Annotated in this window: 50 protein-coding genes and 1 pseudogene (2 of these 51 only partly in view); 29 read left to right on the forward strand and 22 right to left on the reverse strand. The window is 66.3% G+C overall.

What is annotated here, in order from left to right; genetic code table 11:
* The 3 genes in view from ICG51_RS13755 to ICG51_RS13765 are tightly spaced (at most 15 nt apart) and all read left to right on the forward strand, a layout consistent with a single transcriptional unit that may run on beyond the window.
* Positions 1-371, forward strand: the end of a protein-coding gene (locus ICG51_RS13755; RefSeq protein WP_190280880.1) for a UDP-glucose/GDP-mannose dehydrogenase family protein. 988 nt of this gene lie to the left of the window's left edge; only the last 371 of its 1359 coding nucleotides appear in the window; its start codon lies off the left edge, out of view; its stop codon occupies positions 369-371.
* Entirely contained in the window at positions 368-595 is a 228-nt protein-coding gene (locus tag ICG51_RS13760) for a SlyX family protein (protein ID WP_190280881.1), read from the forward strand. Before ICG51_RS13755 ends, ICG51_RS13760 begins: the two co-directional genes overlap by 4 nt.
* Positions 596-610: 15 nt before the next feature.
* Entirely contained in the window at positions 611-1252 is a 642-nt protein-coding gene (locus ICG51_RS13765) for a DUF2058 family protein (RefSeq protein WP_190280882.1), read from the forward strand.
* Positions 1253-1356: 104 nt separating this feature from the next.
* Here ICG51_RS13765 and metH read toward each other — a convergent pair whose 3' ends face one another.
* The 3 genes from metH to ICG51_RS13780 form a co-directional block, all read right to left on the reverse strand.
* Entirely contained in the window at positions 1357-4047 is a 2691-nt protein-coding gene (metH, locus tag ICG51_RS13770; RefSeq protein WP_190280883.1) for a methionine synthase, read from the reverse strand.
* Positions 4044-5153: a homocysteine S-methyltransferase family protein gene (locus tag ICG51_RS13775; RefSeq protein ID WP_190280884.1), complete on the reverse strand. Its 1110-nt coding sequence runs from the start codon at positions 5151-5153 to the stop codon at positions 4044-4046. The genes metH and ICG51_RS13775 overlap by 4 nt, the downstream gene beginning before the upstream one ends.
* Positions 5154-5238: 85 nt before the next feature.
* Positions 5239-6168: a metalloregulator ArsR/SmtB family transcription factor gene (locus tag ICG51_RS13780; protein WP_190280885.1), complete on the reverse strand. Its 930-nt coding sequence runs from the start codon at positions 6166-6168 to the stop codon at positions 5239-5241.
* Between the two features lie 259 nt (positions 6169-6427).
* On the opposite strand from ICG51_RS13780, the gene ICG51_RS13785 reads away from it, so the two are divergent.
* From ICG51_RS13785 to ICG51_RS13865, 17 genes are all read left to right on the forward strand, one after another.
* Positions 6428-7576 (forward strand): acyl-CoA dehydrogenase family protein, encoded by a 1149-nt coding sequence (locus ICG51_RS13785; RefSeq protein WP_190280886.1) that lies wholly within the window; start codon positions 6428-6430, stop codon positions 7574-7576.
* A 66-nt stretch (positions 7577-7642) separates the two neighbouring features.
* Complete coding sequence (locus ICG51_RS13790; RefSeq protein ID WP_190280887.1) at positions 7643-12556, forward strand: NAD-glutamate dehydrogenase domain-containing protein; 4914 nt, start codon at positions 7643-7645, stop codon at positions 12554-12556.
* 135 nt (positions 12557-12691) lie between these two features.
* On the forward strand, positions 12692-13462 hold the full coding sequence (locus tag ICG51_RS13795; RefSeq protein WP_190280888.1) for an NAD kinase: 771 nt from the start codon (positions 12692-12694) through the stop codon (positions 13460-13462).
* Positions 13463-13589: 127 nt separating this feature from the next.
* On the forward strand, positions 13590-16157 hold the full coding sequence (locus ICG51_RS13800; RefSeq protein WP_190280889.1) for an EAL domain-containing protein: 2568 nt from the start codon (positions 13590-13592) through the stop codon (positions 16155-16157).
* The gene (locus ICG51_RS13805) at positions 16150-17130 is read left to right on the forward strand and encodes a 5'-nucleotidase (protein WP_190280890.1); all 981 of its coding nucleotides are present in this window, start codon (positions 16150-16152) and stop codon (positions 17128-17130) included. The genes ICG51_RS13800 and ICG51_RS13805 overlap by 8 nt, the downstream gene beginning before the upstream one ends.
* Positions 17131-17263: 133 nt before the next feature.
* The gene (locus ICG51_RS13810; RefSeq protein WP_223809469.1) at positions 17264-17602 is read left to right on the forward strand and encodes a MarR family EPS-associated transcriptional regulator; all 339 of its coding nucleotides are present in this window, start codon (positions 17264-17266) and stop codon (positions 17600-17602) included.
* Between the two features lie 247 nt (positions 17603-17849).
* Positions 17850-19217 (forward strand): nucleotide sugar dehydrogenase, encoded by a 1368-nt coding sequence (locus ICG51_RS13815; RefSeq protein ID WP_190280891.1) that lies wholly within the window; start codon positions 17850-17852, stop codon positions 19215-19217.
* 3 nt (positions 19218-19220) lie between these two features.
* Complete coding sequence (galE, locus tag ICG51_RS13820; RefSeq protein WP_190280892.1) at positions 19221-20240, forward strand: UDP-glucose 4-epimerase GalE; 1020 nt, start codon at positions 19221-19223, stop codon at positions 20238-20240.
* Complete coding sequence (locus tag ICG51_RS13825; protein ID WP_190280893.1) at positions 20237-21424, forward strand: hypothetical protein; 1188 nt, start codon at positions 20237-20239, stop codon at positions 21422-21424. Before galE ends, ICG51_RS13825 begins: the two co-directional genes overlap by 4 nt.
* Before the next feature lie 13 nt (positions 21425-21437).
* Entirely contained in the window at positions 21438-22010 is a 573-nt protein-coding gene (locus ICG51_RS13830) for an acyltransferase (RefSeq protein WP_190280894.1), read from the forward strand.
* A gap of 7 nt (positions 22011-22017) precedes the next feature.
* Entirely contained in the window at positions 22018-23169 is a 1152-nt protein-coding gene (locus ICG51_RS13835; protein ID WP_223809470.1) for a glycosyltransferase family 4 protein, read from the forward strand.
* The gene (locus ICG51_RS13840; RefSeq protein ID WP_190280895.1) at positions 23159-24295 is read left to right on the forward strand and encodes a glycosyltransferase family 4 protein; all 1137 of its coding nucleotides are present in this window, start codon (positions 23159-23161) and stop codon (positions 24293-24295) included. Before ICG51_RS13835 ends, ICG51_RS13840 begins: the two co-directional genes overlap by 11 nt.
* The gene (locus ICG51_RS13845; RefSeq protein ID WP_190280896.1) at positions 24292-25452 is read left to right on the forward strand and encodes a glycosyltransferase family 4 protein; all 1161 of its coding nucleotides are present in this window, start codon (positions 24292-24294) and stop codon (positions 25450-25452) included. Before ICG51_RS13840 ends, ICG51_RS13845 begins: the two co-directional genes overlap by 4 nt.
* Positions 25449-26525, forward strand: coding sequence for a glycosyltransferase (locus tag ICG51_RS13850; protein WP_190280897.1), 1077 nt, complete (start codon positions 25449-25451; stop codon positions 26523-26525). Before ICG51_RS13845 ends, ICG51_RS13850 begins: the two co-directional genes overlap by 4 nt.
* On the forward strand, positions 26522-27730 hold the full coding sequence (locus ICG51_RS13855) for an O-antigen ligase family protein (protein WP_190280898.1): 1209 nt from the start codon (positions 26522-26524) through the stop codon (positions 27728-27730). Before ICG51_RS13850 ends, ICG51_RS13855 begins: the two co-directional genes overlap by 4 nt.
* Positions 27727-28491 (forward strand): class I SAM-dependent methyltransferase, encoded by a 765-nt coding sequence (locus tag ICG51_RS13860; protein ID WP_190280899.1) that lies wholly within the window; start codon positions 27727-27729, stop codon positions 28489-28491. Before ICG51_RS13855 ends, ICG51_RS13860 begins: the two co-directional genes overlap by 4 nt.
* Positions 28492-29613, forward strand: a complete 1122-nt coding sequence (locus ICG51_RS13865; RefSeq protein ID WP_190280900.1) for a glycosyltransferase family 4 protein — start codon at positions 28492-28494, stop codon at positions 29611-29613. It begins immediately after the preceding gene.
* Positions 29614-29724: 111 nt separating this feature from the next.
* On the opposite strand, the gene ICG51_RS13870 is transcribed toward ICG51_RS13865, so the two are convergent.
* Positions 29725-30384 carry a fasciclin domain-containing protein gene (locus ICG51_RS13870; RefSeq protein WP_223809471.1) on the reverse strand — a complete coding sequence of 220 codons (660 nt, stop codon included), beginning with the start codon at positions 30382-30384 and terminating at the stop codon, positions 29725-29727.
* A gap of 266 nt (positions 30385-30650) precedes the next feature.
* Between ICG51_RS13870 and nhaA the strand changes: the two genes are divergently transcribed.
* The 3 genes from nhaA to ICG51_RS13885 all read left to right on the forward strand — a co-directional run bounded on the left by nhaA (position 30651) and on the right by ICG51_RS13885 (position 33316).
* Complete coding sequence (gene nhaA / locus ICG51_RS13875; RefSeq protein WP_190280901.1) at positions 30651-31991, forward strand: Na+/H+ antiporter NhaA; 1341 nt, start codon at positions 30651-30653, stop codon at positions 31989-31991.
* Positions 31992-32105: 114 nt separating this feature from the next.
* Complete coding sequence (locus ICG51_RS13880; RefSeq protein WP_190280902.1) at positions 32106-33116, forward strand: NAD-dependent epimerase; 1011 nt, start codon at positions 32106-32108, stop codon at positions 33114-33116.
* 17 nt (positions 33117-33133) lie between these two features.
* The gene (locus ICG51_RS13885; protein ID WP_190280903.1) at positions 33134-33316 is read left to right on the forward strand and encodes a hypothetical protein; all 183 of its coding nucleotides are present in this window, start codon (positions 33134-33136) and stop codon (positions 33314-33316) included.
* Positions 33317-33322: 6 nt separating this feature from the next.
* On the opposite strand, the gene ICG51_RS13890 is transcribed toward ICG51_RS13885, so the two are convergent.
* From ICG51_RS13890 to ICG51_RS13900, 3 genes are all read right to left on the reverse strand, one after another.
* Entirely contained in the window at positions 33323-34606 is a 1284-nt protein-coding gene (locus tag ICG51_RS13890) for a type II toxin-antitoxin system HipA family toxin (RefSeq protein ID WP_190280904.1), read from the reverse strand.
* A 6-nt stretch (positions 34607-34612) separates the two neighbouring features.
* Positions 34613-34912: a helix-turn-helix transcriptional regulator gene (locus ICG51_RS13895; RefSeq protein ID WP_190280905.1), complete on the reverse strand. Its 300-nt coding sequence runs from the start codon at positions 34910-34912 to the stop codon at positions 34613-34615.
* Positions 34913-35187: 275 nt separating this feature from the next.
* Positions 35188-36867 (reverse strand): AMP-binding protein, encoded by a 1680-nt coding sequence (locus tag ICG51_RS13900; protein ID WP_190280906.1) that lies wholly within the window; start codon positions 36865-36867, stop codon positions 35188-35190.
* A 119-nt stretch (positions 36868-36986) separates the two neighbouring features.
* On the opposite strand from ICG51_RS13900, the gene ICG51_RS13905 reads away from it, so the two are divergent.
* Positions 36987-37451 carry a nuclear transport factor 2 family protein gene (locus ICG51_RS13905; RefSeq protein WP_223809472.1) on the forward strand — a complete coding sequence of 155 codons (465 nt, stop codon included), beginning with the start codon at positions 36987-36989 and terminating at the stop codon, positions 37449-37451.
* 30 nt (positions 37452-37481) lie between these two features.
* Here the strand turns inward: ICG51_RS13905 and acnA are convergent, their stop codons facing one another.
* Complete coding sequence (gene acnA / locus ICG51_RS13910) at positions 37482-40238, reverse strand: aconitate hydratase AcnA (protein WP_190280907.1); 2757 nt, start codon at positions 40236-40238, stop codon at positions 37482-37484.
* 124 nt (positions 40239-40362) lie between these two features.
* Between acnA and ICG51_RS13915 the strand changes: the two genes are divergently transcribed.
* From ICG51_RS13915 to ICG51_RS13935, 5 genes are all read left to right on the forward strand, one after another.
* Complete coding sequence (locus tag ICG51_RS13915) at positions 40363-41187, forward strand: GGDEF domain-containing protein (RefSeq protein ID WP_190280908.1); 825 nt, start codon at positions 40363-40365, stop codon at positions 41185-41187.
* Between the two features lie 209 nt (positions 41188-41396).
* Positions 41397-41597: an AbrB/MazE/SpoVT family DNA-binding domain-containing protein gene (locus tag ICG51_RS13920; RefSeq protein WP_190280909.1), complete on the forward strand. Its 201-nt coding sequence runs from the start codon at positions 41397-41399 to the stop codon at positions 41595-41597.
* Complete coding sequence (locus tag ICG51_RS13925; RefSeq protein ID WP_190280910.1) at positions 41594-41992, forward strand: type II toxin-antitoxin system VapC family toxin; 399 nt, start codon at positions 41594-41596, stop codon at positions 41990-41992. The genes ICG51_RS13920 and ICG51_RS13925 overlap by 4 nt, the downstream gene beginning before the upstream one ends.
* 42 nt (positions 41993-42034) lie before the next feature.
* Positions 42035-44626 (forward strand): bifunctional aconitate hydratase 2/2-methylisocitrate dehydratase, encoded by a 2592-nt coding sequence (acnB, locus tag ICG51_RS13930; protein WP_190280911.1) that lies wholly within the window; start codon positions 42035-42037, stop codon positions 44624-44626.
* 316 nt (positions 44627-44942) lie between these two features.
* Complete coding sequence (locus tag ICG51_RS13935) at positions 44943-45263, forward strand: DUF3817 domain-containing protein (protein ID WP_190280912.1); 321 nt, start codon at positions 44943-44945, stop codon at positions 45261-45263.
* Positions 45264-45419: 156 nt separating this feature from the next.
* On the opposite strand, the pseudogene ICG51_RS13940 reads toward ICG51_RS13935, so the two are convergent.
* The 14 genes and pseudogenes from ICG51_RS13940 to flhA all read right to left on the reverse strand — a co-directional run.
* Positions 45420-47402: pseudogene (locus tag ICG51_RS13940) on the reverse strand (chemotaxis protein CheW); the annotation flags it as partial.
* 17 nt (positions 47403-47419) lie between these two features.
* Positions 47420-47785: a response regulator gene (locus ICG51_RS13945; RefSeq protein ID WP_190280914.1), complete on the reverse strand. Its 366-nt coding sequence runs from the start codon at positions 47783-47785 to the stop codon at positions 47420-47422.
* Positions 47782-48066 (reverse strand): STAS domain-containing protein, encoded by a 285-nt coding sequence (locus tag ICG51_RS13950; protein WP_190280915.1) that lies wholly within the window; start codon positions 48064-48066, stop codon positions 47782-47784. Before ICG51_RS13950 ends, ICG51_RS13945 begins: the two co-directional genes overlap by 4 nt.
* Before the next feature lie 110 nt (positions 48067-48176).
* Complete coding sequence (locus ICG51_RS13955) at positions 48177-49124, reverse strand: chemotaxis protein CheW (protein WP_190280916.1); 948 nt, start codon at positions 49122-49124, stop codon at positions 48177-48179.
* Positions 49121-49885: a ParA family protein gene (locus ICG51_RS13960; RefSeq protein ID WP_190280917.1), complete on the reverse strand. Its 765-nt coding sequence runs from the start codon at positions 49883-49885 to the stop codon at positions 49121-49123. The genes ICG51_RS13955 and ICG51_RS13960 overlap by 4 nt, the downstream gene beginning before the upstream one ends.
* Complete coding sequence (motD, locus tag ICG51_RS13965) at positions 49885-50796, reverse strand: flagellar motor protein MotD (RefSeq protein ID WP_190280918.1); 912 nt, start codon at positions 50794-50796, stop codon at positions 49885-49887. Before motD ends, ICG51_RS13960 begins: the two co-directional genes overlap by 1 nt.
* 11 nt (positions 50797-50807) lie before the next feature.
* Positions 50808-51548 carry a flagellar motor protein gene (locus tag ICG51_RS13970; RefSeq protein ID WP_190280919.1) on the reverse strand — a complete coding sequence of 247 codons (741 nt, stop codon included), beginning with the start codon at positions 51546-51548 and terminating at the stop codon, positions 50808-50810.
* 9 nt (positions 51549-51557) lie between these two features.
* Entirely contained in the window at positions 51558-53342 is a 1785-nt protein-coding gene (locus ICG51_RS13975; protein WP_190280920.1) for a chemotaxis protein CheA, read from the reverse strand.
* 2 nt (positions 53343-53344) lie between these two features.
* Positions 53345-53962, reverse strand: a complete 618-nt coding sequence (locus ICG51_RS13980) for a protein phosphatase CheZ (RefSeq protein ID WP_190280921.1) — start codon at positions 53960-53962, stop codon at positions 53345-53347.
* Complete coding sequence (gene cheY, locus ICG51_RS13985) at positions 53959-54351, reverse strand: chemotaxis response regulator CheY (RefSeq protein ID WP_190280922.1); 393 nt, start codon at positions 54349-54351, stop codon at positions 53959-53961. The genes ICG51_RS13980 and cheY overlap by 4 nt, the downstream gene beginning before the upstream one ends.
* 98 nt (positions 54352-54449) lie before the next feature.
* Positions 54450-55199: an RNA polymerase sigma factor FliA gene (locus ICG51_RS13990; protein ID WP_190280923.1), complete on the reverse strand. Its 750-nt coding sequence runs from the start codon at positions 55197-55199 to the stop codon at positions 54450-54452.
* Positions 55196-56053, reverse strand: a complete 858-nt coding sequence (locus ICG51_RS13995) for a MinD/ParA family protein (protein ID WP_190280924.1) — start codon at positions 56051-56053, stop codon at positions 55196-55198. Before ICG51_RS13995 ends, ICG51_RS13990 begins: the two co-directional genes overlap by 4 nt.
* Positions 56040-57587: a flagellar biosynthesis protein FlhF gene (flhF, locus tag ICG51_RS14000; protein ID WP_190280925.1), complete on the reverse strand. Its 1548-nt coding sequence runs from the start codon at positions 57585-57587 to the stop codon at positions 56040-56042. Before flhF ends, ICG51_RS13995 begins: the two co-directional genes overlap by 14 nt.
* 38 nt (positions 57588-57625) lie before the next feature.
* Positions 57626-57671, reverse strand: the 3' portion of a protein-coding gene (gene flhA, locus ICG51_RS14005) for a flagellar biosynthesis protein FlhA (protein ID WP_190282504.1). It continues 2003 nt past the right edge of the window; 46 of the gene's 2049 nt are visible here — the last part of the coding sequence; its start codon lies off the right edge, out of view; it ends in the stop codon at positions 57626-57628.

A 57671-nucleotide genomic window follows, 5' to 3' on the forward strand; every position in this document is an offset into this window, starting at 1 on the left:
TCAAGCCGAACACCGATGACATGCGCGAGGCTTCCAGCCGCCGCCTGCTGCAGCAGCTGTGGGACGCGGGCGCGACGGTCCGCGCATTCGATCCGGAGGCGATGGCCGAGACCCGGCGCATCTTCGGCGAGCGCGACGACCTGGTGCTGTGCGACTCCGCCGCCGCCGCGCTGGAGGGCGCCGACGCGCTTGCCGTGGTCACCGAATGGAAGCAGTTCCGCAGCCCCGATTTCGCGAGGCTGAAAGAGGCGCTGGCCGATGCGGTGCTGTTCGACGGCCGTAACCTGTACGAACCCGCCGAAGTGGAAGCCGCCGGCATCGCCTACTACGGCATCGGCCGCGGACGCTCGCTGCGCAAGGAAGAAGCATGACCGATCTCGAACAACGGCTGGTCGACCTGGAAACCCGGCTGGCCTTCCAGGAGCAGGCGCTGCTGGAACTCAGCGACGCGCTGGCCGCCGCCCGCAGCGAAGAAGCCGGCAACGCGCTGCGTCTGCATCGCGCGCTGGAAGAATTGCGACAATTGCGCAGCGCGATGGCCGCAAGCCCGGTCACCGGCGATGCCGCCAGCGAACCGCCCCCTCCGCACTACTGACAGCCCGATTCCGCCATGAGCAATTCCCTCCGCGACCAGCTGCTTGGCCTAGGCTTCAAGGATGCGCCCAAGCCCGCCGCGCGACCGAAGCCCGATGCCCGCAAACCGCAGGCCGGGCAGGGCGGCAAGCCCGCGCACGCCGGCAAGCCGGCACACCACGGTCGGCAGGCACAGCCGGGCCGCCCGCAGCCGCGCCCGCACACCCCCCAGCAGCAGAAAAAGCAGTCGCGCGAAGACATCGACCTGGCCAAGGCCTACGCGATCCGCGCGCAGAAGGAAAAGGACGAACGCATCGAGGCCGAACGGCTGAAGCAGGAAGAAGCACGCCTGCGCCGTGAGGCCAAGGCGAAGCTGGAAGCCTTCGTCAAGGACAAGGCGCTGAATGCCGCCGATGCCGAGCACGTCCGCCACTTCGAGTACGGCGGAAAGATCAAGCGCGTCCATGTCACCGCAGAGCAGCTGAAGGCGCTCAATGCCGGCGAGCTGGGCGTGGTGCAGATGAACGGCCGCTACCTGCTGGTGGATGCCGCGACCCTGGCCGAGGCCGAGGCGATCTTCGCCCAGGCCGTCGCGTTGAAGGTCGACCCGGATGCGCCCGCACAGGACGATCCCTACGCCGATCCCATGTACCAGGTGCCTGACGACCTGGTTTGGTGACAGGAAAAGGGAAGCGGGGTCCGATCAGAGTCGACTTGTCCCAAGGACATGGCCAGCGTGCTGTCCGACTTTGAAAGTCGACTCTGGCCCCGCTTTTCCCTGACTCAATCCGGATCGTAGTCCAGGTTGAACGACAGCCAGCGCTCCGCCTGGGCGATGTCCACGCCCTTGCGCCGGGCGTAGTCGGCCACCTGTTCCTTCGTCACCCGCCCGACCACGAAGTACTTGCTGTCGGGGTGGCTGAAATACAGCCCGGACACGCTGGCCGCCGGGTACATGGCGAAGTGGTCGGTCAGCTCGATGCCGGTCTTGCCGGTCACATCCAGCAGGTCGAACAGCACCCGCTTTTCGCTGTGCTCAGGGCAGGCCGGGTAGCCGGGAGCGGGGCGGATGCCCCGGTAGCGCTCGGCGATCAGCGCGTCGTTGTCCAGCGTCTCGTCTGCCGCATAGCCCCAGAACTCCTTGCGCACGCGCTGGTGCAGGCGCTCGGCGAAGGCTTCGGCCAGACGGTCGGCCAGCGCCTTGAGCAGGATCGCGCTGTAGTCGTCGTGGTCGGCGCGGAAGCGCTCCAGGTGCGGCTCGATGCCCAGCCCCGCGGTGACCGCGAACGCGCCGATCCAGTCCTGCCTGCCGCTGTCCTTCGGCGCGATGTAATCGGCCAGGCACAGGTTGGGGCGCTCCACCGGCTTGTCGGCCTGCTGGCGCAGGAAGCGGAACCAGCGCTCTTCGCCGTCCACCTGCAGCGCCACGTCGTCGCCCACGCTGTTGGCCGGCCAGAAGCCGCAGACCGCCTTGGCGGTCAGCCATTTCCCGTCGACGATCTTGCGCAGCATCGCGCGCGCGTCACGGTACAGCTCGCTGGCCTGCGCGCCCACCACTTCGTCGGTGAGGATCGCCGGGTACTTGCCGGCCAGCTCCCAGGCGTTGAAGAACGGCGACCAGTCGATGCAGTCCACCAGCTCGGCCAGTGGATAGTCGTCGAACACGTGCAGCCCCGGCTGCTTCGGCGCGGGCGGGGTGTAGCTGCGCCAGTCGAACTTGAACGATTGCGCGCGCGCCTTGTCCAGCGGCACCAGCCGCTTGCCGTCGCCGCGGTTGCGGTGGCGCTGGCGCACGTCGGCGTAGTCGTTGGCGGCGGCCTGCACGAAATCGCCGCGCAGCTCCGGGCTCATCAGCGACTGCGCCACGCCGACCGCGCGCGAGGCGTCCTTCACCCAGATGGTGGGCGACTTGTAGTGCGGGTCGATCTTCAGCGCGGTGTGCGCGCGCGAGGTGGTGGCACCGCCGATCAGCAGCGGCATGGTGAAGCCCTGTCGCTGCATCTCCTTCGCCACGTGGCTCATCTCCTCCAGCGACGGCGTGATCAGGCCGGACACGCCGATCATGTCGGCGTTCTCGGCAATCGCGGTGTCCAGAATCTTCTGCGCCGGCACCATCACCCCGAGGTCGATGACCTCGAAGTTGTTGCAGGCCAGCACCACGCCAACAATATTTTTTCCGATGTCGTGCACGTCGCCCTTGACCGTGGCCATCACGATCTTGCCGTTGCTCTTGCCGACATCGCCGGTGCGCAGCTTCTCGGCCTCGATGTAGGGCAGCAGGTGCGCCACCGCCTTCTTCATCACCCGCGCCGACTTCACCACCTGCGGCAGGAACATCTTGCCGGCGCCGAACAGGTCGCCGACCACGTTCATGCCGTCCATCAGCGGGCCTTCGATCACGTCCAGCGGCCGCGTGGCCTGCTGGCGCGCTTCCTCGGTGTCCTCCACCACGTACTGGTCGATGCCGTTCACCAGCGCGTGCGAGAGTCGCGCGGCCACCGGCTGCTCACGCCATTGCAGGTCTTCGACCTTCTTCTCGCCCTTTTTCTTCTTGAAGTTGTCGGCGATCTCCAGCAGCCGCTCGGTGGCGTCGTCGCGGCGGTTCAGCACCACGTCCTCGACGCGCTCGCGCAGCAGCGGGTCCAGCTGGTCGTACAACGGCAGCGCGCCGGCGTTGACGATGCCCATGTCCATGCCGGCCTTGATGGCGTGGTACAGGAACACCACGTGGATCGCCTGCCGCACCGGCTCGTTGCCGCGGAAGCTGAAGCTGACGTTGGATACGCCGCCGGAGATATGGCTGTACGGGAACAGCCGGCGCAGCTCGCGCGCGGCTTCGATGAAATCGACCGCGTAGTTGTTGTGTTCCTCGATGCCGGTGGCGATCGCGAAGCAGTTGGGATCGAAGATGATGTCCTCGGGCGGGAACCCGATCTCCTCGGTCAGCAGTTTGTAGGCGCGTGCGCTGATCTCCACCTTGCGCCGTGCGGTGTCGGCCTGGCCCACCTCGTCAAAGGCCATCACCACCACCGCCGCGCCGTAGCGGCGTACCAGCCGCGCCTGCCGCAGGAACTCGGCTTCGCCTTCCTTCATCGAGATCGAGTTGACGATGCCCTTGCCCTGCAGGCACTTCAGCCCGGCCTCGATCACCGACCACTTCGAGCTGTCCACCATCACCGGCACCTTGGCGATGTCGGGCTCGGCGGCGATCAGGTTGAGGTATTCCACCATCGCCTTCTCGGAGTCGAGCAGGCCTTCGTCCATGTTGACGTCGATGACCTGCGCGCCGTTCTCCACCTGCTGGCGGGCGACCACCACCGCCTCGTCCAGCCGCCCCTCGAGGATCAGCTTCTTGAACTGCGCGCTGCCGGTGACGTTGGTGCGCTCGCCGACATTGATGAAATTGGATTCCGGCGTGATGACCAGCGGTTCGAGGCCGGACAGGCGGGTGAAGCGGGGAAGGGTGGTACTCATGCCGCCTGCTCCTCCGCGCCGACCACCGGCACCTCGCGCGGCGGCAGCCCGCGCACCGCCGCGGCGATCGCGGCGATGTGGTCCGGCGTGGTGCCGCAGCAGCCGCCGACCAGGTTGATCAGGCCGCTCTGCGCGAACTCGCGCAGGATCACGGCCATGTCTTCCGGGGTTTCGTCATAGCCGCCAAAGGCATTCGGCAGGCCGGCGTTGGGGTGGCAGCTGACGTGGGTATCGGCGACCGTCGACAGCACGTCCACGTGCTGGCGCAGGTCCTTTGCGCCCAAGGCGCAGTTCAGGCCGATCGCCATCGGCCGGCTGTGCCGCAGCGAGTACCAGAACGCTTCGGCGGTCTGCCCGGACAGGGTGCGGCCGGAGGCGTCGGTGATCGTGCCGGAGATCATCACCGGCAGGCGCGCCCCGATCTCTTCGAACACATCGTCGATGGCGAACAGCGCCGCCTTGGCGTTGAGGGTGTCGAACACGGTTTCCACCATCAGCACGTCCGCGCCGCCTTCGATCAGGCCCCGCGCGGCCTCGCGGTAGGCTTCTGCGAGTTCGTCGAAGCTGATCGCGCGGAAACCCGGCCGGTTCACGTCGGGCGACAGCGAGGCGGTGCGGCTGGTCGGGCCCAGCACGCCGATCACGAAGCGCGGCTGGGAAGGGTCGGTCGCCTCGATGGCATCGCACTCGGCGCGGGCCAGGCGCGCGCCTTCGCGATTGAGTTCGCGCACCAAGTGCTGCAGGCGGTAGTCGGCCAGCGAGATCGAGGTGGAGTTGAACGTATTGGTCTCGACCAGGTCCGCGCCGGCCTCGAGGTACTGGCGATGGATGGCGCGGATGATGTCGGGGCGGGTCAGGGACAGCAGGTCGTTGTTGCCGCGCTGGTCATGGCCTTCGCAGCCGCAGCCGGGCCCGTGGGCATGGCCGCCCGGCGCGAACAGGGCGTCATAGCCGCTGGCGAAGCGTTCGCCGCGATAGTCGGGTTCCTGCAGCTCGTGACGCTGGATCATCGTGCCCATCGCGCCGTCGATGATGAGGATGCGGCGCGCCAGCGCAGTCTGCAGCGCTTCGGCGCGGGCAGGGTTCTTCCAGGGGAGTTGGGTCATGGCTTTTCTTGCTCCAGCTCGTCAAGCCCGCGTGGGACAGACATCGGTCTGCCAGAGGCGGCACGGCAATGACGGATATGTCTTGTTACGGCTTCACGCCGGTCAGCGAGATCACTTCGAAATGCGGCGGGCGCCGCTCGCGGGTGACGGTGTCGCAATTGGCGATGCTCAGCCCGGCCTTTTCCGCGAACTTGCGCAGCTCCTTGCTGGTGAAGCCCAGGTTCACGTGGCCGTAGGCCTCCACCACGCTGCGGTGTTCGTGGCGGGCCAGGCTGGACAGCAGCAGGCGCCCGCCGGGCTTCAGCACGCGCGCCGCTTCGGCCACAGCCTGCGCCGGGCGCGCGGCGTAGGTCAGCGCGTGCATCAGCACCACCAGGTCGAAGCTGGCGTCGGCGAACGGCAGTGCGTGCATGTCGCCCTCGCGCACCTCCACGTTCTCGAAGCGGCGCAGGCGCTCGCTGGCGGCAGCCACCACGCGCTGGCTGGAGTCGATGCAGACGTAGCGGTCGGCGTGCGGGGAAAGCAGTTCCGCCAGCACGCCGTCGCCGGAGGCGATGTCCAGCACGTCGCCCGGCCACAGCAGCGGCAGCGCGGTGCGTGCCAGCGCCTCCCAGGTACGGCCCGGCGAGTAGTGGCGCTCCATGTCGCCGGCCACGCTGTCGGCCCAGTTCTGGTCGGCCGCGCGCATCGCAAGTACGGCAGGCACGCGTTCGGCGTCCTGTCGCAGCAGCGGGTCGTCGCTGCCGGTGCGGATCGACTGCCAAAGCATCCGCTGCGCCGGTTCGATCGCGGCATCATCGAAGCGGTAGTAGGCCGACACCCCGGCGCGGCGGTCGCGCACCAGCCCGGCTTCCTTGAGCTTGGCCAGGTGGGTGGACACCCGCGGCTGCGCCAGCTGGGTGATCGCCGACAGTTCGGCCACCGTGAGTTCCTCGCCTTCCAGCAGCGCCAGCAGGCGCACGCGGGTGGCGTCGGCAAACACCTTCAGGTGCGCGGACCAGCCTTCCAGATCCATATATATCTTTCCATCGCGATTCAGAGATAAGTTTCTCGCGATGTTGCACCGCGGTCAAGCCGCGCGCGTGCCGGTCACGTTGCCGGGTGCCGATATTGCGTTCCGTCGTTGCGGCAGCGTGGAAAACACAGTGTACGCGGGCTGCATGGGCATTTCGAACGCACGCGCCGGCAAAGCGCAGGCCCAGCCTGCCGCCGCTACGGTTCTGCGCGCCGCGGGGATACAATGCCGCTTCTTCGAATGACGCTAAGGGGCGGTTGTGGATTTCGGATTCAGCGACGAACAGCTGCTGCTGCAGGACGTGGCGCGACGCATCGCCCGCGAGAAGATCGCCCCCAGCGCAGAGCACCACGACCGCACCGGCGAGTTCCCGCTCGAGAACATCCGTGCCTTGGGCGAAAACGGCCTGATGGGCATCGAGGTCCCCGCGGAGTACGGCGGCGCCGGCATGGACCCGGTGGCGTACGTGCTGGCGATGGTCGAGATCGCCGCGGCCGACGCCGCGCACAGCACCATCATGTCGGTGAACAACTCGCTGTTCTGCAACGGCATCCTGACCTTCGGCACCGAGGCGCAGAAGCAGAAGTACGTGCGCGAGATCGCCGAGGGTCGCGAGATCGGCGCGTTCGCGCTGACCGAGCCACAGTCCGGTTCCGACGCCACCGCGATGCGCTGCCGCGCCGTGAAGCAGGACGATGGCAGCTACGTGGTCAACGGCAAGAAGAGCTGGATCACCTCCGGCCCGGTCGCCAAGTACATCGTGCTGTTCGCCATGACCGCGCCGGAAAAGGGCGCACGCGGGATCACCGCGTTCATGGTCGACACCACCCGCGAAGGTTTCCACCGCGGCAAGACCGAACCCAAGCTGGGCATCCGCGCCTCGGCCACCTGCGAGATCGAGTTCACCGATTACGTGGTCCACGCCGACGAGGTGCTGGGTGAGGAAGGGCAGGGCTTCAAGATCGCCATGGGCGTGCTGGATGCCGGCCGCATCGGCATCGCCAGCCAGGCCATCGGCCTGGCCCGCGCCGCGTATGAGGCGACGCTGGAATACGTCAAGGAGCGCAAGGCCTTCGGCCAGCCGATCGGCACGTTCCAGATGACCCAGGCCAAGATCGCCGACATGAAGTGCAAGCTGGACGCGGCGCTGCTGCTGACCCTGCGCGCGGCATGGCTGAAGGGCCAGGGTCAGCGGTTCACCACCGAGGCGTCGGTGGCCAAGCTGACCGCGTCGGAAGCCGCCATGTGGATCACCCACCAGGCGCTGCAGATCCATGGCGGCATGGGCTATTCCAAGGAAATGCCGATCGAGCGTTTCTTCCGCGACGCCAAGATCACCGAAATCTACGAAGGCACCAGCGAGATCCAGCGGTTGGTCATCGCCCGCGGCGAAACCGGCCTGCGATAAACAACAACGACACCAAGACGGCCGCGCCCCCTGCGCGGCCGTTTCCCTTTGGAGGCTGTGAAGCAGATGAAGAAGTCAGTCGAAACCGGTACCAGCGTCGACCTCAAACCCATCCTCGATGCGCTGGCCAAGCGCGTGGGCAAGGCCGGCCTGGCCGAGGCGCAGGCGTTCGCCGCCGCCTTCTACCGGCGCATGGATGCCGACGAGATCGCCAGCCGCAACGCGGCAGGCTGGGCCGAACTGGCCGCCGACATGCTGGAGTTCGCGCGTACCCGCAAGCGCGGCAAGGCCAGCGTGCGCCTGAGCAATCCCGCCGACTCCACCCACACCCTGGTACAGATCGTCAACGACGACATGCCGTTCCTGGTCGATTCGGTGACCATGGCGCTGGCCGACGCAGGCATCGGCGTGCACGTGCTGGGCCATCCGGTCATCCGCATGAGCCGCGACAAGGCCGGCAAGCTGGTCGGCGTGGGCGAAGGCGCGGCCGAGTCGCTGATGCACCTGGAAATCGACCGCCAGCCGCAGGCCGCGATGGCCGCGGTCAAGGCGCGCATCGTGCAGGTGCTGGACGACGTCCGCGCGATCGTCAACGACTGGGAGCCGATGCGCGACCGCATGCGCGAGGTGGCCGAGGACATGGCCAACCGCAAACTGCCGGTGGGCGAAGCCGGTCGCCAGGAGGCGCAGGAGTTCCTGCGCTGGGCCGCCGACAACCATTTCACCTTCTTCGGCTACCGCGAGTACAAGGTCGGCAAGCAGGGCAAGGAAGACATCCTGTCCGCGGTGCCGGGCAGTGGCCTGGGCCTGCTGCGCGGCGAGGAAAGCGGCGCGCGTCCGCTGAAGTCGCTGGCCGCGCACGCGCTGCCGCAGTCCGGCGCGGTCGATGCGCTGATCCTGACCAAGACCAATGCGCGCGCCACCGTGCACCGCCCCGGCTACATGGACTACATCGGCGTGCTGGGCTTCGATGCCAAGGGCCGTGCGGTCAGCGAACAGCGTTTCGTCGGCCTGTACACCTCCAGCGCTTACACCCGCCGCCCGTGGGACATTCCGCTGGTGCGTGAGCGCCACGACTACGTGATGGACAAGTCCGGGCTGGATCCCAGCAGCCACAGCGGCAAGGCGCTGCGCCACATCCTGGAGACCCTGCCGCGCGACGAGCTGTTTCAGGCCGGCGAGGAGGAGCTGTTCCGCACCTGCATGGGCATCCTGGGCCTGCAGGAGCGCGTGCGCAGCAAGCTGTTCGTGCGCCCTGACCGCTACGGCCGCTACTACTCCGCGCTGGCCTACGTGCCGCGCGACCGCATGAGCACGCAGGTGCGCCACCGCATCGAGGCTATGCTGCGCGAGGCGCTGGGCGGCGAACGCGTGGACACCAACGTGCAGATCGGCGATTCGCCGCTGGCGCAGCTGCACATCATCGTGCGGCCCAGCGCCAGTGCGGCCAACGCGGAGATCGATCTGCCGGCGCTGGAAGCCAAGCTGGCGGAGATCGTGCGCGACTGGCGCGACGACCTGCGCGAGCGTCTGGTGGCCCGCCACGGCGAAGAGGCCGGGCTCAAGCTCGCCGCCCGCTTCGGCAACGCCCTGCCGGCCGGCTACATCGAGGAGGTCAGCCCGGAGGCCGCGGCCGACGACGTCGAGCATCTGGCTGCGCTGACCGGCGACGACGACCTGCGCCTGCAGCTGTGCCGTTCGCAGCGCGGCAGCCTGCGCTTCAAGCTGTACCGTCCGTTGCGCGACATCCCGCTGTCCGACGCGCTGCCGATGATGGAAAACATGGGCCTGCGTGTCATCACCGAGCACCCCTACAAGGTCGAGCTCGAAGGCCGCGTGGCCTGGATCCAGGACTTCGAGGTGGAATCGCAGCAGGGCGAGCTCGACGTCGATGCGCTGGACGCGAGCTTCGAGGAGGCATTCGCGCGGATCTGGCGCGGTGATGCCGAGAACGACGGCTTCAACCGGCTGGTGCTGGCCGCCGGCCTGTCGTGGAAGCAGGTCGCGATGCTGCGTGCCTACTGCAAGTACCTGCTGCAGGTGGGCGTGCCGTTCTCGCAGAGCTACATGGAAGCCACGCTGACCCGCTACCCGCTGCTGGCGCGGCTGCTGGTGGAGCTGTTCGAGGCGCGCTTCGACCCGGCTACCGGCAAGGAAAGTGCGGCACAGATCCAGCAGGGGATGGAGCGCTTCGGCGCCCAGCTGAAGGTCCTGGCTGCTGGCGACGCGCCCGCGCAGAACGCGCTGAAGGCGTTGGTCAAGTCGCGCGAAGGCAACCGCGAGGCGCAGGTCGAAGCCGCGCGTGGCGCGCTGCTGGGGCTGCTGGATCGGGTTGGCAGCCTGGACGAGGACCGCATCCTGCGCAGCTTCATCGGCGTCATCGACGCCACCCTGCGCACCAACTACTACATCGAATACAAGGATGGCCTGCGCAAGGACGGCGGCCCCGCCGACTACCTGGCGTTCAAGTTCGACACCGCCCGCGTGCCCGACCTGCCGAAGCCGCGTCCTTATCGCGAGATCTGGGTGTGCGGCCCGCGCGTGGAAGGCACCCATCTGCGCTTCGGCCCGGTGGCCCGCGGCGGCCTGCGCTGGTCCGACCGCCGCGAGGACTTCCGCACCGAGGTGCTGGGCCTGGTGAAGGCGCAGATGGTGAAGAACACGGTCATCGTGCCGGTGGGCAGCAAGGGCGGCTTCTACGCCAAGCAGCTGCCGAGCCCGGCGGTGGACCGCGACGCGTGGATGGCCGAAGGCATCGCCTGCTACAAGCGCTTCATCAACGGCCTGCTGGACATCACCGACAATCTCAGCGTGGACGGCAAGGTGCTGCCGCCGGCGGGCGTGGTGCGCCATGACGGTGACGACCCGTACCTGGTGGTGGCGGCCGACAAGGGCACCGCAAGCTTCTCCGACATCGCCAACGGCATCGCCCAGGCGCATGGCTTCTGGCTGGACGACGCGTTCGCCTCCGGCGGCAGCGCCGGCTACAGCCACAAGGGCATGGGCATCACCGCGCGCGGCGCCTGGGAGTCGGTCAAGCACCACTTCCGTGCGCTTGGCCGCGACAGCCAGAAGCAGGACTTCACCTGCGTGGGCATCGGCGACATGTCGGGCGACGTGTTCGGCAACGGCATGCTGCTGAGCAAGCACATCCGCCTGCTCTGCGCGTTCGATCACCGCCACATCTTCCTCGACCCGAACCCGGATGCTGCCGCCTCGTTCAAGGAGCGCCAGCGCCTGTTCGACCTGCCGCGCTCCAGCTGGGCGGACTACGACGCCAAGCTGATCAGCAAGGGCGGTGGCATCCATCCGCGTTCGGCCAAGTCGATCGAGATCACCCCGCAGGTGCGTGAGGCGTTGGGTATCGATGCCAGCATCAAGGTGATGACCCCGAACGAGCTGATGCACGCGGCGCTGCGTGCGCCGGTGGACCTGCTCTGGAACGGCGGCATCGGCACCTACGTCAAGGCGTCCAGCGAGTCCAACGCCGACGTCGGCGACCGCGCAAACAACGGCCTGCGCGTCAACGGCGCCGACCTGCGCTGCAAGGTGGTGGGCGAGGGCGGCAACCTCGGCATGACCCAGCTGGGCCGCATCGAGGCGGCGCAGGCGGGCGTGCTGCTGAACACCGACTTCATCGACAACTCCGCCGGCGTGGACACCTCCGACCACGAGGTGAACATCAAGATCCTGCTCACCGGCGAAGTGCAGAAGAAGCGCCTCAAGCTGGCTGAACGCAACAAGCTGCTGGCGGCGATGACCGACGAGGTCGCGCAGCTGGTGCTGAACGACAACTACCGCCAGAACCAGGCGCTGAGCCTGATGGAGCGGATGAGTGCCTCGCGCCTCGGTTCCAAGATGCATTTCATCAGCACGCTGGAAGCGCAGGGCCTGCTCGATCGCCAGATCGAGTTCCTGCCTACCGACGCGCAGATCGCCGAGCGCAAGCTGCGCGGCCAGGGCCTGACCCGTCCGGAGCTGTCGATCCTGCTGTCCTACGCCAAGCTGGTGGCGTACCCGCAGCTGCTGGAATCGGACGTGCCGGAAGACCCGTACCTGTCGAAGGAACTGGTGCGCTACTTCCCCGAGCCGCTGCAGAAGAAGTACGCCAAGGTGATGGAGAACCACCGCCTGAAGCGCGAGATCATCGCCACCGCGGTCACCAACTCCACCATCAACCGGATGGGCGCCACCTTCCTGATGCGCATGCAGGAAGACAGCGGCCGCAGCATCGGCGAGATCGCCCGCGCCTACACCATCACCCGCGAGACCCTGGACGCGCGTGAACTGTGGGCGCAGATCGACGCGCTGGACGGCAAGGTGGCCGAGGGCGTGCAGGTTGACGCCCTGCAGGTGATCTGGGAGCTGCAGCGTGGCTTCACCCGCTGGCTGCTGTCGCGCCCCGGCGCAGTGCCGGCGATTGCCACCGCGGTGGAGCGTTACCACGACGGCTTCCGCGACATCCGCGCCGGCGAGGGCATCCTGCCGCCGTCGCAGCGTCCGCAGTACGAAGCCAGCCGCAAGCAGTGGCGCGATAAGGGCCTGCCGGCCGCACTGGCCGACCAGCTGGCCGCGCTGCCGTACCTGGAGTCGGGCGCCGACATCATCGAGCTGGCGCGCGAGCGCAAGCTGCGCCCGATCGAGGTGGCCAAGGTCTACTTCCGCCTGGCCGACGCACTGCACGCGCCGTGGCTGCGCGAGCAGATCGAGGCACTGAAGGTGGACGGCCGCTGGCACGCGGTCGCCCGCGGGGTGCTGCGCGACGAGCTGTTCGCCCAGCTGCGCGCGCTCACCGCGCAGGTGCTGGCGATGCCGGGCAAGGAGCCGGACGCCAAGGTGCAGGCATGGCTGACCCGTGACGATTCGTCGCTCCGTTTCACCCTGGCCATGTTGACCGAGCTCGCCGCGCAGAAGGGGCTGGACTATCCCACCGCATCGGTGGCGGTGCAGCGCGTGGCGCAGCTGGCGCAGCGCGGCTGATCTTCGCCACCCGTTGTCCGCGATGGGCGTCCCGCAAGGGGCGCCCATCTTTTTTCCGGTGCAGGGGGCGAGGCCCGGAAAAGGGGTGCGGCGATGGGGGGTCCGCCCTGCACGGGCTCTTGCTATCCTCGGCGCATGACCATGCCGCGCCTTGCCCTGCTTGCCAGTCCCGCCGATGAGGCGCGGGCTGCGCTGGCCGTACTCGAAGCAAGGCACGGCGCGCATCCCCCGGAACAGGCGGATGTGATTGTCGCGTTGGGCGGTGATGGCTTCATGCTGCAGACCCTGCATCGCCACGGTGCGCTGGGCAAGCCGGTGTACGGCATGAAGCTGGGCACCGTCGGCTTCCTGATGAACCAGTACCGCGCCGAGGACGACCTGCTGGCGCGGATCAACACCGCCGAGCCGGCGGTGCTGCATCCGCTGGAGATGCTGGCGCAGACCGAGTCCGGCGCCACGGTCGGCTCCCTGGCGTACAACGAGGTCTCGTTGCTGCGACAGACGCGCCAGGCCGCACATATCGGCATCGAGCTCAACGGCGAGCTGCGCCTGGACGAGCTGATCTGCGACGGGGTGATGCTGGCCACCCCTGCCGGCAGCACTGCCTACAATTTTTCCGCGCACGGGCCGATATTGCCGCTGGGGGCGAACGTGATGGCGTTGACGCCGATCGCGCCGTTCCGGCCGCGGCGCTGGCGCGGTGCGGTGCTGAAGTCGGGCACCGAAGTGCGGTTCCGGGTGCGTGACCCGCACAAGCGGCCGGTCAGCGCCACCGCGGATTCCCACGAGGTGCGTGATGTCACCGAAGTGCTGGTGCGCGAGTCCCGCGACCGCAGCGTTACCCTACTGTTCGACCCCGAGCACAACCTGGAGGAAAGGATCCTGATCGAGCAGTTCGCTGCCTGATGTCCGTCTATTGCCTGGGGTGAAGATGCAGTTCGAGAGTCGAGACATTGGAGTGTCCGCAGCCGCTTCCCCGCCAGGGCGGCGGGTGCCGGCATGGGTCTGGGCGGTCGTCGCGTTCGTGCTCGGGATGGCGTTGACCTTGTGGCTGGCGGATGCCGAAAAACGCCGCAGCCGCAACGAGGCTCGGCGGGTGTTCGTGCAGGAAACCCGCGGCGTGGCGGAGGCCGTCCGCCTGCAGCTGGACCAGTGCGGCCACTTGATCCGCGCGTTCCAGTCGATCTTCATCGCCTCGCAGACGGTCACCGAGATCGAGTACGTCCGCGCTTATGAAAACATGCAGTCCAACGGCGCGGCGCGCGTCAGCCTGCAGGCGCTGGCCTACGCGGAGCGTCGGCGCCAGGCCGATGGCGACCACTACGTGACCACGATGTTCGCCCCGCAGTCGGGGAACCTCGCGATCCGCGGGCTCGACGTGAACAGCCAGCCCAGCAACCTGCAGGCGCTGGAACGGTCGCGCGATACCGACGAACTGTCGATGTCGGCACCGTTCGCCCTGCGCCAGAGCGGACGCCAGAGCCTGGGGGACGGCTTCATCCTGCGCCTGCCGGTGTTCGCGCCCGGCACCCGGCCGGGGACGGTGCAGGCACGACGCGCGGCAATTGTCGGCTCGCTGGGCGCGTCGTTCCGGATCTCGGACCTGATCGCCTCGGCGCTGCCGGACGCACCCGAGCAGCTGGCCGACGTGGTGGTCGAGGACGTCAGCAACGGTGCGCCGCGGCCGCTCTATTCGCAGGCCTTCGCCGGCCACGCGGTGGGCGCTTCGCGTTCGGAATACTCGGTGCCGCTGCAGTTCGGCGGGCGCACCTGGAAGGTCGTGGCCCGCGGCGTGGAAAACCCCGAGGGCGGCAGCTGGCTGCTGGTGCTGTGGATCGGTGCGGCGGTCAGTGCGCTGCTGGCGGCGCTGACCTGGTCGCTGGTGAGCACGCGTGAACGTGCGATCACGCTGGGCACCTCGATGGCGCGGCGCTTCCAGGCCAGCGAGGAACGCTTCCGCAAGCTCAATGAACTGTTGCCCTGCCTGGTGCTGCTGGCGCGCGAGGACGACGGCACCATCGTCTACCGCAATGCCACCGCCCGCGACCGGCTGGCGTCCAGCATGCAGGCCGACCGCTTGGCCGACCTGCTGGGCCAGGAGGTGATGGTGCGGCTTGCGGCCGCGGACACCGACGTGCTGCTGACCGTCGATGCGCAGTTGCCCGGCACCGACGGCGGCAGCTTCTGGGCCAGCCTGTGGCTGAGCACCATCGAGCTGGACGGGGCGCCGATGTGGCTGCTGGTGGCCAGCGACATCTCGGAACAGCGGCAGCTGACCGAGCGGCTCAGCTACCAGGCCAGCCACGATTCGCTGACCCGGCTCTACAACCGCCGCGAGTTCGAAGCGCGCGCGCAGTCGCTGCTGAAACTGCCGGGGCACGGCGACGGCGCCTTGCTGTTCATCGACCTGGACCAGTTCAAGATCATCAACGACACCTCCGGTCACAGCGCTGGCGACGAGCTGCTGGTGCAGCTGGCCGCGGTGATGCGCGAGAAGCTGCGCCCCGGCGACGTGCTGGGCCGGCTGGGCGGCGACGAATTCGGCGTGCTGCTGCGCGGCGCGGCCACGGTCGACGCCGCGTTGATGGCCGCGGAGCGCCTGCGCAGCAGCATCGAAGGCTTCATCTTCAGCTGGGAGCAGCGCACCTACACCATCAGCGCCAGCATCGGCGTGGTGATGCTGGCGCATGCCACCACGTTGCGGGAGCTGTTCGCGCATGCCGATGCGGCCTGCTACATGGCCAAGGATGGGGGCCGCAACCGCGTGCACGTGTACGCGGAGGACGACACCGCGATCAGCAGCCGGCTGGGCGAGATGGAATGGGCCAACCGCATCCGCGATGCGCTGCGCGATGGTCGCCTGCTGATGGATTACCAGGAACTGCACCCGCTGCAGCCCGGCCACGCCGGAGGCGCGCACGTCGAACTGCTGCTGCGCCTGCGCGGCGAGGATGGCGGGGTGGTGCCGCCCGGCGCGTTCCTGCCGGCGGCGGAGCGCTACGGCCTGATGCCGCTGATCGACCGCTGGGTGGTGGAAACCGCGCTGGGCAACCTGGACCGCATCCATCCGCACGGCAGCCGCCTGGCCACCTGCGCGATCAACCTCTCCGGCGCCAGCCTGGAGGACGAGGGCCTGATCGCGCGCATCGAACACCTGATCGCGCTGTACGGCATCGAGGCGCGGCGGCTGGTGTTCGAAATCACCGAGACCGTGGCGGTGCGCAACTTCATCGCCTCCAGCGCGCTGATCGCGCGGCTGCGGGCGCTGGGCTGCCGGGTGGCACTGGACGACTTCGGTGCCGGCATGTCGTCCTTCGGCTACCTGAAGAACCTCGAACTGGACATGCTGAAGATCGACGGCAGCTTCGTGCAGAACCTGGCCAGCGACCGCATGTCGCAGTCCATCGTCAAGGCGGTGACCGAGATCGGCCACCAGCAAGGGATGGTGGTGGTGGCCGAGTGGGTGTCCTCGCAGGAGATGCTGGATATCCTTGCGCCGATGAACGTCGACTACGCGCAGGGTTTCGCCCTGCACAAGCCCGAACGCGCCGTGTTCCAACGCGATGCCGACCAGCGCTATTCCGACCAGCGCGATGGCTGACCCGCACGCATCGTCTCCCGACCGCCTGCCGCCGCCGCTGGTGGTGGCGATCACCGCACGGGCGCTGTTCCACATGGAAGACAGCCACGCGCTGTTCGAGCGCGAGGGCATCCAGGCGTTCGCCGAGTTCCAGCGCCAGCGCGAGGACGACGTGCTGCCGCCGGGCATCGCCTTCCCGCTGGTGCGCAAGCTGCTGGCGCTGAACGAAGGCGCCCCGGCCGATGCGCCGCGGGTGGAAGTGATCCTGCTCTCGCGCAATTCCTCCGACACCGGCCTGCGCGTATTCAATTCCATCCAGCATTACGGCCTGGACATCCGCCGCGCCACCTTCACCGCCGGGGCGCCGGTCTGGCCCTACATCAAGCCGTTCGGCGCGCAGCTGTTCCTGTCGGCCAACCCCGAGTCGGTGCACCAGGCGCTGGAGGCCGGCGTGGCCGCGGCCACCATCCTGCCGGAGAAGGCCAGCGAGCCGCGCCAGCGCCAGCTGCGCATCGCCTTCGACGGCGACGCGGTGATCTTCGGCGACGAGAGCGAGCGGGTTTCGCGCGAACAGGGCGTGGAAGCCTTCGGCCGCCACGAACGCGAACGCGCGCGCGAACCGCTGTCGGGCGGCCCGTTCCGCGGCTTCCTGGCGGCGCTGCACGACCTGCAGGCGGCGTTCCCGCCCGGCGAGGCCGCGCCCATCCGCACCGCACTGGTCACCGCGCGCTCGGCGCCCGCGCATGAGCGGGTGATCCGTACCCTGCGCGAATGGGACGTGCGCCTGGACGAGGCGCTGTTCCTCGGCGGCCGCGACAAGGGTCCGTTCCTTGAAGCCTTCGGCGCCGACATCTTCTTCGATGATTCCCCGCACAACATCGATTCCGCCCGCCGCCATGTCGCCGCCGGGCACGTGCCGCACGGCGTGGCCAATGCACCCATGCCGACGCAGGCTGCCGGCGTCGATTCCGCGGCGGACCGCAAGCCCGACTGACCGCACCATCCGGCGCCGGCACCACCCATTCAGGATCAACTCCGGGTCAAGGGCCCGCTAGCCGGGCAGGGCGCAAGCTTGCCTCCACCCCAGATGCGCAGTACCGTCGGTCATCTGTTCATTGGATGAACGCATGCCGTCGATGCCCCAGAACACCGACGAACTGGACGTGGCCCTGCTGCGGCGCCTGGCGGATTCCCCGCAGGCCAGCCAGCGCGAACTGGCCCGGGACACCGGCGTTTCGCTGGGCAAGATCAACTACGCCCTGCGCGCCCTGATCGACAAGGGCTGGGTCAAGGCCGGCAATTTCAGCCGCAACCCGCACAAGCTGCGCTATGCCTACCTGCTCACCCCCAGCGGCATCGAGGCGAAGGCCCAGCTCACCCGCGCCTTCCTGGCCCGCAAGATGCGCGAATACGACCAGCTGGCCGCCGAAATCGAGACCCTGAAGGGCGAAGTTGGACATGACTGAGGGCGCATCCACCTGCCGGTGCGCATGCATGCCGATGCGGTCCGGGCCGTTCGTGCATGAGTTCGCGATGGCATCGCCAAACGCCCCCGCGCCGGTCCGCTGGCCCAGTTCCGGCCGGCCCGAAGCGCGCGGTGAAGACCGCGCGAACGCCCCTCTCGCCATCCTGTGCGCGGTTTCCGCGAACCGTTCGCCGTGGGCGCGTCCTGCCCGTGCCCCGGCTCCCTGCATCCACTGACCTGCAGCCCACATGCCCCAGACCCTGAAAGACACCAAGATCGCTATCATCGGCCTCGGCTACGTGGGCCTGCCGCTGGCGGTGGAGTTCGGCAAGCAGTACGCCACCACCGGCTTCGACATCAACAGCGCCCGCATTGCCGAACTGAAGCAGGGCAGGGACAGCACCCTGGAAGTGGAGCCGGAACTGCTGGCCCAAGCCACCGGCCTGCGTTTCAGCGACCAGCTGGACGATATCGCCGGCTGCAACGTCTACATCGTGACGGTGCCCACCCCCATCGACACCGCCAAGCGCCCGGACCTGACCCCGCTGGTCAAGGCCAGCGAGGCCATCGGCAAGGTGCTCAAGCCCGGTGACACCGTGATCTACGAATCCACCGTCTACCCCGGTTGCACCGAAGAAGTCTGCGTCCCCATCCTGGAACGCGTCTCCGGCCTCACGTTCGAAGCCGCTGCCGGTGCCGCCAATGCCAACACCCCCGCCGCCAATGCCCCTGTAGGAGCGCACCGCAGGGGCGCGATCCCCGCCGCCCCCACCTTCGCCGTCGGCTATTCCCCGGAACGCATCAACCCCGGCGACAAAGCCCACCGCGTCACCACCATCAAGAAAGTCACCTCCGGTTCCACCCCGGCCACTGCCGATTTCGTGGACGCCCTGTACGCCAGCATCATCACCGCCGGCACCCACAAGGCGCCCACCATCAAGGTGGCCGAGGCCGCCAAGGTCATCGAGAACACCCAGCGCGACCTCAACATCGCCCTGGTCAACGACTTGGCGATCCTGTTCAACAAGCTGGGCATCGACACCCTGGACGTGCTGGAAGCCGCCGGCACCAAATGGAACTTCCTGCCGTTCCGCCCCGGCCTGGTGGGCGGCCACTGCATCAGCGTGGATCCTTATTACCTGACCCATAAAGCCCAGGAAGTGGGCCACCACCCGCAGGTCATCCTGGCCGGCCGCCGCACCAACGACGGCATGGGCGCCTACGTGGCGGACCAGGTCATCAAGCTGATGGTGCGCAAGGGCATCAACCCGGTGAATGCCCGCATCCTGATCCTGGGCCTGGCCTTCAAGGAGAACTGCCCGGACCTGCGCAATACCCGCGTGGTGGACATCGTTGCCGCCCTGCAGGGCTACAACGCCCGCGTGGACGTGCACGATCCGTGGGTGGATGCGGCCGAAGCACAGCACGAATACGGCATCAGTCCGATCGCGGCGCCGGAGCAGGGCGGCTACGACGCGGTCGTCGTGGCGGTGGGACACCGGCAATTCTGCGAACTGGGTGGCGAAGGCGTGCGCCGCTACGGCAAAGCGGACGGAAACGTGGTGTTCGACGTGAAGTATGTGCTGCCGCGGGATGCGGTGGATGGGCGGTTGTAACCCATGAAAGTTCTGGTTACCGGCGGTGCCGGTTACATCGGCAGTCACACCTGCGTGCTTTTGCTCGAGGCCGGTCATACGGTCACCGTCATCGATAATCTTTGCAACAGTTCCGCCATCGCGCTCGCGCGGGTGCAGGAACTGGCCGGTCGTCCTTTGCGGTTCCTGCAGGGGGACATCCGCAGCCGCACTGACCTGTCGGGTGCTTTCGAAGGCGGCGTAGATGCCGTGATTCATTTCGCCGCGCTGAAAGCGGTCGGCGAAAGCTGCGACGAGCCGCTGCGCTATTTCGACACCAACATCGGCGGCACGATTGCCTTGATGCAGGCGATGGAAACTGCAGGCGTATCGAAGCTTGTCTTTTCTTCATCGGCCACCGTCTATGGGCAGCCGGACAGCGTTCCGGTCAACGAGGGAGCGCCCCTGCGCGTCACAAACCCGTATGGCCGCACCAAGCTAGTGATGGAGCAGTTGATCCAGGATTGGTGCGCTGCGCGCCCAGAGTTGAGTGCGGTGCTGCTTCGCTATTTCAATCCCGTGGGGGCGCATCCTAGTGGCCGCATTGGCGAAGACCCCCGCGGCGAACCCAACAACTTGATGCCTTGCGTTGCCCAGGTGGCTGTGGGCCATCGAAGCCATCTGCGCGTGTTTGGGGATGACTATGCCACTCCTGATGGCACCGGCATCCGTGACTATTTGCATGTAATGGATCTCGCTCAGGCGCACCTAAAGGCGTTGGAATATGTCGGCCTGCATAATGGTTGCGAGATTTTCAACCTTGGCGCTGGTCACGGTCACTCCGTGATTGAACTGGTGCGGGCATTCGAATCTGCGAGCGGCCGGAATATCCCCATGGAAATCATGAAGCGCAGGTCTGGAGATGTCGCGGAGCTTACTGCGGACCCGTCGCACGCGAACGTTCGCTTGGGCTGGAGCGCAGAACGGGACCTGTCGATGGCTTGCGCCGATGCCTGGCGTTGGCAGAAGGCAAATCCCCTCGGCTTTACCCCTGATCCCGAATGAACTCTATTTTCAAGGAGGTGGCGGCTAAGTTTGGCGGGGTTTCGGGCCTGAGTATTTCATCGGCTGCGTTGAATCTGGTTACTACCGTTCTTGTGGTTCGTTGGTGTGGTGCTTCCGTCTATGCGGATTTCATGGTGGATCTTGCCATCGTTTCGCTCCTGCTGTTGCTCCTGGAGGTTGTCCCAAGCAACTTTTCCGTGTTCCGGCTGCAGGATGACCGTCAGTGGCGCACGGTGGTTGAGGGTCACCTGTTTCTCGTGGCGGTGCTGTTGGTCGTGTCGGTGTTTTCGCTGGCAAAGTTCGGCGTGATATTCAGTGATTTTTCTCCATGGATTGCGCTGTACGCGGCGAGCCAGGCTTCGAAACGGTACTTCGACCTGATGCTGCAGGCGATGGGGAGGCTGCATGAATTCATGGCATTGGAGGTCGCAATATCCTTCGTCCGGCTCTCGTATCTTTCCTTGGGGGCATTGGCCGGCTACCGGAACATCGATCTGGTGTGGGGGTCGCTTGCGGCGGCAGTTGTGTCAAGTCAGATCATCTATGCAATCAAGCGCGGCAGAACCCTGCAGATCGATGCGCCAACCTCCGCGAGGATGGAAGCTTGGGAAGTTGCCCGGAAATTTCTTCCCTATTACCCGGGCATAGCGCTGAAGCGCGTCAAGGACAATTTGCTGCCATTGATCGGAAGCTGGGTGCTTGGATCCAAGGAGACATTGGGTCTGTTGATGCTGGCGTACCGTGGCGTCGTCTTTGCCAGTGGCCAGATTCGGATATTCGAGGCGCTCTTGTATCACCGTGAAACCTTGGGAAAAATCGAGGCCATGCCGGCAAAAACACGGTTCGCGGTGGCGGGAGTGGCGCAAGTCGCCGCGATTTGTGCCTCAGTGGTTCTGCTTGTGCTTTCCGACGAGCCTGCAAAGCCTTATGCGGCGGCGATCATGCTGTCGTTCCTTGTGTGGCCTATTTCTTTCTATTCGATCGAGCGCGCCAATGCCCTGGCCAGCTTCAATCCAGGTAGGGTCAATTCGGCACTGCTGGCATATCTGGTTTTCGCAGTGGCGGCGGCCTGGGGTGTTTGGAGAGCGGGTATGGAAAACGTTTATGCCCTGATCGCGGTGTTTTTGGCAGCCGAAGTGCTCCAATACCTGGTGATGAAACGAATGAGGCCGGAGGTGGCGTAATGGGGGGCGGCTGATGAAAATCCTGATTGATCTTCTTCGCTGGTGGAAATTTAGGAGGGTGCGCTTGCAGGTGGAGGGGCGTGGCTGTGAGTACAAATCCCTTCGAAGCAGTTTCATCGCGCCACAGTACTTAAATCTTGGTGATTTTGTCCAAATCGGTCCGGAGGCTATGATCGATGCCACCGGTGGTGTAGAGATCGGAGCCGGCTCGATACTTGCGCCCCAAGTTTGGATCTATTCGCGCACTCACCACTTCGGTGATGCTGCTACGGCACTTCCGTTTGATAATGTTGTGTTGACTAAAAAGGTCACCGTCGGCCGGTATGTATGGATTGCCGCACGGGCGACCATTCTGCCAGGAGTGACCATCGGCGATGGTGCCGTAGTTGGAGCGGGTGCGGTCGTATCAAGGGATGTGCCGCCGTGTGCGGTCGTGGTCGGAAATCCGGCGAGGGTCGTTCGCTACCGGGGCGTTGAACAGTTTCGCACGTTGTTGGAATCAGAAAATCCGTTTGTCTATGAAAGGTTCGGTCGTAAAAAGGTCGCGCGGAAAATGACAGGGAGCGGGCGCGATGCCAGTGACTAGGCGCCATTTGAAGATCAACTACATCCTGAATCACTATGACCCTCTTGCTTCCACGCATTTTGCCCATGTTACTGGGCTGCTGGCGGAAATGGCCGTGCAGGGATGTGCCGTGAACCTGTTCGTCGAGAAGACTTCCGGCCCGCTGCCGCAACTGCCCGGCGTACGGGTGCGCGCGTTACGGTTGCGGGCGCCGTTGATACGTCATGTCGAATTGTTCGTGCGTTTGTTCCTTGCATCCCTGCGAGGGTACAGATCCACGTTCATACGGATTTCCGCGCCGGCCGCAATCGTTGCATCAATCTGCCATTCGGTGTCGGGAGGGCGTGCATACTTGTGGCAGAGCGGAACAACGCGTGAATTCGACCTCGGGCAGAAGTGGGGCTGGAACCGGGTGAATTGGTTCGTTCGGTCAGCGGTCCCGAATTACATGGCAAGGAAAATGTGCCAGCGCTTCGTGACCGGGCCGGAACCGATGGTGGACTATTACGCGGATTCCGTCGGAATCGATCGACGCAAGATGCGTCTTCTTTACAATGACATCGATCTGGAGAAATGGGGGAGAGGAGGGCGCCGCGAAGTCAATGGGGGCTTCTTTGGGTATTTCGGCACTCAGAGGCCGTCTCATGTAATGCTGCTGGTGCACAGGTTATCGCCGGTACGCCGGACCCCAGTCTATCTAGAAAAGCTGTTTTTCGACCTCAAGCATGAGTTCGGTCTGGATTGGGTGATCGTGATTGCGGGAGATGGTGAGGAAAGATCCACCATCGCCGGCCTGGCGGATGCTGCCGGAGTTAGCTCCTGTTGTCGTTTTCTAGGTCCGGTTCCCAACAGGGAGTTGCCAGTCCTGTATGGCCTTGCAGATCTTTTCATCAATCCTTCCCACGCGGAGGGGTTTCCACGCGTGATAATCGAAGCCATGGCTTCAGGCCTTCCCATCGTCACGACCGATGCCGGCGGGACGAGCGCCCTGCTAGGGCGCTTACAGGCGGGTTGGGTTGCAGACAAGGACGTTCCGGGAGACTTTTCCAGATTGGTGATGGAATTGTTGCGGAACCCGGAGGTGATGGCGGAGCTCGCAAGGGAGAATCTTCTGGAGGTCGAGCGCTTTTCCACGCCAGCCGTGGCGAGGATGTACATGGATGTGTTGGGTGAGCAATAGCATGCGGGTATTTCATGTAAGCCCGAATGTCTATCCTCCGCTTCCCGCTGGGCATCACACGCTGCGGATCTGGAAAGAGCTTGCGCGGGACGCCGAGCGATATCACGTGATCGCCAGCGCCGGGCGCCTTCGGTACTCGCACACGGTTGACGGAAACCTGCATCTGCACCTGCTCCCCACATTCGGGACACGGGGATGGCATTTTTTTCTGGCCAGCTGGATGGTGCTGTTCCTGTGTCTTCGGCATCATCCGGATCGAATTATTGCGCAATGCCCCGTCAACGGGGGACTGGTTGCGTCGGTGGCCCGGCTCATCTTCCGCGTGCCGGTGTTGGCTGAAGTGCACGGCGCCCACTATTTTTGGCCTGGCGGTCCGGGTGGGGTGCGTCGTGTCACATGGATGCTTCTGCGCCTCGGTACCGCGTTTACGTTCCGGGTGGCGACTAGGATCCGATCGCTCTCCAGAGACATGACCGAGCACCTGGTTCGCGTCTATGGTGAGTCCATTCAGCCGAAGATCTTCGAACTTGGCAATCGCGTCGATCTGGAGCTGTTTTCGCCGGTGAAGACTTGCTACCGAATGACCGCGGGGCCAACGCTGATCTCGGTTGGTGCCTACACGGCCGGGAAGAATCACCTGGCATTGGTGGAAGGATTGCTGCAGCGCCTCCCGGATGCGCGGTTGACGCTGGTGGGGCGAGGCCCCATGGAACGCGTCTACGTCGAGCGGGCCCAAGCACTCGGAGTGCAGTCAAGGCTCAAGCTGGTTCATGCGGCCAGCCATCGCGACGTCGCTTCGTTGCTGGCCGAATCAGATATCTATATACATCCCTCGCTATCGGAAGGTGTGCCGCGGGCGATACTCGAAGCCATGGCCATGGGATTACCCGTGGTGGCGACAAAAGTTGGCTTCCTGGGAGGTGTTGTTCGGGACGGAGTCGATGTTTCGCTCATTCCGCTGGGAGACTTGCAAGCACTTGAGCGCGCGGTAGATAGACTCATCGATTCGGAAGACCTTCGGCGGGAAATGGGGACTGCCGCGGCGAAACAAATTCGTTCGCGTTTCGAATGGAACAGCACTTTTGACCGCTATCGCGGGCTGATCGCATCGCTGGTGAGGGCATGACGGCAATCATGTCGAGTCAACCAGCCTCCATTGAAGGTGGCGCGTTCCGCGTCCTGCGGATGCAGATCACTATCCCGCCGTTTCCCGGCGGAATGGAGAAGCACGTCAGACGGCTCTCCGACGAGCAACGGAGGCAGGGGTGCAATGTGCACCTGCTTTTTTCCCAGGGCGCCCCGCTTCATCACGATGACCAGCGGATTGGAGAGGGCCTCATCGCGGCAATCAGGCCACAGGCGCTGCGCTCATTGGTGTTTTTTATGGCGGTATTACCTGAGTTGATGAGGCTACGGGGCCGGATTGACCTCGTCCATACTCACGGCGACTGGTCTATGGCCGTGCTCGGTCGAATGGCCAAGCTGTTGGTGGCAGCTCCAGTCAGCATGGTTTCCGTCCATGGCGGCCCCATGCGTTCCCGGATCAGGAAATTCCTGCAGCGATTCCTGGGGGTGGCTGACATCGTGCATGCGACTGGACGCCGAGATGCCGAACGGCTGTCTGCGCAATTAAGGCGCGAGGTCTTCTGGCAGGCGAGTGGCATTGATGATCTGTTCCTTTCCGGATCGGACGAACCGGCGCCGCGCCCCCTTATCCAAGATAAGTATCTCGCCGTGACAGTTGGCGTCCTTCGCCCAAAGAAGAACATTGATCTTGTATTGGATATCGCAAAAAGCACCGATGACTGGATCTTCGTGGTGATTGGCGATGGGCCGCAGCGCGAGCACCTGCAACGCCGAGTCCGCGATGAATCGCTGGGCAATGTGCGCCTTGTGGGAGCCCTAAGTGCAGAGGAAATATGCAGGTGGCACGATGTGGCACACGCTTTCCTGTGTACCTCAGATGTGGAGGGTACGCCTACCTCCATGCTGGAGGCCATGGCTCGAGGAGTGCCGGTTGTTACGTCGGACTGCGGCGATTTCCGAGGGATCATTGAGCCTGGAGTCACCGGTTGGATAGTCGGCGACTATATGGCTCGGTCATTCGTGGAGCGTTTGACGGCATTGGAGGACGATGAGCGCCAATGGCAAGCGATGTCGTCGGCATGCAGGGCGTACGTGGGTACGCGAACTTGGGGCCGGGTTGCCACTTCCATAACCGAAAGGATGCGCCTCGAGCTGATGGCTCGAAGCGCCGGCGACTCAAAGAGGCCGCAGCGATGAAAATACTCCACGTCATCACCGGACTCGGCATCGGGGGTGCGGAGCGCGTACTTCTTGATTTGTCGGGAGAAATGGTTCGGCAGGGACACGATGTCAAGATCGTGTCCCTGTTCAACGATATTTCCGCGGCTGCGCGAGGTGTTGAGCCGGGAGTGCAAATCGCGACACTCGGTATCACCAAGAGTCCGACGACATGGGGTCCAGGCGTTCTTGGATATTTGAACGAACTGCGCCGAGGGTCCTATGCGGTGGTGCATGCGCATATGTTCCATGCGCTGGTGCTTGCGATCATTGGGAAGATATTCGGCGTATATTCTGTTCCGCTCGTATTTACATCCCATAGCTCGTTGGTACTGGGGCGAGCGAGACAGTTCCTGCTCTGGTCAACCAGGGGGTTGCGATCTGCCGATGTGGTTTTTAGTCGTGATCAGCATGTTCGCTTGAACTCAGAGAGGTGCGCGGTTATTCCAAACGGCGTCCTTGGGCGAGCAAACCCGCCGGGGCCGAGAAAAGCTCCTGAAAGCCCTGGCCGCTGGATATTCCTGAATGTTGCGAGATTCTCAGAGCCAAAGAATCAGCTTGAACTGGTGCGTCAGTTCGCCATGTTACGGGTGGAGAGCTCGGAGTTGTGGCTGGTGGGGGACGGGCCTCTGCGGGAAGGTGTCGAGAGCGCTGCCAAGATGCTGGGCGTCGCTGACAGAATTCGGTTTCTCGGTGAGCGGAACGATGTGATGGAGTTGCTTACGAAAGCTCATGTCTTTGTGTTGAGCTCGAAGTGGGAAGGACTTCCCATCGTGCTGCTTGAAGCGGGAATCACAGGTGTGCCAGTGATTTCCACGCCGGTTGGAAGTGTCCCGGAGCTGCTGGCGGATGATTGTGGTCTCGTCGCCGAGGTTACGAGGTTGTCGGATACCATGGAATTGACTGTCTTGAATTACGAAGCGGCACTGGGCCGCGCGGACCGATTGTCATTACGTGTGAGAGAACGATATTCCATCGAGGCTGCCGCAAAATCCCATGTTGGGCTATATACGGAAATCCAAGCGGCCATGTCGAGCAGGGCAAAGTCATGATTTCCCAGGAGCTGATAAAGGTCGTTCTGCCATGGTTGTTTCTGGCGATGTGGGCCTTTAACGTCCGGTCGCGCCGGGTGCGCGTCGGATTGATGGCAACCTTGTATATCACGGTGCTCGCGGGGTTTGCATCGAATTTCACGCCTTTCTATCGTGAGATGGGGCAGGTTTTTTCTATCCTAATAGTTTTGCTATTTTTTCTTCGAGCATATAAAAGGGGCGCAATTCCACGTCACGCGGCTCCTGTTCTGGTTCTTCTCTCCCTCATTGTGGTGTCGTTGATAGTAAATCCTTCAAGGTCTACAACAGTGGTGGCGCTGGTCAATTTTCTGGTCGTTTCTGCTGTTGCTGTATATGTGGTTTCAGAGATCGAATCGCGTGCGGGTTTTGAGGAGTTCGCACGCCAGTTCCGTTTGCTGGGCATCTTGCTCGCAGGAATATCCGTCTTGGAAGGAATTGGGTTAAATGTCAGATCCGAAGGGACGTTTTCAAATCCAAATTACCTGGGCTTGTTCCTTGGGGTGGCGGCATGCATGGCATTTGTCGGTACATCCGGTTGGCGCCGCTGGGGCAGTTTCCTGGTCATTTCCATCGGCATTTACTACACGCAGTCGCGGGCTGCGTTCATCATGCCTTTTTTGATGATCGTGTTTAATTTCCTGTCCATTGGAGTTAGGCGCGTGGTCGCGCTCTCTCCAGTTCTGCTTCTGTTGGGTGCGCTAGTTGTTTTCATTCCTTTCCCAGTGGGTGTGTCCCAGCGTGATGATGGGGGGTCGGACTCCGAACGGGTGCTGGCGCTTGAGGCTGGCATCGAAATGGCGCGTGAGAATCCATTTTTCGGTGTCGGATGGGGGCACTTCATAGAAGAATTCTGGAGCGCATCATCCCGAGCCCCGGTCTTGTTTCCGTCTGTGCCGAGAGTGGAAACCAGTAGGCGAGACATGGTTTCTCACAATGACTACGTCCGGATGTTTGCGGAATTGGGCGTAGTGGCTGGTCTCTATTTCATGTTCTTGACATGGAAATCTTTCCGTAGAGTGTTGGCTATGCCTGCTAGTTTGAGGATGGTGCTCGCGCCAACTCTACTTGGATTGGTTGCCTTCTCTCTGACGCATAATAATCTCAACAGTGCATTGTTCTGGATATTCTTTCTTTATCCGATGGCCGCGAAGTGGAAGAGGGCGCCGAATGGAGTGTGGTCATGATGCGGGAATTCGTGAACTGGAACATAAGGATGAGCCGCGGCTTTGATCGCCTGTTTTTCGGAAGTTTTACCCGTGACGGAAACACCGAATTCAACGATATCATCCCGGCATTGGTGGAAGACGGTGCGCAGGTGGCCGATGTCGGAGGTGGCAAGACACCTTTTTTCTCGCCTGAGCAGGTGATGGTGCGGCGGCTTAGGGTAACCGGCGTTGATATCGACGCCGAGCAGTTGACTGCCGCGCCTGAAGGGGCGTATTCCACGGTGATCGTGAGCGCGCTGGAAAGATGCGAGCCCGCTCCGCATGACTATGTTGTTGCGCAATCTGTGCTGGAGCACGTGTCGGATGGCCGCGAAGCGATGGCGGGGATAGGGCGATTGCTTCGGCCTGGAGGTAAAGTTTTTACTTTTTGCCCCAATAAGCGGGCCTGGTTTGCTAGGTTGAATAAATTGCTTCCGGAGCGACTGAAGCGCGCTATTTTGTTTTCCGTTTATCCATCCAAGGCGGAACGGCAGGGCTTTCCCGCCCATTACAGCGGTTGCACCCCTGCGGAGATGCGAATCAACATGATGTTGGCAGGTATCCGTCCTTTGGAAACCAGGTATTATTTTATTTCCTCGTATTTCATGTTTTGTTTCCCGCTTTACTTTTTTTGGCGAATCTCGACGTTTCCCCTGATGAGATTTTGGCCTGACAGATACTGTGAGACTTTCATCGTGTTCGGCGTTCGTTGCGATCAAGGTGTTGAATTTTTCTATTAAATGATAATCTGGCTCGCCAATACCGATTGGTATCTTTACAATTTTCGACTTTCGCTGGGTAAGGCGCTTACCGGCGCTGGCCATGAATTGTTGATGCTTTCACCTGAAGGGTCATATGGTCAGCGGCTTCGTTCGGGGGGCATGCGATGGGAGCCTATCCTTATGGAGCGTCTCAGTTTGAACCCAATCCGTGAGGCTGCATTGATGTGGCATCTCGTTGGTTTGATTCGACGGGAGAGGCCGCATTTGATTCACAGCTTCACTATCAAGTGTGCCGTGTACGGCTCGCTGGCCGCGCGCTTGGCCGGGGTGCCCGCGCGTGTCAACGCGGTCGCCGGGATGGGTTATGTCTTTACCAGCGGCGCTCTGAAGGCGCGTCTGTTGCGCCCATTGGTGAGAATGCTGCTCAAGCTGGCCTTGGGGGGGCGTAACGCGCGGCTCATCCTGCAGAACCCTGACGATGTGGCGCTGTTTCGCCAGGCGGGGTTGGTCGATCCCGAACACGTGCGGCTTATTCCTGGTTCGGGCGTGGATTGCGTGCGTTTTTCTCCGGCTCCGCGGCAGGTCGCGGCGGAGCGCGTGCGCGTGGTGTTGCCTGCACGGCTGCTCTGGGACAAGGGTCTGGCCGAATACATGGAGGCGGCCCGGCTTCTGCGCAGCCGGGGCGTTCCGGTTGATCTGTTGCTGGCGGGAACGCCGGATCCCGGCAACCCGGCGGCGGTGCCGGAACCGGCCGTGCGCGAGTGGGTTTCCGAAGGTCTTGTGCAGTGGCTGGGGCATGTGGATGACATGCCGGCGCTGTTCCGCTCGGTCCAGATCGTGGCGTTGCCCAGCTACCGCGAAGGCTTGCCGAAAGGGTTGATCGAGGCGGGCGCGAGCGGCTGTGCGCTGGTCACCACCGACGTGCCCGGTTGCCGGGAGGTGGTGACGCACGAGGTGGACGGGCTACTGGTGCCGGTGAAGGATGGCGTGGCCCTGGCGGACGCCATCGAGCGGCTGGTGCGGGATCCGGCGCTTCGCCAAGCCCTCGGCGTGGCGGCGCGGGAAAAGGCCATCACCGAATTCGACGAGCGCATCGTGATAGCGCGTACGCTGGACGTCTATGCGGAGCTGATGCGCTGACGTTTTTCTTTCGTTCGTGGAAGCTGCGTCGGTTTGACCTGCCGCTTCCGTACATGCGCGTGAAAAACGGCGGGGATTTCTCCCCGCCGCCGTGGTTTGCCTGTTATGCGGTCAATGCGGCTTCGGTGCCGCCGGGATGTTGACCTTGTCGATGCCGTGGATGATGCCGTTGCTGGCCAGGATGTCCGGGGTGGTGACGCGCGCGCCGTCGATGGTGAGCTTGTTGCTGCTCAGCTGGATCGGTGCCGGCTGCCCGTTGACAGTGCGGGCGGCATCCCATCGGCCCACGTCGACCGTGGACCTGCGGCCATTGACCAGGTGATAGTTCACAAGCGCGGCGAGTTCTTCCTTGTTCTCGGGCTGCAGCAGGCGGTCCATCGTGCCGCCGGGGAGTTTGCCGAAAGCTTCGTCAGTGGGGGCGAACACGGTGTGCTGGGTGGCGCCGGACAGTACGCTGTTCAGGCCGGCCTTGTCGACGGCGTTCGAGAAGATGGCGAACGTCTTGTTGTTCTGCAGCGTGCCGATCAGGTTCTGCTCGGGGCGGGTGTTGTTGCTGTTCTGCATTTCCATGGTGGTGTCCTGCGTTTTGGGTCCCTGGGGATCCCGTGGGCGGCCGGTGGCCGCAGCCTTGGCGTTGCGCCAGGCGTTGGACTCAATGCGGAGAGTGGGATGAAGGGCGCGGCTGAGTAGCCGATACGGTGTTGCACCGTAGCCATTGCAGGTTGCGCCCGACGGGGTTACATGGGCGTGAGGTTGATCGGTGGTGTTCATGCCTGCCGCTCGATGCTGCTAAGGTCTGGGCACGCGGGATTCCGATATCCATTTCCGGTCAGTTCCCGCGCCCGTCATGTGCCGGCTTGCACGAAGCAGGCACCAGTCATGCACGCCGATCGCCCCCGTCATCGCAGTGCGCGCAATCCATATGGGCTTGCCACGGTCGTTGGCCGGTGCATTGTGGCTGGTTGCGACAGGTTGCCTCGCGGGGTTGGTACGGGGCGGGCGCGGCAGCGCGGGACCGACGGCAGGACGAGCCGATCATGCCGCTGAGCCGCTTGCCCAAGGAGCCGGCGGACCGGCTGACGATGCCATTCCTGCGGTTCATCCGCATCGAGGCGACCGCCGGTTCGGTCCTGCTGTTGTCGGCGCTGGTGGCGCTGGTGATTTCCAACTCGCAGTGGTCGGCGGACTACGAGGCGCTGTGGAACGTGCGCATCGGCTTGCTGTGGGGCGGCGTGGAGTTCGCGAGGCCGGTCAGGCAATGGATCAACGACGGCGCCATGACGCTGTTCTTTTTCGTCGTCGCGCTTGAGCTCAAGCGCGAACTGCTGCTGGGGGAGTTGAGGGATTCCCGCAAGGCGCTGCTGTCGGTTGCCGCCGCCGCAGGGGGCATGTCGGTTCCCGTCCTGCTGTTTCTGGCCGTGGCGCATGGAGGGCAGGGGGCGCATGCCTGGGGCGTGGTCACGGCCACGGATACGGCCTTCGTCATCGGCTGCCTGGCTCTGCTGGGATCTAGGATTCCGCATGGCCTGCGGCTGTTCCTGCTGTCCCTGGCGATCTTCGATGACATCGGCGCCATCACCATCATCGCGCTTGCTTACGGAAAGCAGATCGACTGGGCGGCAATTGCCTGCGCGTTAGCGGGACTGGGCGGCGTGGTGCTGCTCAGGATGCTGGGCGTGCGCGCCCTGCTGGTGTTCTTCGCGGCCGGCATCGGCATCTGGCTCGCGGTCGATGCGTCCGGCATCCATCCAACGCTGACGGGCGTGGTCCTGGGGGCGATGACGCCAACCCGGAGCTGGGTCAGCGACCGTCGCTTGCAGGCGATCCTGGGTGTGGTGGCCGCCTATCCGGAAGGGCCCCACTGGAGCGGCGATACCCGCGACCGGGCGGACTTGCAGCGGGCGGGCGTGGCGACGCGGGAAGCGCTGTCTCCGCTGGAGCGCCTGGAAGTGGCCCTGCATCCATGGGTCGGACTGCTGGTGCTGCCGCTGTTCGCGCTTGCAAACGCGGGGTTCGTGATTTCCGCGCAGCAAGTCGATTGGACGCTTTCCGGTGCGATCCTGCTCGGCTTGCTGTGCGGCAAGCCGATGGGCGTGGTGCTCTTCAGTTATGCCGCGGTTCGTCTGCGCCTGGCGGTCCTTCCCCAAGGGCTGACCTGGCCACTGGTCGCGGGGGGCGCATTGCTCACGGGTATCGGCTTCACCATGTCCGTGCTGATGGCGGAGTTGGCGCTGGCGCCGGATCACGTCGCGTCCGCGAAGCTTGGCATTCTGGTGGCCTCGGGGCTGGCGGCGGTGGGCGGCGTTTCGGTTCTCGCCGTCGTCGGCCGCAGGCGGCCTGGCCGAGCGGGGGCGCGTACGAAGCAGGCTGAGGCCTGATGCTGATCCGCCCATGGAAGTGGCAGGCGTCGTTCCTGCCACCATCGTGCTTGAGTCCCGGGATGGACGCGGGGGATAGAATCCACGTTCGCATGATGGATTTCTGGTGATGGCATGAAGGTTCTGGTCACCGGCACCGCCGGTTTCATCGGCTCGCACGTGGCGCAGGTGTTGCTGGCGCGGGGCGACGAGGTGGTGGGGCTCGACAACCTCAACGACTACTACGACGTCAGCCTCAAGCAGGCGCGGCTGGCGCGACTGCTGGAAAAGCCGGGCTACACCCACGTCACTGCGGATCTGGCGGATCGCGCGGCGGTGGAGCAGGTCTTTGCGATGCACAAGCCGCAGCGGGTGGTGAACCTGGCGGCGCAGGCGGGGGTGCGCTACGCGGCGGAGAACCCGCATGTGTACGTGCAGAGCAACGTCACCGGCTTCCTGCACATCCTCGAGGGCTGCCGTCATCACGATGTGCAGCACCTGGTATATGCCTCCACCAGTTCGGTGTACGGGGCGAACCGGGCGATGCCGTTTTCCGAGCATGCGCCGGCCGAGCATCCGCTGACCCTGTACGCGGCCACCAAGAAAGCCAACGAGCAGATGGCGCACAGCTATGCGCACCTGTATGGCATCCCGTGCACGGGGCTGCGCTTCTTCACCGTGTATGGGCCGTGGGGGCGCCCGGACATGGCGCTGTTCCTGTTCACCCGCGCGATCCTGGAAGGCAAACCGATCCGGGTGTTCAACCACGGCCACCACAAGCGCAGCTTCACCTACGTGGACGACATCGTGGAGGGCGTGGTGCGCACGCTGGACAGGGTGCCGGGCAAGGACCCGGACTGGTCCGGCGAGCGCCCGGACCCGGCCACCAGCGGGGTGGCGCCTTACCGCCTCTACAACATCGGCAACGAGCAGCCGGTGGAGTTGCTGCGCTACATCGAGGTGCTGGAAGACTGCCTGGGCCGCAAGGCGGTGATGGAGATGCTGCCGCTGCAGCCCGGCGACGTGCCCGATACCGAAGCCGATGTCTCGGACCTGATCGCCAACGTCGGCTACCGCCCGATGGTGCCGGTGGAGGAGGGCGTGGCGAATTTCGTGCGCTGGTATCGGGGGTATTACGGGGTTTGACATGCCTCGCCTGGGGGATGGCAGCTGGCTCCAGCCAGAGCCGCTATTCCTTCAGGGTGCAATGGATATTCCCGAACGGTAATATTTTCTGTTTGACGGCGGTGGCTGCCGGCATCGTGAACCAAGGGGGCGATCGGGAGCGCGTGCAGCGTATCGAAACAGCAATTGCCGACAACATCGGCAGCGTGGGGTTGCACTGACGGGCTCTAGCGCAACCGGATCAGCAGCCTGCCGACATCGTCGCGATCCGAGGCGGGCAGTCCGGCCACCTGTGCAAACTCGGGCCAGCGCGCGATAGCCGCGTCCACCTGGTCCATCAGCGTGGACGGGTTGCGGATGCTGAAGCGCGCGGCGACCTCGCGCAGGTCGTCGGCGGTGATGTCGTCGAACTTGCCGGCCACGCTCATCAGGTGGTGCTGCGTCCATTCGCCGGCAGGGTTGTAGGCGTGGGTTACGTCGTAAGCGGGCGCCAGCGCCCACGCGCCGCCTTCGCGCAGCAGGAAGGCGAAGTTCTTGGTGTGGTCGTCATGGTTCTTGCTGGCGACGTTGAACGCCATGCGCAGGAACAGCTGCTCCATGTCGCGTTCGGGCAGGCCCAGTCCGTGGGCGGTGATGAACAGGGATTCGTAGGCGTGGGTGCGCCGCTGCCTGTGGCTCATGTGCTGCAGCGCGGCCAGCGTCTGCATGTGGATCTTGCGGTTGCCGTCGCGGTCGAACCGGCGCGTCATGAAGTGGGCGCGGCCGTTCTCCTCCAGCAGCCGGCACGCGCTCATGGTGATGCCGGCGGCGGTGGCCATCAGGTGGTAGGCGTACTCGCGCCGGCCGTAGCACTGGCTCTGGCCCAGTTCCTGGTCCGCGCCCATCCCGTCGAACTTCAGCAGCCAGTGCTCGAAGCCCGGCGCGGCGTCGAACTGGCCGCTGCGCAGCTCATCGGTGGCCGGGTTCCACGCCACCACGGCCTTGGCGCGGGCACCGCCGGCGGAGGTTCCCACGCGGATGATGCTGGCCAGCGCCGCCTGCGCCTCCGGGTCGCCGGCCAGGGCGCCGTGCACCGCTTTGCGCGCCACCTCCACCAGCGCCTTCATCTCGATCGGGGCTGCGGTTTCCGTGTTGCCGCCGCGGGTGGGGCGGAACTCCAGCGCGCCCATCCCGCGCCGGCCCATGTAGGCCAGCCGGTCCAGTGCGGTCACTTCCTCCGGGCGGATGCCGTGGCTGGCCATCCAGCCGTTGATCAGCTGGTTGCCGAAATCGTCGGGCAGTGCGTCGGCAAGCAGGCCGGGCAGGCGATGGAAGGCGTCGGGGTCCAGCGCGGGAAAGGCGAAGCGGCCATCGGCCCGATCCAGCGGCAGCATGAAAGGCGACAGCGCGATACCGGTGCGGCGCCAGCTGTCGGCGTACTCGAACACATACGCGCCCAAGCGCGGGTCCTGCGCCACGGCGCCGACCTGCTTGCCCCAGATCCGCACCTCGATGACGTCGACGTGTTTCATGCGCGGTCAGTGGCGGGTGCCGCGCTTGGGCGCGCGGTTGCCGGCGAGCAGGGCCATCGGGCTGATCGTGGGTTGCGGCGCCAGCGCGTCCAGGCTGGTCAGCGCGCCGAGGGCCTTGAGCACGCGGATCAGGGTGATCAGGGAGGAACCTTCTCCGCTCTCCAGCCCGCGCAGGGCGCGCGGCGAGACGCCGGCCCGGGTGGCCAACCCGGCCTGGGTCAACCGCTGGCCGAGCCGGAGCTGGCGCAGCCGCTGGCCCAGATCCGTTTGGATCTCTTCGGGGGTTTGGAAGGATGGTGTAGCCATGGGGCGGGTTCCTGCCTCTACGGCGGCTAGGGCCACGTTGAGGGCAGGATAACGCCAAAAATACAAACATCCAATAAGGGCAGAATTCTGCCTATAAGTGGAAGTAATGAGGCTAATAGGCGAAAATGCGCCTCAACTCCAGATGATCTATGAATGCCTATTCGGGCCGGTCAGACGGGTCGGGCCCGGCTGCCTGTGGACGCCACTCCGTGCGGGCGGCACCGCACAGGTAGGGAATCGCAGCGGGCGCCGCGATCCCCCGTGATCCCGGCCTGTCAGCCCGCCTTGACCGGGTCGCGCAGTTCCTTGCGCAGGATCTTGCCGACGTTGCTCTTGGGCAGTTCGTTGCGGAACTCGACCAGCTTCGGCCGCTTGTAGCCGGTCAGGTTCTCGTGGCAGAACGCCTTCACCTGTTCGGCGGTGAGCGCGGGATCCTTCTTGACGATGAACACCTTCACCGTCTCGCCGCTGTGTTCGTCCGGTACGCCGATGGCGGCGACTTCCAGCACTCCCGGCATCATCGCGATCACGTCTTCCACTTCGTTCGGGTACACGTTGAAGCCGGACACCAGGATCATGTCCTTCTTGCGGTCGACGATGTAGAAGTAGCCTTGGCCGTCCATCTTCGCCATGTCGCCGGTATGCAGCCAACCTTCGGCATCCATGACCTTGGCGGTTTCCTCGGGGCGCTGCCAGTAGCCCTTCATCACCTGCGGGCCCTTCACGCAAAGTTCGCCGATTTCGCCCATCGGCAGGATGCTGCCGTCCTCGCCCTTGATGCACACATCGGTGGACGGCACCGGCAGGCCGATGGAACCGTTGTACTCGCGCAGGTCCAGCGGGTTGATGCACACAGCCGGCGCGGTTTCGGTGAGGCCATAGGCTTCGGCAAGGGTCACCCCGGTGACCTGCTTCCACTTGTCGGCCACGGCGCGCTGCACCGCCATGCCGCCACCCAGGGTCAGGTGCAGGCGCGAGAAGTCCACCTGGTCGAAACCGGGCGTGTGCAGCAGGCCGTTGAACAGGGTGTTGACGCCGGTGATGGCGGTGAAACCGGAACCCTTCAGCTCCTTGACGAAGCCGGGCATGTCGCGCGGGTTGGTGATCAGCAGGTTGGACGCGCCGAACTTCATGAACACCAGGCAGTTCGCGGTCAGTGCGAAGATGTGGTACAGCGGCAGCGCGGTGACGATCTTCTCCTCGCCCTGCTTGACGTTGGTGCCCACCCACGCCGCAGCCTGCTGCATGTTGGCCACCATGTTGCGGTGGGTCAGCATGGCGCCCTTGGACACGCCGGTGGTGCCGCCGGTGTACTGCAGGAAGGCCAGGTCTTCCGGCGCGTTGCGGATCTGCGGCAGCTGGTGCATGCGGCCCAGGGTGAGGGTGTCGCGGAAGCGCACCGCACCCGGGATGGCGTAGTCCGGCACCATCTTCTTCACGTGCTTCAGCACGAGGTTGACGATGGCGCCCTTGGGGAAGCCCAGCATGTCGCCGAGGCCGGTGGTGATGGCGCGCACGCCGGGCAGTTGCGCAAGCACTTCCTGCGCCACCTTGCCGAAGTTGTCCATCACCAGCAGCACGCTGGCGCCGGAGTCCGCCATCTGGTGCTTGAGTTCGCGCGCGGTGTACATCGGGTTGGTGTTGACCACCGTCAGCCCCGCGCGCAGCACGCCGAACAGGGCGATCGGGTACTGCAGGCAGTTGGGCATCATGATCGCCACCCGATCGCCCTTCTTGAGCTTCAGTTCGCCCAGCAGGTAGCCGGCGAAATCGCGGCTCAGGCGGTCCAGCTCGGCGTAGGTGATCGCCTTGCCCATGTTGATGAAGGCGGTCTTGTCGCGATACTTCTGCAGCGCGGTTTCGAACACGTCGTTGATCGACGTGAACTCGTTGAGGTCGATTTCGGCAGGCACGCCGGCCGGGTAATGGGCCAGCCAAGGACGGTCGAAACTCATGCACTGCTCCCCTGCGAGTGTGATCCGCCGTCGAATGCGGCGGCGTATGGAATTGCATTCGATTTGAGCATAGCCTCCCATGCCTGACAAGGCGACGCCCATGGGCAAAGGCTGCTGCAGTGCGGCATTCGGCGGATTTCCTGCAATCGTTGCGATGGCGCTGCACGTGGTGCCTGCTGGCGCTTGCGCTGTTCGTGGCGGGCTGCACCCGTCCCCCGCCGGAGCAGGCGGTACGCGCGCAGCTGCAGGCGCTGCAGGCCGCCATCGATGTGCGCGATTCCGATGCCGTGGCGGACCTGCTGGCCGAGGATTTCATCGGCAACGAGGGGCTGGACCGGCGCGGTGCCAAGCGGCTGGCGGCGGGGCTGTTCCTGCGTTACCGCGATGTCGGGGCGAAGCTGGGCCCGGTTGAGGTGGAGCTGCGCGGCGAAGCCGATGCCGTGGCCCGCTTCAACCTGCTGGCCACCGGCGGAGCGGGAGGGTTGCTGCCGGAAAGCGGACAGGCGTATCGGGTCGAGACCGGCTGGCGCCTGGTCGATGGCGAGTGGCGGCTGCGCAGTGCCAGTTGGAAGGCGGCCTTGTAGGACGCCGCCTTCCGGTGCGGGCCGCGGCGGTTACGCGCCTGCCGGGCGCGCCGCCAGCTGCCGCAGCACGTACTGCAGCAGGCCGCCGTGGCGGGCGTATTCCACTTCCTTGGGCGTGAGCAGCAGCACGTCCACCTCGAACACGATCCTGGTGCCGTCGTCGCGGGTGGCGGTGACGGTGGCGGTCTTGGTGCTGCCATCAGCCAAGCCGGTGATGGCGTAGGTCTCCGTGCCGGTCAGGCCGAGGCCGGGGGCGGTCTGGCCATCCTTGAACTGCAGCGGCAGCACGCCCATGCCCACCAGGTTGCTGCGGTGGATGCGCTCGAAGCTCTCGGCGATCACCGCCTTCACCCCCAGCAGCAGGGTCCCCTTGGCCGCCCAGTCGCGGCTGGAGCCGGTGCCGTATTCCTTGCCGGCGATGACCAGCAGCGGCGTGCCGTCGGCCTTGTACTTCATCGCGGCATCGAAGATCGCCAGCTTCTCCGGCGGCTGCGCGCCGAAGTACAGCGTGTTGCCGCCTTCCTCGCCACCGAAGAAGCGGTTCTTGATACGGATGTTGGCGAAGGTGCCGCGCACCATCACGTCGTCGTTGCCGCGGCGGCTGCCGTAGCTGTTGAAGTCCTGCGGGGCCACGCCGCGCGCCATCAGATAGCGGCCGGCGGGCGATTCCTTCTTGATGCTGCCGGCCGGGCTGATGTGGTCGGTGGTGATGGAATCGCCGAAGTAGCCCAGCACGCGCGCGCCGGCGATGTCGTCGATGCGGCCCGCCTGCATGGTCATGCCGTCGAAGTAGGGCGGGTTCTTGATGTAGGTGGAATCGCCGCTCCAGGCGTACAGCTGGCCGTCGGGCGAGGCGATGCCGTTCCAGCGCGCATCGCCCCTGAACACGTCGGCGTAGTTGGCCTTGAACATGTCCGGGCCGATGGTGGCGGCGATGGTGGAATGGATCTCCGCGCTGCTGGGCCAGAGGTCCTTCAGGTAGACCGGGTTGCCGTCGCGGTCGTTGCCCAGCGGCTCGCAGGTCAAGTCCACCGTGGTGCTGCCGGCCAGCGCGTAGGCCACCACCAGCGGCGGGCTGGCGAGGTAGTTCATCTTCACTTCGGCGTGGATACGGCCTTCGAAGTTGCGGTTGCCGGACAGCACCGACGCCACGCACAGGTCGCCCGCGGCGATGCCGGCGCTCACCTCGACCGGCAGCGGCCCGGAGTTGCCGATGCAGGTGGTGCAACCGTAGCCCACGGTGTAGAAGCCGATCTTCTCCAGCTCGGTCAGCAGGCCGGCCTTCTGCAGGTAGTCGGTCACCACCCGCGAGCCCGGTGCCAGCGAGGTCTTCACCCACGGCTTGCGGGTCAGCCCGCGCGCGGCGGCGTTGCGGGCCAGCAGGCCGGCCGCGACCATCACCGCGGGGTTGGAGGTGTTGGTGCAGGAGGTGATGGCGGCGATGACCACCGCACCGTCCTTGATCCGCACATGGGCCCCGTCGATGGCGATGTCGGCCTGGCCCTTGCCGTGCTGCTCGTTGCCCACCGCGGCGCCACCGCCTTCGGCGATGAAATCGGCCACCTCCTCGCTGCGCTTGTCGCGGGCGGCGGTCAGCACCGCGATCGCGGCGCGGCTGTTGTCCGGCATCTCCGGCAGCAACACCCGGTCCTGCGGGCGCTTGGGGCCGGCCAGCGACGGCCGCACCGTCGCCATGTCCAGCGCCAGCATCGAGCTGTACTGCGCGTGCGGGCTGTCCGGCGTGTGCCACAACCCCTGCGCCTTGGCATAGGCCTCGACCAGCGCGATCTGCGCTTCGCTGCGGCCGGACAGGCGCAGGTAGTTGAGCGACTCGGCGTCGATGGGGAAGATCGCGCAGGTGGCGCCATATTCCGGCGACATGTTGCCGATGGTGGCGCGGTCGGCCAGCGGCAGGTGTTGCAGGCCGTCGCCGTAGAACTCCACGAACTTCCCGACCACGCCGTGCTGGCGCAGCATCTGGGTGACGGTCAGCACCAGGTCGGTGGCGGTGGCGCCTTCCGGCAGCCGGCCGCTGAGCTGGAAGCCCACCACCTGCGGGATCAGCATCGACGAGGGTTGCCCCAGCATCGCCGCCTCGGCCTCGATGCCGCCCACGCCCCAGCCCAGCACGCCGATGCCGTTGACCATGGTGGTGTGACTGTCGGTGCCGAACAGGGTGTCGGGGAAGGCCCATAGTTCGCCGTCGACCTGCCGGGTCATCACCACCCGCGCCAGGTATTCCAGGTTCACCTGGTGGACGATGCCGGTGTTGGGCGGCACCACCTTGAAGTCGGCGAATGCCTTCTGGCCCCAGCGCAGGAAGCCGTAGCGCTCGGCGTTGCGTTCGAACTCGATGCGCCCGTTGATGTCCAGCGCATCCGGGCGGGCAAAGGCGTCCACCTGCACCGAGTGGTCGATGACCAGCTCCGAGGGAATCTGCGGGTTGATCTGCTCGGGCCGGCCGCCCAGCTTGACCACCGCATCGCGCATCGCCGCCAGGTCCACCACGCAGGGCACGCCGGTGAAGTCCTGCAGGATCACCCGCCCCGGCATGAAGGCGATCTCGGTGTCCGGCACCGCCTTCGGGTTCCATTTCGCCACCGCCTCGATATGCGCGGGCAGCACGCTCACGCCATCCTCGTGGCGGAGCAGGTTCTCCAGCAGGATCTTCATCGACCACGGCAGGTGCTTGAGGTCGAAGCGTTCGCCCAGCGCCGGCAGACTGTGGAAAGCGTAGTCTTGGCCGTTAACGTGGAGCGTGGCACGGGTGGCGAAGGTGTTGCTCATGGACGTGCTCCCGATCGTGCGTGGCGGCGTCCGGCCAAGGCCGGACGCTGGAGAAAAGCGGGGGTCCCCGCGTCATCTTGCGGTTCCGATGTTAAGCCTGATTGAAAAGGGGCGAGGTTCGGTGATGAAACCCACGCGGGCGATCCAATCGAGGCAGGGCCGGCGCAGCAGCGCGTTGCTTGCCTTGCTGGCGGTGATCCTTCCGGCGCAGGCCGCCAGCGGCGCGGCATCGGGCCTCTGGCCCTGGCTGCTGGTCGTGCTGGCGTTGCTGCTGGCGGCGGCCGCCGGCGTCTGGGGACGGCGCCAGCGCCGCGAACGCGCGCAGTTGCAACGTCAACTGGACGAATGCGCCGCCACCCTGCGCCAGCAGGGCGAGCAGTTGCAGACAGCGCGGCGCGACCGGGAGGGACTGGTCGGGCGCCTGCAGCAGCAGGCGGTGGAGTTCGGCCGCCAGGCCCACGAGGACGGCTTGACCGGGCTGCCCAACGGACGCGCGTTCGACGAGGGGTTCTCGCACCATTTCGCCCGCGCCAAGCGGCATGGCCAGGCGCTGTGCCTGATGCTGCTGGACCTGGACCATATCCGCCAGATCAACGACACCTGGTCGCATGCGATCGGCGACGAGGTGCTGGCGGAAGCCGCGCGGCTGCTGCGGTCGGTCTGCCGCACCTCGGACCTGCCGGCGCGGCTGGGCGGCGACGCCTTCGCGGTGATCCTCACCGACACCGACATGGAGGGCGGCAAGCGCTTCAGCCAGCGGTTGCACGCCGCGTTCGCCAGCTGCCGGAGCTGGCACACCGCCGAAGCCGGCCCCAACTACGTCAGCTTCAGCGCCGGCCTGGTGCAGCTGGGCGAAGACGACCAGGCGCCGGCGCAGCTGCGCCAGCGCGCCGACCGGGCGCTGTACCTGGCCAAGCACGCCGGCGGCGCCCGCACCAGCCTGGGCTGAATCCGCGCGGGCAGGGGCCTGCACGGCCTTGCCGATGCCACGCCATCGGCCGCGTACCTGTGGCCGGATCCCAGCGTCATCGACGCGGCTGTGCCCCGGCAGTCGTTCAAGCCGGTAGGGGCTCGCCGCCTCGTGCGGTGGGTCCGGCGGTTGGAGTATGTACTGAGAAGTATGTATAATTCCGGCCTACCCAAATCGCAGGGCTGCCCATGGAAGCCACCGTCGCAGAGCGCGGCCAGATCACCTTGCCGAAGGCCGTGCGTGATGCCCTGGGCCTGACCAAGGGCAGCGTGCTCAAGGTCGAACTGGATGGCGGCCGCATCGTCCTCTCCAAGCACGTCGACGACGCCATCTCGCGCGTGCGCGGCAAGTTCGCGCTGGATGCGGGCGCCAAGGGGAAGCCCGCGTGATTGCCGTCGACGCGCCGGTGCTGGTCGAGCTGCTGGCCGACGGCGCCCATGCCGACGCCGTGGAAACGACGCTGCGCCAGGCGCTGGGTGCCGGCCGGGTGGTGGTCAGCGACGCCGCATTGGCGCAGCTGTCCGCCGCCCTACGCAACGGCGCCGATGCCCTGTCCGCGCTGGAGGAAATGGGCATCCATTACAGCGCGGTGGAATCCAAGTCGGCGCTGCGCGCCGGCGAAATGCAGCGCCGCCAGCGCCAGCGCGGCGGCGAACCGCGCCCGATTTCCGACTTCCTGGTCGGTGCCCACGCGCTGCTGCAGTGCGATGCGCTGATCACCTTCGACGCCGAGTTCCATCGCGATTACTTCAAGGGCCTGAAGTTGATCGTCCCCCGGGACTGACGGCCCCCTCCACACGTAGTACCTGCCAAGGAAACCCCCCACATGCTCGCTGCCTACCGCCAACATGAAGCCGAACGCGCCGCCCTCGGCATTCCCGCGCTGCCGCTGACCCCGCAACAGACCGCGGACCTCATCGAGCTGCTGAAGAGCCCGCCCGCGGGCGAGGAAGCCTTCCTGCTCGACCTGCTGGTCAACCGCGTGCCGGCCGGCGTGGACGATGCCGCCAAGGTCAAGGCCAGCTACCTCGCCGCGCTCGCGTTCGGTAGCGAGGTCAATCCGCTGATCCCGCGCGCCCGCGCCACCGAGCTGCTGGGCACCATGCTGGGCGGCTACAACGTGGCGCCGCTGGTGCAGCTGCTGGACGACGCCGAAGTGGGCGGCGTGGCGGCGAATGCGCTCAAGCACACCCTGCTGGTGTTCGATGCCTTCCACGACGTGCAGGACAAGGCCAAGGCCGGCAATGCCAACGCCCAGGCGGTGCTGCAGAGCTGGGCCGACGCCGAGTGGTTCACCAGCAAGCCGGAAGTCCCGCAGAGCCTGACCATCACCGTGTTCAAGGTGCCGGGCGAAACCAATACCGACGACCTGTCGCCGGCGCCGGACGCCACCACCCGCCCGGACATCCCGATGCACGCGCTGGCGATGCTGAAGAACAAGCGCCCCGATGCGCCGTTCTCCCCGGAGGAAGACGGTAAGCGCGGCCCGATCGGCGACATCCTCAAGCTCAAGGAAAAAGGCCATACCGTGGCCTACGTGGGCGACGTGGTCGGCACCGGCTCCAGCCGCAAGTCCGCCACCAACAGCGTGCTGTGGTGGACCGGCAACGACATCCCGCACATCCCCAACAAGCGTGACGGCGGCGTCTGTCTGGGCGGCAAGATCGCGCCGATCTTCTACAACACGATGGAAGACGCGGGCGCGCTGCCGATCGAGCTGGACGTTTCGCAGATGAACCACGGCGACGTGATCGAGCTGCGTCCGTACGAGGGCAAGGCGCTGAAGAACGGCGAAGTGATCGCAACCTTCGAGCTCAAGTCCGAAGTGCTGCTGGACGAAGCCCGCGCCGGCGGCCGCATCCCGCTGATCATCGGCCGCGGCCTGACCGCCAAGGCGCGCGAAGCGCTGGGCCTGCCGGCGACCGACCTGTTCCGCCTGCCGGTGGTGCCTCCGGATACCGGCAAGGGCTTCACCCTGGCGCAGAAGCTGGTCGGCCGCGCCTGCGGCCTGCCGGAAGGCAAGGGCATGCGCCCGGGCACCTACTGCGAGCCGCGGATGACCTCGGTGGGCAGCCAGGACACCACCGGTCCGATGACCCGCGACGAGCTGAAGGACCTGGCCTGCCTGGGCTTCAGCGCCGACCTGGTGATGCAGTCGTTCTGCCACACCGCCGCCTATCCGAAGCCGGTGGACGTGAAGACCCACCACACCCTGCCGGAGTTCATCTCCACCCGCGGCGGCGTGTCGCTGCGACCGGGCGACGGCATCATCCACAGCTGGCTCAACCGCATGCTGCTGCCCGATACCGTGGGCACCGGCGGCGACAGCCACACCCGCTTCCCGATCGGCATCTCGTTCCCGGCCGGCTCCGGCCTGGTGGCGTTCGCCGCCGCCACCGGGGTGATGCCGTTGGACATGCCGGAATCGGTGCTGGTGCGCTTCAAGGGCGAGATGCAGCCGGGCGTGACCCTGCGCGACCTGGTCCACGCGATCCCGCTGTACGCGATCAAGGCCGGCCTGCTGACCGTCGAGAAGAAGGGCAAGAAGAACATCTTCTCCGGCCGCATCCTCGAGATCGAAGGCCTGCCGAACCTGAAGATCGAGCAGGCGTTCGAACTGGCCGACGCGTCCGCCGAGCGTTCCGCGGCGGCCTGCACCGTGCGCCTGGATAAGGCGCCGATCATCGAATACCTCACCAGCAACGTGACGCTGCTGAAGTGGATGATCGCGGAGGGTTATGCGGATGCCCGCACCCTGCAGCGCCGCATCGAGAAGATGGAGGCCTGGCTGGCCGATCCGCAGCTGCTGGAAGCCGACGCCGATGCCGAATACGCGGCGGTGATCGAGATCGACCTGGCCGACATCAAGGAGCCGATCGTCTGCTGCCCGAACGATCCGGACGATGCCAAGACCCTGTCCGACGTGGCCGGCGCGCAGATCGATGAAGTGTTCATCGGTTCGTGCATGACCAACATCGGCCACTTCCGCGCCGCGGCCAAGCTGCTGGAAGGTAAGCGCGACATCCCCACCCGCCTGTGGATCGCGCCGCCCACCAAGATGGACGCTGCCGAGCTGACCAACGAAGGCCACTACGGCACCTTCGGTGCGGCCGGCGCGCGCATGGAAATGCCGGGCTGCTCGCTGTGCATGGGCAACCAGGCGCAGATCCGCGAGGGCAGCACCGCGATGTCCACCTCGACCCGCAACTTCCCCAACCGCCTGGGCCGCAACACCAACGTGTACCTGGGCTCGGCGGAGCTGGCGGCGATCTGCGCGCGTCTGGGCCGCATCCCGACCCGCGAGGAGTACCTGGCCGATATCGGCGTGGTCAACGCGAACGGCGATGCGATCTATCGCTACATGAACTTCGACCAGATCGCGGATTACCAGCAGGTGGCGGCGACGGTCGCGGCGTAAGCGTTCCTCGTTCCATGTGGGACAAGCAAACGCCCGGTATTGCCGGGCGTTTCTTGTTTTGGTTGCTGGATGGTCATGCAGGAAGAGCGGGCTGTTGCGATTTCTCGCAGTGTTCCCTGGCGGGCAGGCGCCGCTGCGAAATCAAGGTGGGGCAGCGGCGCCTGCGCCGATGCCGGGGACATTCGACGCTGCACCTGCCCGCCGCCGGGCGCAGCGATAGCAACCGGTCGCAATCCGCGAATGCCAACCCAGCCATCCGGCAACGAACAAGGTATGGTGTGCGGCCCTTCGCCAGACCACGCCAGCGCATTCCGCAATGACGACCAAACCGCCGCTCGCCCCCTCCGGAAAACTGTTCGTTGCCATCGCGCTGATCGAGGCGTTGACCTGGACCGGGCTGCTGGTTGGCATGTACCTGAAGTACGTCAGCGGCACCACCGACCTGGGCGTGTGGCTGTTCGGCCGCCTGCACGGCGCGGCGTTCCTGGCCTACGTGGTGACCTGCTTCATCGTCGGCTCGCGTTTGCGCTGGCCGATGTGGGCGCTGCTGCTGGCCGTGCTGGCGGCGATCCCGCCGCTGGTCACCTGGCCGCTGGAACTCTGGTATCGGCACCGCGGGCTGCTGTCCAGCCGCTGATGTGATGCGCCTCGCGGCGCTGCCGCGAGACGTTGCGCGTGCGGGTCAGGCGACCTTGCGCACGCGCTTGGACAGTTCGATGACCTTGGCCATCTCGCCCTGCAGGTATTCCTCGGTGATCGCCACCGGTGCAGCCTGGGTCTTGGTGGACAGGCTGCCCACGTCCACGATCAGCGCCACCCGGCCGTCGCCGAGGATGGTGGCGCCGGCCACGCCGGCGATGCGGCGGTAGTTGCGCTCCAGGTTCTTGACCACCACCTGCTGCTGGCCCAGCAGCTCGTCCACCTCCAGCGCCAGCCGCTGTCCCTGGCTCTCCACCACCACCGCGATCGGTTGCGCGTCGGTGCGGGTGGCCGGCAGGCCGTACTGGTCGGCAAGGTCGAGCAGGGGCACGTAGTCCTCGCGCACGCGCAGCAGGCGCGAATCGCCGGCCACCGTCTTGATGTGGTCGGCGGCGGGCTGCAGCGACTCCACCACCACGTTCAGCGGCAGGATGAAGACTTCGCCACCCACCGCCACGGTCATGCCGTCGAGGATGGCCATGGTCAGCGGCAGGCGGATCGAGACGGTGGTGCCTTCGCCCTGGCGGCTGCGGATTTCCACCTGGCCGCCCAGCGCGTTGATGTTCTTGCGCACCACGTCCATGCCGACGCCGCGACCGGACAGGTCGGTGAGCGCCTCGGCGGTGGAGAAGCCGGGTGCGAACACCAGGTCCCATACCTGCGCGTCGGTGGGGTTCTCCGGCACCGCGATGCCGCGTTCGGCGGCCTTGGCCAGGATCCGCTCGCGGTCGAGGCCGCGACCGTCGTCGCCCACCTCGATGATGATGTGGCCGCCCTGGTGGGCGGCGGACAGCGTCACCGTGCCGGCTTCGGGCTTGCCCGCGGCGATGCGCTGCTCGGTGGTTTCCAGGCCGTGGTCGATGGCGTTGCGGACCAGGTGCACCAGCGGGTCGACGATCTTCTCGATCACGCCCTTGTCCAGCTCGGTGCCTTCGCCGGAGGTCTTGAGGTTGACCTTCTTGCCCAGCCGCGAGGCGATGTCGCGCACCATCCGCGGGAAGCGGCTGAAGGCGAAATCCACCGGCAGCATGCGCACCGACATCACCGCTTCCTGCAGGTCGCGGGTGTTGCGGTCGAGCTGGCCGAGGCCGGCCAGCAGCTGCTCGTGCAGGCCGGGGTCGAGTTCGGCGGAACGCTGCGCCAGCATGGCCTGGGTGATGACCAGCTCGCCGACCAGGTTGATCAGGGCATCGACCTTGTCGACGGCCACGCGGATGGTGGTTTCGCCCGCATCATGGCGACCAGCACCCGTGGCAGCCGCAGGCGCGGCTGCGGCAGGCGTCGCCGCGGCCACCGGGGCCTCCGGCACCGGCAGTGCGGCGGCGACGGCCGACGCAGCGGGTGCTGCGGCAGGAGCACCGTCGGCCAGCGGCTCGATGCTCAGGGTGCACTGGTCCTCGACCCACGCGAACGTGTCCTCGATGGCCGAGCGCTTGACGTTGCCGATCAGCTGCAGATCCCACGCCAGCCAGGCCTCGAACGGATCGAGTTCGTTGAACGGCGGCAGCGCGTCGTCACGGCAGGCAACCTTGAGTTCACCCAGCTGGCCGAGTTCACGCAGCATGCGCAGCGGGTCGTTGCCGCTGAGGAACAGCGAGCGTTCCGGTTCGAAGCTGATCGACCAGCCCTGCGGCTCGGCGCTCGCCGCCGGCTTGGCGGCGGCCGGTGCGGCCTGGGTGGCGGCCTCATCGCTGGCGCCGGACAGCAGGCGCTCCAGCTCGGCGCGGGCCCGCGCCAGCATGGCCTGGTCGATGGCGTCGCCGTGTTCGGCCGCGGCCAGCAGCATGCGCAATGCATCGACCGAGCCCAGCAGCGCGCTGATGGCCACGCCGTCGAGCGTGCGCTTGCCGCTGCGGGCTTCGTCCAGCAGCGTTTCCAGGAGATGGGTCAGGTCGGCGATGGCGGTGAAGCCGAACGTGGCGCTACCGCCCTTGATCGAGTGCGCGGCGCGGAACACGACGTGGATGGTGTCGCCGCCACCGCCGCCGGATTCCATGTCCAGCAGTCCGGCTTCCATGGCGGCGAGGTTTTCGCGGCTTTCTTCGAAGAAGGTGGCGTGGAAGCGGGTGATGTCCATGGATGTCCCGAGATGGCTTAGCCGAGAACCTTGCGAACGGTGGCGAGCAGTTGCTCCGGATCGAACGGCTTGACCAGCCAGCCGGTGGCACCGGCCGCCTTGCCTTCGCTCTTCTTGTCGGCACCGGACTCGGTGGTGAGCATCAGCAGCGGGGTGAACTTGTAGCTGGGCATGGCGCGCAGCTGGCGGATCAGCTCGATGCCGTCCATGCGCGGCATGTTGACGTCGGTGATCACCGCGTCGAACTTCTGGGTCTTGGCCACTTCCAGCGCGGCAATGCCGTCCTCCGCTTCCTTGACGTTGTAGCCGCCGCCGGACAGGGCGAAGGCCACCATCTGGCGCATGGAGGTGGAATCGTCAACGATCAGAAGGTTTGCACTCACGCGGTGTCTCCGGGGGCGGAATCGACACCCAGGCTGGCCGCGAGCGCGAGCTGGCGCGCTGCTTCCACCAGGGTGGGAGAGGGAAGGGTAATCGTAGTCACGCGGCCGCGCGCGGCGCGGTCCCGCATGAAGGCGTGCAGCAGCTGCAACCCGGCGGTATGCACGCGACGCACGTCGGCGCCGGACAGCTCCAGCACTTCGTCGTCGAAGTGCGGCTGCAGCGCCGCTTGCAGATCGGCGACCTGTTCGATGCCGAGGTCGGCTTGCAGGGACAATGGCATTGGGCGTCTCGTGAGGGGTTCGATCCCAGACCGTTTAACGGCGCGCCAGCCCGCAACTTGAGGGTATGGGCGCGAACTGCAGGTCAGCGCACAGTTTGCACTGTCCCGCCTCAGTCGAACACCACGCGTGCGTCCAGCAGGACCGTGGGTGGCGCACCGGGGGTGCGAGCGATGCCCATGCCGATGCGGTCGCGCAGGCCCGGCGTGGGCGGCTCGATCTGCGGGGTGTCGAGGGTGACCACATCGGTGACAGCGGTCACCAGCAGGCCCACCAGCTCGTCCTGGTATTCCAGCACCACGATGCGGGCGCGTTCGTCGGGCTCCACCGGCATGCGGCGCAGCCAGCGGCCCAGGTCGTGGACCGGCACCACCCGGCCACGCAGGTTCATGACCCCCAGCAGCGAGGGCACCGCGCCGCGGACGGCGATCACCGGCGCCAGCCGCACCACTTCCTGCACCCGCAGCAGTTCCACCGCATAGCGGTCGTCGCCAACCGCCACCCGCAGCCAGCGCTGGCCGGCCGGCGCTGCCTGGATCAGCCGGTCATCATCGAGCTCGGCCAGCGGCGGCAGCATGGCGGCAGGTGCCGGTGCACGCGCGGCCGGCATCGCCTGCTGCGCGGGCTGCCATGCGGGCTCGGGCGCGGCGGCGGCTGGAGCGGCGTCGGCAGGCGCCAGGGCGCCGTCGAATACTTGCGCGTCGTCTTGCCAGGCTTCGGTTTCGGGCTCGCGAAGGTCGTCAGTTTCCTTCCCGGGCTCGGCCTCGCTCTCGAGTTCGGGAGCGACATCGATGCCGGCTGCGGTCTCGACCTCGACCTCTGCCTCGACTTCAGCCAGGCGGGTGCTGTCGGCTTCTCCTGCGGCCTCTGCTTCCATTTGCCTGACTTCTTCCAGCGTCGGCTCGGCCGGTGCGGCAGGTGCGACGGAGGGAGGCTCTACCGGGGAGGCAGGCGCGGCCGGTGGCGGCACCAGCGGTATCGCCAGCAGCGCATCGACATAGGCATCGACCATCGCGCCGTCGTCGGGCTTGGTGATCAGGGTGGTTCCCGATGCGCTCATGCGGCCTCCTGTCCGGCGGGGGCAGTGTCCAGCAGCCACTGCATGGCGTGTTCGTAGGCGATCAGGCCACGCCCGTACATATGCTCGCGGCTGCCCAGCGCATCGGCATCGCGCAGGCGCGTGTCGACCGGGATGGGATGCGGGCATGCGCTGGCGTCCGGATGCGACTGCAGCTGTTCCAGCGTCTGTTGCCCGGTGCGCGTGCGCTTGTCGAACAGGGTGGGCAGGATCTGTCGGAGCAGCGGGCGCGCCCGCGAACGCTCCACCATCGCCGCGGTATGCAGCATGCCGGCCAGGCCATGCAGCGCCAGCGGGTCGGTCTGGGTCGGCACGATCAGGCGGTCGCAGGCGGCCAGCGCGTTGACCAGCAGCAGGCCGAGCGTGGGCGGGCAGTCCAGCAGCGCGTAGTCGTGGCCGTCTGCCTCGGCCTGCAGGGCACGTCCCAGCGCCAGGCCCAGACCGGGCTGGGTGGCGCTGCGGCGTTCCAGCGTAGCCATGGCCGGCTGCGCGGCCACCAGGTCGATGCCGGGATAGCCGCTGGACCGGGCGACGTCGGAAATATTCTTGTCGTTGAACAGGTCGTAGGTGCCCGCCGGTGGCGGCTCGGTCGGTACGCCGAACGCGCGGGTCAGCGAGCCGTGCGGATCCAAGTCGACCAGCAGCACGCGATTGCCGGCATCGGCCAGGCTGCGCCCCAGGCACAGCGTGCTGGTTGTCTTGCCTACGCCGCCTTTCTGGTTGGCGATCGCCCACACGCGCATCACTGCTTGCTCCCGGTTGCGGCCGCGGCGCCGGCCGGCTGGGCCGTGCCGCGCATGTCCAAGCCTTCCATCACGCTGTCGACCCCGCGCGAACCGGCAAGGATCACCAGTTCCACCCGCCGGTTGGCGCTGCGGCCGGCCACGGTGCCATTGTCGGCAATCGGCTGGTATTCGCCATACCCCATCGACGCCAGCCGCTCCGGGGCAATGCCCGAATCGATCAGCTCGTAGACCACGTTGGTGGCGCGCTCCGCCGACAGGTCCCAGTTGGAGCGGAACTGCGCGGTGCGGATCGGCTGGTTGTCGGTATAGCCCTCCACCCGCACCGCGTTCGGCGCCTTGCGCAGCACGCCGGCAAGCTGGCGGATGGTGCCCAGCGCGGTGGCGCTGGGGATGGCGACGCCGCTGGCGAACAGCAGGTCGCTCTGGATTTCCACCGCCAGAAAGTTCTCGCCGCGGCGGACACGCACCAGCCCGCTGGCCACCAAGCCGGAGAGGGCCTTTTCGATCTCGTCGCCGAGTGCATGCAGCTGGGCCTGGCTGGCCTGCGCGCTGGCAGCGGTGGCTGCCTGGTTCTGTTGTTCGCGCCGGCTGACCGGCATCGGCACTTCGACCCGGCTGGGTTGCGCCGGGCCGCGGCGCGCGCCGGTGTCGATCATCGAAGGGTGGTCGAAGTCGCCGCCGCGCAGCTGCACCTGACCGACCTGGACCGGCTTGATCGAACGCGGCGGGCCGCCGAACGCGGCGGAGAGGGAGTCCGCCACCACCCGGTACTTGCCCTCGTTGAGTGAGGAGATCGCGTACATCACCACGAAGAACGCCAGCAGCAGGGTGAGCAGGTCGGCATACGGGATCGCCCAGGCTTCGTGGTTGAGATGTTCTTCGTGCTGGTGGCGGGGACGGCGGGCCATGGCTGTGGCCCTCAGTGCAGGAAGCCGTTGAGCCGGCTTTCGAGGTTGCGCGGATTCTCGCCCTCGGCGATCGCGATCAGGCCTTCGATCAGCATCTCGCGCTCGACCTGCTGGCGATGGATCACGCCCTTGAGCTTGGAACACATCGGCAGGAACATCAGGTTGGCCGCGCCGATCCCGTAGATGGTGGCGGTGAACGCCGCCGCGATGCCGTGGCCGAGTTTGCTGGGGTCGCTGAGGTTCTTCATCACCGCCATCAGGCCCAGCACCGCGCCGATGATGCCCATGGTCGGCGAATAGATGCCCATGCCCTCGAACACCTTGGCAGCGGCGGTATCGCGGTGGTGCTGCGCCTGCGCTTCGATCTCCAGCATTTGCCGCATGGTTTCCGGTTCGACGCCGTCCACCACCATCTGCAGGCCCTTGCGCAGGAACGGATCGGGCAGCTGGTCAAGCACCGGCTCCAGCGCCAGTAGCCCCTGCTTGCGGGAGATCGTGCTCCATTCCACCATCCGCGCGATCAGGCCCGCATGGTCCTGCGGCGGCGGGAAAAACACCCAGCGCACGATCCCCAGCGCGCGCCGGAAGGTGTGCATGGGCGTCTGCAGGAGGATCGCGGCGATGGTGCCGACGATGACGATGATGAAGGCGGCCGGCGACCACAGGCCCGACAGGCCCGCGCCCTTGAGGATGCTGCCGCCTACAAGGGCGACCAGTCCGAGGATCGCGCCGATGACACTGAGGATATCCATATGTTCACGCTAACGGCCGCGCGCGGTGGCGCTTGAGCCGCGCTGCGCGGATTCGAGCAGTGCGTCCACGTCCAGGATCAGCGCCATGCGGCCGTCACCGACCAGGCTGGCACCGGCGTAACCGGGCAGTCCACGCAGGCTGCGCGGCAGCGCCTTGATGACCACTTCCTCGCGGCCGAGCACATGGTCGACCAGCATGCAGAAGCGCTGGTCGCCGGCCTGCAGCACCACCCCGCGGGTCGCCTCGCTGACGCCCTTGCCCACCCCCAGCCATTCGCGCAGCGACAGCACCGGCAGCGGGCGTTCGCGCAGGTCGAGGATCTTCTGCCCGTCCATCCACATCACCTGGCTGTCGTCGTGGGTGACCACTTCGATCACCCGCACCAGCGGCAGCGCATAGACATCGTCGTCTAGCTCCACCAGCAGGGTCGGCAGGATCGCCAGCGTCAGCGGCACGCGGATGACGAAGCGCGAGCCGCGGCCCAGTTCGGACTGGATCTGCACCTGGCCGGACAGCTCGCGGATCTTGGATTGCACCACGTCCATGCCCACCCCGCGCCCGGACAGGTCGGAGACCTCCGTGCGGGTGGAGAAGCCGGGCAGGAACAGCAGCGACAGACACTCGTCCTCGGACAGGCGGCCGGCGGATTCGCTGTCGATCAGGCCCTTGCGGATGGCGCTGCGACGGATCGCCTCGGCGTCGATGCCGCCGCCGTCGTCGCTGACCTCGATGGCGACGTGATCGCCTTCCTGCTGCGCGGCCAGGCGCACCCGCCCGACTTCCGGCTTGCCCACCGCGTGGCGCACCGCCGGCATTTCGATGCCGTGGTCGATGGCGTTGCGGACCAGGTGCACCAGCGGGTCGGCCAGTGCCTCCACCAGATTGCGGTCGAGCTCGGTGTCGCCGCCCTCGACCACCAGTTCGACCTGTTTGTCGAGCTGACGGGCGACGTCGCGGGCAAGTTTGGGGAAACGGGTGAACACCCGGCTGACCGGCTGCATGCGCGCCGACATCACCGCACCCTGCAGGCGCGCCGTGACGGTGTCGAGCGCGGTCACCGCGCGGTCGAGGTTCTCGTTGCGCAGGTCGGGGCGAAGGGTTTTCAGGCGGTTGCGTGCCAGCACCAGTTCGCCGACCAGGTTGACCAGGGCGTCCAGCCGGCGCACGTCGACGCGGACCGTGTGCTCGGTTTCGGCGGGCGCGGGTGCAGGCCTGTCGGCTGCCGGTTTGGCCGCTGCCGGTTTGGCCGCTGCCGGTTTCGGCGCGGGTGGCGCCACCGGCTTCGGTGCGGGCGGCGGGGCGGCGCCGGGAATGGCGCCTTCACCGTGCAGGCTGTCTAGCAGGGCGTCGAAGTCGAGGTCGTCGAGGTTGTCGGGCAGCTCGAACGCCGGCTCCGCGACCGCGGCGACCGGCGCGTCGGCCCCGCGCACCTGGCGCAGCAGGGCCGGGTCGACTTCCTCGAGATCCTCGCCGCGACCCAGCGCATCGAGCATGTCCAGCAGGATGTCGACTGCGCGCTGGGCACCGTCGAAGGCGGCTGCGTCGAGCGCACGGATGCCGCTGCGGGCGGCGTCGATGCGGTCCTCGAAGGCGTGGCACAGCTGCACCATCGGGGGCAGGTCGAGGAAGCCGGCGCCGCCCTTGATGGTGTGGAAACCGCGGAATACGGCGTCGAGGGTGGGGCGGTCGCCGGGATCCTGCTCGAGCGCCACGACCTGTTCGCCGAGGCGATCAAGGATCTCGCGCGCCTCGACGAGGAAGTCCGCGCGGGCGTCGTAGCCGTCCGCCGACATGGTCAGATCCCGAGGTCGGCCAGCAGGTCGTTGGCCTCGTCTTGGGTGGCCGCCGGCGCATCGACGCCGGAAACCGCCGGGCCGTTGCCCCTGCTGTCCTCGCCATGCAGCGCCTGGATGTCGCCCAGGCCGGACTGCAGCGAGCGGATCAGGTGGATCACCCGCTGGATGATCTGGCCGGTGAGGTCCTGGAAGCTCTGCGCCTCGACCATCGACGACAGCCGCGCGCGGATCGCGTCCACGGTGGCCTCGTGCTCGGGGCCGATGGTGCCGAGCAGGGTCCGGCATTCGTCAGCCAGATCGAGGGTGCGCATGCTGGCCTCCTCGGTCATCTTGACCACGTGCTCGAGCCGGCTGCACGCGTCCGGCAGGCCGCCGGATGAGGCCTTGGCCGCGGCGGGGATGCGCACGTCGATCGCGCGCTCCAGGTCGTCCAGCTCGCGGGCAAGCTTGACCAGGCTTTCCACCACCGGCTGCCGGCGCCACTCCAGCAGCGAGTCCAGGTGGTGCTTCCAGGCCGAGGCATCGCCTTGCTCCAGCGCCGCCATGGCGGCGTGCAGGCGTTCGATGATCTGGGCGTCGCCGGCGGGAACGGACGGCGGTCGCAGCGGCAGGCTCATGCGGCTTTCTCCATCCGTTCGAAGATCTTGACCAGCTTGTCTTCCAGGGTCGCGGCGGTGAAGGGCTTGATGATGTAGCCGTTCACGCCGGCCTGCGCGGCTTCGATGATCTGCTCGCGTTTGGCCTCAGCGGTGACCATCAGCACCGGGATCTTGGCCAGCGATTCGTCGGCGCGGATCGCCTTGAGCAGGTCGATGCCGGGCATCCCCGGCATGTTCCAGTCGGTGACGACGAGGTCGAACTTCGCCTTCTGCAGTTCGACCAGCGCGGTGGTGCCGTCGTCGGCTTCCGCCGTGTTGGTGAAACCCAGGTCGTTGAGCAGGTTCTTGACGATGCGGCGCATGGTCGAGAAATCGTCAACGATGAGGATGCGGATGCCCTTGTCCATAGTGGATCCTGTGGATATTCGGTAACGGTAACGGTCGGCGACCGGGAATCTTGATGGTGCCGCATCCACGCCGGGGATGCAGCCCCGGGGCACTCCGCTCAGGCCATTTCGGCGTCGATCTCGCTGCGCCAGTCGGTCAGCCGCGAGCGCAGCCGCAGCATGGCCTGGCCATGGATCTGGCAGACCCGTGATTCGCTGACGTTGAGCACGGCGCCGATCTCGCGCAGGTTCATTTCCTGCTCGTAGTACAGTGACAGCACCAGCTGCTCGCGCTCCGGCAGGTTCTCGATGGCGTCGCCCAGCGCGGACCGGAAAGCGCCCTGCTCGAAGCGGCGGGCGGGGGTGATGTTGTCCTGGTGTTCCAGGCGCGGCTCGCCGTCGTGTTCCTCGGCGTATTCGTCCAGGCTCAGCAGCTGGCCGCGGGCGGCGTCCTGCAGCACGTGGTGATAGTCGTCGACGCTCATGCCCAGCACGCCGGCGATTTCCTGCGAGGTGGCGGCGCGGCCTTCGCGCTGCTCCACGTTGCGAGTGGCGGCGACCACGTCGCGGTAGCGGCGGTGGACCGAGCGCGGGACCCAGTCGCCGGCGCGGATCGCGTCGATCATCGAGCCGCGGATGCGGATCGAAGCATAGGTTTCGAAGGTGGCGCCCTGGTCGGACTGGAAGTTCCGCGCCGCTTCGATGAGGCCGATCATGCCGGCCTGGATCAGGTCGTCGATATCGACGCTGGAGGGCAGCCGCGCCGCCAGGTGGTGCGCGATGCGGCGCACCAGTTCGGCATGGCGAGCCACGATCGCGGCGGCATCACCGGTCTGCTGGGCGCGATACTGGGCGGCCCCGGTGCTCATGCACAGGCGCTCCCCTGGGCGGCGACCAGACGCTCGGTGAAGAATTCGACGTGGCCGCGCGGACCCTGTGGCGCCTGCCACTGGCCGATCTTGCGGACGATGTCACGGAACGCCAGCGACGCCGGCGCGGTGGGGAAGGCGTCGACCACCGATTCCTGCCGCTGCACCGCCAGCCGCAGCCATTCGTCGCGGGGGATCGCGCCGAGGTAGGACAGGGTCACGTCGAGGAAACGCGAGGTCACGCGCTCCAGTTTGTCGAACACCGCGCGCCCTTCGTTGACATTGGGCACCTGGTTGGCCACCACCTGGATGCGGTTCACGCCGCGGTCGCGGCTGAGCACCTTGATGAGGGCGTAGGCATCGGTCACCGACGCGGGCTCGTCGCAGACCACCAGGATCACGTCCTGCGCGGCCTGGCAGAAGGTCAGCACGCCGTCGCTGATGCCGGCCGGGGTGTCCACGATCATCACGTCCAGCGGGATGTCGAGATGCGAGAACGCGTTGACCAGGCCGACGTGCTGCTGCGGCAGCAGTTCGGTCATGTGGCGCTTGCCGGAGGCGGCCGGCACCACCAGCAGGCCGCGCGGGCCTTCGATGACGGTGTCGCGCAGTTCGCAGCGGCCGGCGAACACGTCGGCCAGGGTGAAGCGCGGCGACAGCCCCAGCATCACGTCGACGTTGGCCAGCCCCAGGTCGGTATCCAGCAGCATGGTGCGCTGGCCGGCGTTGACCAGGGCCATGGCGAGGTTGATCGAGGTGGTGGTCTTGCCCACGCCGCCTTTGCCGCCGGTCACGGCGATCACGCGGGGCGCGGTGGTGGCGTTCGCGGCGCGATGGGACTCAAGCGGATGCATGGCGGCCTTCGTCGTGGTTGGGGCTGACGCTGTTGTCGCGACGGGGGAAGTCCAGGGCGCTGGCCAGCTCCCGGGCGTCGGCCAGCTCGAGGTCCTCGGGTACCCGTTGACCGGAGGTGGTGTACGCCATCGGCAGATTATGCTGCACCAGCACCGAGAGTGCTGCCCCCGGGCGGATGCTTTCGTCCAGCTTGGTCAGGATCACCGCTTCCGGCGCCGCCGGGCGGTAGCGGCGCAGCAGTTCACCCAGATCGGCCGGATGCGCGTTCGCCGGCAGCACCAGCAGGCTGCGCACGTTGCTGGCGGCACGCACCCACAGGATCTGCCGCAGCAGGGCGCGGTCGCGCAGGCCGTGGCCGGCGGTATCGATCAGCACCAGCGGGTAATCGGCCAGCTGCTCCAGCGCGTGGGTGAGGGCTTCCGGGCCGTCGGCATCACACACGGTCACGCCCAGCCGGCGGCCGAGCACGTGCAGCTGTTCGCGTGCACCGGCGCGCTCGTTGTCGGTGCTGACCAAGGCCACGTCGCGGGCGCCGTGGCGGGCGGCATAGCGGGCCGCCAGCTTGGCGATGGTGGTGGTCTTGCCGGCGCCGGTGGGCCCGAGCAGTGCGACGATGCCGCCGCGCTCCAGCAGTTCCCCGTCGGCCACTGGCAGCTCTGTGGCCAGCGCTTCGCGCAGCGGCGACAGGATGGCTTCGGTCTGCAGGGTCGGGTCCAGGCGCTGGGCGATGCGCTGCGACAGCGCGTCATCGCAGCCGAAAGCGGCCAGCGCGTCGAGGGCAGCCGCGCGTGCGGGCGAGCCACGCAGGCGCTCGGTCGCGAACTGGCCCATCTCGCGTTCGATCACCTTGCGCATCGCCGCCAGTTCGGCGCGCAGCGCGGATACTGCCGGATCGGTTTCGATCACCCGAAGCGCGGGGGACTCGTCGGCCCGCACCGGCGTTACGGCCGCGGCGGGCGTGGCAGTCGGGACGGGAGGCTGCGCGACCAGCGGCTGGGTCGGCAGCGGCGGCGCGGCAGCGCGGCGCAGGGCCTGGGCGAAATCGGTGGGCTGGAGCGCCTCGTCATCGTCGATGCGCACGTCAATGCGCGGCGCGCCCGTGCCGGCAACGGGTTCGGGCTGCCGCGCCTGCGCGGCGACGGTCTGCGCAGCCGGTGTGGCGGCAGGGCTGGACGCGCGGGCGGCGGGCTTGAACGCGGCCATCATCTGTTCCAGTCGGCTGGCCTGGCGTTCCGGCAGCGCGGGTTTTTCCAGCGGCGGGACTTCCACACCGTCGATCCGGAACACCGCGCGTTCGCTGCCGCGGCTGGCCGCGGGGGCGCGGGCCGGGGCTTCGGCGGAGGGCGCGGGCACGTTCATGGTGCGCAGGGTCTGCTGCACCAGCGCCTCGTCGTAATCGGTGGCGGCTACCACTTCCACGCCGCCTTCTGCGACCTGGCGACTGGACAGGATCACCGCGTCGGGGCCCTGTTCGTCGCGCACCATGCGCAGCGCGGTGCGCATGTCGGGGGCGGTGAAGCGTTTGATTCTCATGGTGTTGATCCGCTATCCAGTCTGTCGGGGTGCCAAGCTCAGCCAACCGCCCCCAGCAACCGCAACCGCTTGTCTTCGGGGACT

The organism is Thermomonas sp. XSG (genome assembly GCF_014678725.1).
Classification (GTDB): Bacteria; Pseudomonadota; Gammaproteobacteria; order Xanthomonadales; family Xanthomonadaceae; genus Thermomonas.

Excerpts from the sequence above, each read along its gene's own strand:
- ICG51_RS13935 (WP_190280912.1), top strand. The coding sequence starts at position 44,943 with ATGACGACCAAACCGCCGCTCGCCCCCTCCGGAAAACTGTTCGTTGCC.
- ICG51_RS13805 (WP_190280890.1), top strand. The coding sequence starts at position 16,150 with ATGGCTGACCCGCACGCATCGTCTCCCGACCGCCTGCCGCCGCCGCTG.
- ICG51_RS13815 (WP_190280891.1), top strand. The coding sequence starts at position 17,850 with ATGCCCCAGACCCTGAAAGACACCAAGATCGCTATCATCGGCCTCGGC.
- ICG51_RS13760 (WP_190280881.1), top strand. The coding sequence starts at position 368 with ATGACCGATCTCGAACAACGGCTGGTCGACCTGGAAACCCGGCTGGCC.
- ICG51_RS13810 (WP_223809469.1), top strand. The coding sequence starts at position 17,264 with ATGCCGTCGATGCCCCAGAACACCGACGAACTGGACGTGGCCCTGCTG.
- ICG51_RS13780 (WP_190280885.1), bottom strand. The coding sequence starts at position 6,168 with ATGGATCTGGAAGGCTGGTCCGCGCACCTGAAGGTGTTTGCCGACGCC.
- ICG51_RS13880 (WP_190280902.1), top strand. The coding sequence starts at position 32,106 with ATGAAGGTTCTGGTCACCGGCACCGCCGGTTTCATCGGCTCGCACGTG.
- flhF (WP_190280925.1), bottom strand. The coding sequence starts at position 57,587 with ATGAGAATCAAACGCTTCACCGCCCCCGACATGCGCACCGCGCTGCGC.
- ICG51_RS13830 (WP_190280894.1), top strand. The coding sequence starts at position 21,438 with ATGAAAATCCTGATTGATCTTCTTCGCTGGTGGAAATTTAGGAGGGTG.
- ICG51_RS13850 (WP_190280897.1), top strand. The coding sequence starts at position 25,449 with ATGAAAATACTCCACGTCATCACCGGACTCGGCATCGGGGGTGCGGAG.
- ICG51_RS13900 (WP_190280906.1), bottom strand. The coding sequence starts at position 36,867 with ATGAGTTTCGACCGTCCTTGGCTGGCCCATTACCCGGCCGGCGTGCCT.
- ICG51_RS13995 (WP_190280924.1), bottom strand. The coding sequence starts at position 56,053 with ATGCATCCGCTTGAGTCCCATCGCGCCGCGAACGCCACCACCGCGCCC.
- acnB (WP_190280911.1), top strand. The coding sequence starts at position 42,035 with ATGCTCGCTGCCTACCGCCAACATGAAGCCGAACGCGCCGCCCTCGGC.
- cheY (WP_190280922.1), bottom strand. The coding sequence starts at position 54,351 with ATGGACAAGGGCATCCGCATCCTCATCGTTGACGATTTCTCGACCATG.
- ICG51_RS13970 (WP_190280919.1), bottom strand. The coding sequence starts at position 51,548 with ATGGATATCCTCAGTGTCATCGGCGCGATCCTCGGACTGGTCGCCCTT.
- ICG51_RS13795 (WP_190280888.1), top strand. The coding sequence starts at position 12,692 with ATGACCATGCCGCGCCTTGCCCTGCTTGCCAGTCCCGCCGATGAGGCG.
- ICG51_RS13955 (WP_190280916.1), bottom strand. The coding sequence starts at position 49,124 with ATGAGCGCATCGGGAACCACCCTGATCACCAAGCCCGACGACGGCGCG.
- ICG51_RS13960 (WP_190280917.1), bottom strand. The coding sequence starts at position 49,885 with ATGCGCGTGTGGGCGATCGCCAACCAGAAAGGCGGCGTAGGCAAGACA.
- ICG51_RS13980 (WP_190280921.1), bottom strand. The coding sequence starts at position 53,962 with ATGAGCCTGCCGCTGCGACCGCCGTCCGTTCCCGCCGGCGACGCCCAG.
- ICG51_RS13860 (WP_190280899.1), top strand. The coding sequence starts at position 27,727 with ATGATGCGGGAATTCGTGAACTGGAACATAAGGATGAGCCGCGGCTTT.
- ICG51_RS13790 (WP_190280887.1), top strand. The coding sequence starts at position 7,643 with ATGAAGAAGTCAGTCGAAACCGGTACCAGCGTCGACCTCAAACCCATC.
- ICG51_RS13825 (WP_190280893.1), top strand. The coding sequence starts at position 20,237 with ATGAACTCTATTTTCAAGGAGGTGGCGGCTAAGTTTGGCGGGGTTTCG.
- ICG51_RS13920 (WP_190280909.1), top strand. The coding sequence starts at position 41,397 with ATGGAAGCCACCGTCGCAGAGCGCGGCCAGATCACCTTGCCGAAGGCC.
- acnA (WP_190280907.1), bottom strand. The coding sequence starts at position 40,238 with ATGAGCAACACCTTCGCCACCCGTGCCACGCTCCACGTTAACGGCCAA.
- ICG51_RS13890 (WP_190280904.1), bottom strand. The coding sequence starts at position 34,606 with ATGAAACACGTCGACGTCATCGAGGTGCGGATCTGGGGCAAGCAGGTC.
- ICG51_RS13895 (WP_190280905.1), bottom strand. The coding sequence starts at position 34,912 with ATGGCTACACCATCCTTCCAAACCCCCGAAGAGATCCAAACGGATCTG.
- galE (WP_190280892.1), top strand. The coding sequence starts at position 19,221 with ATGAAAGTTCTGGTTACCGGCGGTGCCGGTTACATCGGCAGTCACACC.
- ICG51_RS13845 (WP_190280896.1), top strand. The coding sequence starts at position 24,292 with ATGACGGCAATCATGTCGAGTCAACCAGCCTCCATTGAAGGTGGCGCG.
- ICG51_RS13775 (WP_190280884.1), bottom strand. The coding sequence starts at position 5,153 with ATGACCCAACTCCCCTGGAAGAACCCTGCCCGCGCCGAAGCGCTGCAG.
- metH (WP_190280883.1), bottom strand. The coding sequence starts at position 4,047 with ATGAGTACCACCCTTCCCCGCTTCACCCGCCTGTCCGGCCTCGAACCG.
- ICG51_RS13870 (WP_223809471.1), bottom strand. The coding sequence starts at position 30,384 with ATGAACACCACCGATCAACCTCACGCCCATGTAACCCCGTCGGGCGCA.
- ICG51_RS13950 (WP_190280915.1), bottom strand. The coding sequence starts at position 48,066 with ATGCCATTGTCCCTGCAAGCCGACCTCGGCATCGAACAGGTCGCCGAT.
- ICG51_RS13975 (WP_190280920.1), bottom strand. The coding sequence starts at position 53,342 with ATGTCGGCGGACGGCTACGACGCCCGCGCGGACTTCCTCGTCGAGGCG.
- ICG51_RS13885 (WP_190280903.1), top strand. The coding sequence starts at position 33,134 with ATGGCAGCTGGCTCCAGCCAGAGCCGCTATTCCTTCAGGGTGCAATGG.
- ICG51_RS13915 (WP_190280908.1), top strand. The coding sequence starts at position 40,363 with ATGAAACCCACGCGGGCGATCCAATCGAGGCAGGGCCGGCGCAGCAGC.
- ICG51_RS13990 (WP_190280923.1), bottom strand. The coding sequence starts at position 55,199 with ATGAGCACCGGGGCCGCCCAGTATCGCGCCCAGCAGACCGGTGATGCC.
- ICG51_RS13765 (WP_190280882.1), top strand. The coding sequence starts at position 611 with ATGAGCAATTCCCTCCGCGACCAGCTGCTTGGCCTAGGCTTCAAGGAT.
- motD (WP_190280918.1), bottom strand. The coding sequence starts at position 50,796 with ATGGCCCGCCGTCCCCGCCACCAGCACGAAGAACATCTCAACCACGAA.
- ICG51_RS13865 (WP_190280900.1), top strand. The coding sequence starts at position 28,492 with ATGATAATCTGGCTCGCCAATACCGATTGGTATCTTTACAATTTTCGA.
- ICG51_RS13855 (WP_190280898.1), top strand. The coding sequence starts at position 26,522 with ATGATTTCCCAGGAGCTGATAAAGGTCGTTCTGCCATGGTTGTTTCTG.
- ICG51_RS13800 (WP_190280889.1), top strand. The coding sequence starts at position 13,590 with ATGGCGTTGACCTTGTGGCTGGCGGATGCCGAAAAACGCCGCAGCCGC.
- nhaA (WP_190280901.1), top strand. The coding sequence starts at position 30,651 with ATGCCGCTGAGCCGCTTGCCCAAGGAGCCGGCGGACCGGCTGACGATG.